Source organism: Streptomyces sp. NPDC014006 (assembly GCF_043088925.1).
Lineage (GTDB): Bacteria > Actinomycetota > Actinomycetes > Streptomycetales > Streptomycetaceae > Streptomyces.
Genome location: NZ_JBICAJ010000018.1, coordinates 1 through 43906, shown reverse-complemented (window position 1 = coordinate 43906; position 43906 = coordinate 1). Strand labels below are relative to the sequence as shown.

Here is a 43906-nt window from a genome sequence, read left to right as displayed (position 1 = left end):
TGTGGGGGGGGGGTGTACACCCCACCACCCCGCGCCCCCCCCGCGCGGGGCCCCCCCCCGGGGGGGCGCCCCCACCCGCCCCCCCCCCCCCCCCCCCCGGGGGGGGGCCCCCCCCCCCCCCCCCCCTGCCGGTACAGCCCGTGGTTGCCCGGGCGGCTAGTGAACGCCCAGCAGGGAACGGAGCGGATGGAGCGCGAAGTAGATGACGAAGAGGACGGTCAGTCCCCACATGAACGGGCCGATCTCCCGCCACTTCCCCTGGGCGATTCTGATGGCCGCGTAGGAGATCACACCGGCGGCGACACCGGGGGTGATCGAGTAGGTGAACGGCATGATCACGACCGTCAGGAAGACCGGGATCGCCACGGAGCGGTCCCCCCAGTCCACGTGACGGGCGTTCATCATCATCATCGCGCCGATGGTGACGAGGGCGGCCGAGGCCACCTCGCGGGGCACGATCGCCGTGAGCGGCGTGAAGAAGAGACAGAGGGCGAAGAACCCGCCGGTGACGACCGAGGCGAGTCCGGTGCGGGCACCCTCGCCGACGCCGGTGGCGGACTCGATGAAGACGGACTGTCCGGAACCGCCCGTGACACCGCCGATGACACCACCGGCACCGTCGATGAACAGGGCCTTGGACAGGCCGGGCATACGGCCCTTCTCGTCGGCGAGGTTGGCCTCGGTGCCGATGCCGATGATGGTGGCCATCGCGTCGAAGAAGCCGGCGAGCACCAGTGTGAAGACGATGAAGGTGACCGTCATGTAGCCGACGTCGCCCAGACCGCCGAAGGACACCTTGCCGATGAGCGAGAAGTCCGGCATCGACACCACGCTGCCGTGCAGTGCGGGGGCCTCACCGTTGGCCCAGGCCTTGTCGTCGGCGAGGCCCGCGGCGTTGACGATCATGGCGAGGACCGTGCCGGAGACGATGCCGATGAGGATCGCGCCCGGAACGTTCCGGGACTGGAGCATGAAGATCAGCAGCAGCGTGACCGCGAAGAGCAGCACGGGCCAGCCGACGAGTTCGCCTCCGTTTCCGAGGGTGACCGGCGTGGCCTGTCCGGCGTGCACGAATCCGGCCTTCACCAGACCGATGAACGCGATGAAGAGGCCGATGCCGATCGTGATGCCGTGCTTCAGGGGCAACGGGATCGCGTTCATGATGAGCTCGCGCAGACCCGTGACGACCAGGAGCATGATCACGACGCCGTAGGCGACGCACATGCCCAGGCCCTGGGCCCAGGTCAGGTCCTTGTTGCCCATCACGAGACCGGCCAGTACGCCGGAGACGGACAGTCCCGCGGCCATGGCGAGCGGGACCTTGCCGAACCAGCCCATGAGAAGGGTGCAGAACGCCGCACCCAGCGCGGTCGCGGTGATCAGCGCCTTCTGGCTGAGCGAGTCCCCGGACTTGTCCGCGCCGGAGAGAATCACGGGGTTGAGCAGCAGGATGTACGCCATCGCCATGAAGGTGGTGACGCCGCCGCGCACTTCACGCGCGACAGAAGATCCCCGCTGGGATATGTGGAAGTACCGGTCGAGCCAGGACCGTCCGGCCGGGACGCGGCTTCCCGAGCCCGCTTCTTCGGCGGTGGTCCTGGGCTCCACTGACTGCTGGGTCATGGTGCCATCTCCCAAGGTTCACAGGGGCACCCGCGTGGGAACCGACGGCGCCGGATGGGCCGTGGCTGCGGGATTTGGGAATGGACGGCCCGGGGGACGGCCCGAGACGAACGAACTGCAGGTACTTCGAGGACCGCGAGCGGAGCGGGACTCAAAGGGGGTTCCTCCGGGCGGCGCGTGGAGGGTGTGACGTTCCCTGCGCCGCCCGGAGAGTCTTGGTGTCACGCCGTGCCGGTCAGATGTTCCGGCCGCACCGGAGTGCGGTCGAGCGGGAGACCGGTGGCGTCGCGGATGGCCGCGAGCACGGCCGGAGTGGACGACAGGGTGGGTGCCTCACCGGCGCCGCGCAGCCCGTAGGGAGCGTGTGCGTCGGCGAGTTCGAGCACGTCGACCGGGATGGTCGGCGTGTCGAGGATCGTGGGGATCAGGTAGTCCGTGAAGGAAGGGTTCTTCACCTGCGCGGTCTTCGGGTCGACGACGATCTCCTCCATCACCGCCACCCCCAGACCCTGGAGGGTGCCTCCCTGGATCTGGCCGATGACGGAGAGCGGGTTGAGCGCCTTGCCGACGTCCTGCGCGCAGGCCAGTTCGACGACCTTCACCAGGCCCAGCCCGGTGTCCACCTCGACGACCGCGCGGTGCGCGGCGAAGGAGTACTGGACGTGGCCGTTGCCCTGGCCGGTGCGCCGGTCGAAGGGCTCGGTCGGCCGGTGCCGCCACTCCTGCTCGATCTCCACCACGTCGTCCTGGAGGACGTCGGCCAGGTCGGCGAGGACCTCGCCGCCGTCGGTGACGACCTTGCCGCCCTCCAGCAGGAGTTCGGCGGTGGCCCAGGCCGGATGGGAGGAGCCGAACCTGCGCCGGCCGAGCTCGAGGACCTGCTCGCGGACGAGTTCGCAGGCGTTCTTCACGGCGCCGCCGGTGACGTACGTCTGACGGGACGCGGACGTCGAACCGGCGCTGCCGACCCGGGTGTCGGCGGGGTGGATGGTCACCTGGGTGACGCCCAGTTCCGTGCGGGCGATCTGGGCGTGGACGGTGACACCGCCCTGGCCGACCTCCGCCATCGCGGTGTGCACGGTCGCGACGGGCTTGCCGCCGACGACCTCCATGCGCACCTTGGCGGTGGAGTAGTCGTCGAAGCCCTCGGAGAAGCCGACGTTCTTGATGCCGACCGCGTAGCCGACACCGCGGACGACGTCCTCGCCGTGGGTGGTGTTGGACAGCCCGCCGGGCAGCTGCCGTACGTCGGAGCCCTCGCTGGACTCCCACTGGCGCTCCGGCGGCAGCGGCATCGCCTTGACCCGCCGCAGGAGTTCGGCGACCGGGGCCGGCGAGTCGACCGGCTGCCCGGTCGGCATGATCGTCCCCTGCTCCATGGCGTTGAGCTGCCGGAACTCCACCGGGTGCAGTCCCAGCTCCTTCGCCAGCTTGTCCATCTGCGCCTCGTAGGCGAAGCACGCCTGCACCGCGCCGAAGCCGCGCATGGCGCCACAGGGCGGGTTGTTGGTGTAGAGGGCGAGGGCCTCGATGTCCACGTCGTCGACCGCGTACGGGCCGACCGAGAGGGAGGAGGCGTTGCCGACGACCGCCGAGGAGGTCGAGGCGTAGGCGCCGCCGTCCAGGACGATCCGGCACTTCACGTGTGTCAGCTTGCCGTCCCTGGTGGCGCCGTGCTCGTAGCGCAGCGTGGCCGGGTGGCGGTGGACGTGCCCGAAGAAGGACTCGAACCGGTTGTAGACGATCTTCACCGGCTTGCCGGTGCGCAGCGCCAGCAGACAGGCGTGGATCTGCATCGACAGGTCCTCGCGGCCGCCGAACGCGCCGCCGACGCCGGCCAGCGTCATCCGCACCTTCTCCTCGGGCAGGCCGAGGACGGGCGCGATCTGGCGCAGGTCGGCGTGGAGCCACTGAGTGGCGATGTAGAGGTGGACGCCGCCGTCCTCCTCGGGCACCGCGAGACCGGACTCGGGGCCGAGGAAGGCCTGGTCCTGCATGCCGAAGGTGTACTCGCCCTCGACGATCACGTCGGCCCGCTCGCGGGCGCGGTCCACGTCGCCGCGGACGATCGGCTGGCGGTGCACGATGTTCGGGTGCGGGACGTGGCCGATGTGGTCGTCGTCGCGGTTCTCGTGGACGAGGATCGCGTCCGGGGCGAGCGCCGAGGCCTCGTCGGTGATCACCGGAAGCTCGCGGTACTCGACCTTGATCTTCGCCGCGGCGCGGCGGGCGGTCTCGGGGTGGTCGGCGGCGACCAGCGCGACCGGCTCCCCGTGGTGGCGGACCTTGCCGTGCGCGAGGACCGGGGTGTCCCGGATCTCCAGGCCGTAGCGGGTCACCTCGGTGGGCAGGTCGTCGTGGGTCAGGACGGCGTACACGCCCGGTGTGGCCAGCGCCTCGCCGGTGTCGATCGAGACGATCTCGGCGTGGGCGACGGGGGAGCGCAGGATCTGGCCCCACAGCATGTCCTCGTGCCACAGGTCGGACGCGTACGCGAACTCGCCGGCGACCTTGAGGATGCCGTCGGGGCGGAGCGTGGACTCGCCGATGCCGCCCTTGGTCTGCGCACCCTGGGTGATCTTCCCGGGTGCGCCGGCGGGGGCTCGGCCCTGTACGAACGTGGTGGAGCGCTCGGGGGACGGCATCGTCACACCCCCTCGGTCTGGCGGGCGGCCGCGAGGCGGACCGCGTCCATGATCGTCTCGTAGCCCGTGCAGCGGCACAGGTTGCCCGACAGCGCCTCGCGGATGTCGGCGTCGCTCGGGCTCGGGTTGCGTTCGAGCAGTTCGTCGCAGGCCACGAGCAGTCCGGGGGTGCAGAAGCCGCACTGTACGGCGCCGGCGTCGATGAACGCCTGCTGGACGGGGGACAGTTCGCCGCCCCCGCCGGTCTGCGAGTCGGCGCCCTGGGCCTGCCACTCCTTGGCCTCGTCGAGCGGGGTGCCGCAGGCGCCGGACGAGCGGCCGCCCTCGGCGCGCTGCCTGGCGTATTCGGCCAGGCCCTCGACGGTGACGACCTCGCGGCCCTCCACCTGGCCGGCGGCGACCAGGCAGGAGCAGACCGGCGCGCCGTCCAGGCGCACGGTGCAGGAGCCGCACTCGCCCTGCTCACAGGCGTTCTTCGAGCCGGGCAGGCCGAGACGCTCACGCAGGACGTAGAGCAGGGACTCGCCCTCCCAGACGTCGTCGGCCTGCTGCGGACGTCCGTTGACGGTGAAGTTGACGCGCATCACGCGACTCCCTCGACAGCGGGCCGGGCGCCGCGGTACGACTCCCAGGCCCAGGTCAGCGTGCGCCGGGCCATGACACCGACCGCGTGGCGGCGGTAGCTCGCGGTGCCGCGCACATCGTCGATCGGGTTGCAGGCGGCCGAGCACAGGGTGGCGAACTGCTTCGCGACAGACGGCGTGATGATCTTTCCGTTGTCCCAGAAGCCGCCCTCCTCGAGCGCGGCGTTCAGGAAGTCCTCGGCGGTCCTGGCGCGGACCGGGGTGGGCGCGGCCGAGCCGATGCCGGTCCGCACGGTGCGGGTCCGGGGGTGCAGGGCGATACCGAAGGCGCACACCGCGATCACCATGGCGTTGCGGGTGCCGACCTTGGAGAACTGCTGCGGACCGTCCGCCTTCTTGATGTGCACGGCGCGGATGAGCTCGTCGGGCGCGAGGGCGTTGCGCTTGACGCCGGTGTAGAAGTCGTCGATCGGGATCATCCGGGTGCCCCGGGCCGCCGACTCCACCTCGACCTCCGCACCGGCGGCGAGGAGGGCGGGGTGGGCGTCGCCGGCGGGTGAAGCCGTGCCGAGGTTGCCGCCGACGCCGCCGCGGTTGCGGATCTGCGGGGAGGCGACCGTGTGCGAGGCGAGCGCGAGGCCCGGCAGCTCGGCACGGAGATTTTCCATGATCTGCGTGTACGGGACGGAGGCCCCCAGCCGCACACTGTCCTCGCGGATCTCCCACTCGCCGAGGTCACGGATGCGCTGGAGATCCATCAGGTACTCGGGCCGGCGATGGTCGAAGTTGATCTCGACCATGACGTCGGTACCCCCCGCGATCGGCACCACGCCGGGGCGCTCGGCCTTGGCGGCGAGCGCTTCCTCCCAGCTGGTGGGGCGAAGGAAGTCCATGACCGGCTCTCTTCTTCGTCTCGTGGTCGTGCAGATCGAGTCAATCCGTGTGCGGCAGGGGTGGCTCGTTCATGTGGTGTTCACCCGGAGTGGACTCAGTACACCGCCGACTGCTCCATGCGGGTCAGTCACGGAAACACTGAAGGAGTTGGGTGGCCAGAAGAGCCATCTTGTAGATTCGTATGAAGTGAGGGGCTCGGTACCCTCCACGCCTTCCTCTGGCACCAGAGAACACAGCCCAGGAGCCCACGGGCGCGACCGCCCGGCCACTTTCGCCGGCTCCTCGGCACAAGATTCATCCGAAGTTTTCGAGACAAAGAACGGCGGCGACGAGAATGCGGCTGCGCGCACTGCTGGACACCGATGCGCTGGGCCTGAGGCTCCTCGGCGGCGAGGACGAACTGGACCGCACCGTGCGCGGTGTGATGACCACGGACCTGCGCGATCCCAGCCGCTACCTCTCCGGCGGCGAGCTGGTGCTCACGGGCCTGGCCTGGCGCCGGGACGCCGACGACTCCGAGCCGTTCGTACGGATCCTGGTGCAGGCCGGCGTGGCCGCGCTGGCGGCCGGCGAGGCGGAGCTGGGCGATGTGCCCGAGGACCTCGTCCTGGCCTGCGCCCGCCACCGCCTGCCCCTGTTCGCGGTGCACGAGTCGGTGGCGTTCGCGACGATCACCGAACACGTCGTACGGCAGGTCTCCGGCGAGCGCGCCGGAGACCTCGCGGCCGTGGTGGACCGGCACCGCCGCATGATGACCTCGGGCCCCGCCGGTGGCGGCCCCGACGTCGTCCTGGACCTGCTGGGCTCCGACCTCGACCTGCGCGCGTGGGTGCTCTCCCCCACCGGGCGTCTGATCGCCGGCTCGAAGGAGGCGGGACCCGGGCTCCCCGCCGAGGTGTGCGGCCGGCTCGCGGCCCAACACCTGGCGGCGACCCGCACCGGCCGCCGCGGCCCGCACCGGGTGACGGTCGGCCCGACGCCGTATTCCCTGTTCCCGGTCCGCAGCAGCGGCCGCTCCCCGCAGGCCGCCCGGGACGTGCGCGAGACGGTGCTGTCGGACTGGCTGCTCGCGGTCGAGGCGGACGCCTCCGACTGGGCCGAGGAGCGCCTGGACCTGCTGCAGGGCGTCACCCAGCTGATCGCGGTCGAGCGGGACCGCCGCGACGCGGCCCGCACGGTCCGCCGCCGCCTGGCCCAAGAGGTCCTCGAGCTGGTCCAGACGGGCGCGGCCCCGGCGGAGATCGCCGCGCGCCTGCGCGTGGCCGCTCCGGTCCTCCTGCCCGGCCTGGGCGCGGCCCCGCACTGGCAGGTGGTCGTGGCCCGCGTGGAGTGGGACGGCGGGGACGTCGACGGCGGCCCGGTCGCCCAGTCCCTGCTGGAGGAGATCCTGGTCGACCCGCAGGCGACCGGGCCCGAGCCGTCCGACCGCATCGCGGTCGCCCACACCGGCGACGAGGCGATCGCCCTGGTGCCGCTGCCGGCCGTCGCCACCGAGCACGACGGCACCGAGGCCGGCATCCTGGCCGACACGCTGCTGCAGACGGTGCGGGACCCGCTGACCGCCGGCCTGGACGGCGACGGCCGCGTCACGCTCGGGGTGAGCGCGGCCGTGCACTCGGCGGAGGGACTGCGCGGCGCTCTGGAGGAGGCCCGGCACGCCCGCCGGGTGGCCGCGGCACGCCCGGGCCAGGTCTGCGCCGCGGGCCACCAGGAACTGGCGAGCCACGTCCTGCTGCTCCCCTTCGTCCCCGACGACGTCCGCCGCGCCTTCACGGCCCGCCTCCTAGACCCGCTGCGCGACTACGACCGCCGCCACCGCGCCGAGCTGATCCCCACCCTGGAGGCGTTCCTCGACTGCGACGGCTCCTGGACCCGCTGCGCCACCCGCCTCCACCTGCACGTCAACACGCTGCGCTACCGGGTCGGGCGAATCGAGCAGTTGACGAGCCGGGACCTCTCGCGCCTCGAGGACAAGCTGGACTTCTTCCTGGCGCTGCGCATGAGCTGACCGAAGAGCGACCCGACTTTGTGAATTCCTTCACCCACCCCCTTGGCCCGGCGCCGCGATTGGTGCTGGAATGCCGCCACCACTCATAGCTCAATGGCGTGCTCGGGGAGGGCAATGTGGCGCATACCGCCATGTCTGGTACCGGAACGACCGCAGCTGACGATCCCCTCCAGACCGCGGTATGGCGGCTGCGCTCCCGCGCATGCTGGACCGACGCGGCGGAACTGCTGAAGCCGGACACCGCGGCCGCGGCTCTCCAGCGGGCCGCGCTGCTCGCGGAACGCTGCCTGTACGCCGAGCAGGGCTGGGAGGAGGCGGAGGACGCGCTGCGCACCGCGGAGGCGCTGGCCCACACGGACGAGGAGCGCGGCGCGGCCGCTTGTGAACGCGGGTACGTGGCCTACGCCGCGACCCTGCACGGGGTGCGCGACCGGGCCGACGAGGCCCGCGCCGCGCTCGGCCGGGCGGCGGCACTGATCCCCCGCGACTCCCACGCACGCGCGCTGCTGGACTTCCGCCGCGGCCTGGTCGCCCAGAACCTCGGCGACGCGCCCCAGGCGGCGCACGCCGCGTTCCGCCGGGCCCACGCCGGCGCGACCGCGCACGCCGACCCGCTGCTGCTCTCCTTCACATGGCGCCACCTGGCGGGCCTCGCCCTGCGCGAGGGCGAACTGGCCGAGGCCCGCCACGGCTTCACGGAATCCCTGCGGCTGCGCGAAGAGCTGGGCTACCTCGTCGGTACGGCCCCGGCACTGGCGTCCCTCGCGGACACCGAACCGGAACCGGAGGCGTCCCGCCTGCGCGAGGAGGCCCGCCGGCTCTTCCGCCTCCTCGGCGGAGTCCCCACCTGGCTGGCCACCCAGCTCGCGCCTCCGGCGGCGACAGCGTAGGGGCTCGCCGGGAGGTGGGGTGCGCGACCCGGCGTCACGCGGGGCCCGGTGCCGAAGTGACCGCGGTGGGGTGCGCTCACCGGCGCCGGCGGGGTGCCTCCCCCCAAGCTCTTCGAGCAGGGGGGACCCCCAGCCCTCCCGTGCCGCCCCAGGGGCACGACTGCCCGCAGCTCAGCGAGCTGAAGGCGCGCGCCACGGCGTTGGTGCAGTCGCCGGCGGCGGGAAGGGGACGGGGTGAGGGGTGTCCGCCCGCAGCGGCCGGCACCGGACAAGGGCGCCCCCGAACGAACACCCGTCACCCGAAATGCCCGGAAACCAGCTCCCGCACCACCTCCACCGCCCCCCCGATCAACGCATCCAGCAACGCCACATGCTCAGCCGCATCAGCCAACAGCTCCGCCCGCCCCCCACCCGACGGCCACTGCCCCCGCCGGTACAAGTCATCGACGATCCGCACCAACTGCGCGTTTCCCGCCAGCCCCAGCACCCCCCGATGAAACGCCCGGTCCGACTCCGCGTACGCGGCCCGGCACCCGGACGCCGCCGCCCGCACCGTCGCCTCCGCCAGCGGCCGCAGCTCCGCCCACCGCTCCACCGGCACCACCCGCGCGAGCCGCAGCATCACCGGCACCTCGATCAGCGTCCGCACCTCCGCCAGCTCGGCCAGCTCACGCGCGTCCCGCAGCACGACCCGGAACCCCCGGTTGGGCACGACCTCCACGGCACCCTCGAGCGCCAGCTGCTGCATGGCCTCCCGCACCGGCGTCGCCGACACCCCGAACCGCTCCCCCAGCACAGGCGCGGAGTACACCTCGCCGGGCTTCAGCTCCCCCGCGAGCAGCGCGGAACGCAACGCGTCCAGGATCTGCCCCCGCACGGAGGAGCGTCGCACCACCGGCCGCTCGCTGTGCCTGTGCTCACCGCGCACCGCCTCGTCCCGGCCGGCAACCGCCCGGTCCACATCGGCGGCCGTCGGCTGCTGCGGCACATACAGCCCCCGCACAGCGGGAGCCCCGACCCCGGAAGACCCCCCGGAAGACCTCCCGGCGGAGCCCTGCGCCCTCTGTTCCACGGCTCCTCCTCCGGGCTTGTCAGTACTTGCGGTCATTACGACGGGTTGTTACTCGTCCGTCAAGCACCTTAGGCCCAGAAGCCACCAGCTCAAATCCGGTCACGATCCACTAAGGTAAGGCTTACCTTCTGTCCCGCACCTTCAGGCCCGCGCCTTCAGTCCGCCCTTCCGTGAGTCCCGCCCCAGGATCGGTGATCCCCCATGCCCGTCCCGCCGCCCGCCCCCACCGCGGACGCCTACGCCCGCCTCACCGAGGCCTTGCCCCGGGCTGACGATCACCGAGCTGCAAGCGCACGACCCGCTCCCCCACGACGGCACCTGGACCCCCGGCGCCGCGCTCGCCCATGACCCGGCCGCCCTGGACACCTTCCTGGCCTGGGACGACGCCCAGGTGCTGCGCGACTACGGCACCCGCGCCCGCCCCGACGTCGTCGCGAGCTTCGGCCTGCACCGGTACGCCTGGCCGGTCTGCCTGCTGATCACCGTCCCGTGGTTCCTGAACCGCCGCGTCCCGCGCCTGCCCGTGACCCACGTCTCCTACGACCGCACGGCCGGCCGCATGGCCGTACGCCCCGCCTCCTTCGCCTGCCTGCCGGGCGACCCGGCGACTGCCCACCCCGCCGCCCGCGTGGTCCCGGACGAGGAGGCCCTGCGGGCCGAGGTGCGCGGTGCGATCGCCGAGCACGCCGAACCGCTGCTCGCCGCGTTCGGCCCGCGGATGCGGCGCCGGGGCCGCGCACTGTGGGGCATGGTGACCGACGAGGTCGTGGAGGGCCTGTGGTACGTCGCCCATCTGCTCGGCGAGGAGGAGCGGGCGCGCCGTGAACTGGAGCTGCTGCTGCCGGGCTCGACGAAGCCGTACGCCGGCGCGGCGGCGTTCCGTGAACTGTCCGGTCCGAACGGCGAACGGCTCCCCACCCGGGACCGGGCGAGCTGCTGCATGTTCTACACCGTGCGCCCCGAGGACACCTGCGCCACCTGCCCCCGCACCTGCGACACGGACCGCCTCACCAAGCTCATGTCCGCCGCCACCACCTGACTCCACGTCATTTGACGCCTTCTCGCCCCACGAGGCGTGCGCCTGGGCACAGTTGACGCCCCCTCGGGCACCACGTCACCGCGACATCCTCTAAGATCAGCCGCGAGTGGGACACGCGTACGGACACAGCCGTTTCACACCTTCCTCACCATCCGCAGGAAGTTCCCGTGGAACCACCCGTACGGGTAGTCTTATTCGAACTCAACTCCCGCCCCTCACGCGGCAGTTCGAGCAGAACGCCGCCCTGGGCATCCCCTTGCACCTCCTTGGCGGCCTCTTGCCCCGAAACCCCCTGAGGGATGGCGGGATTGGGCCACTATGGCGGGCGTTACGCCCTATCCCAATGCAAGGGACCCGTGATGAGACTGACCGACATATCGCTGAACTGGCTGCTTCCGGGCGCCGTACTGCTCCTGGGCATGCTGGCGGCGGTGGCGGTGCTCGCGCGCGGAAAGCGCTCCTCCGGCCAGAACGCGAGCACCGACGACTCGTGGGAGCGCGCCGAGGAGCGCCGCAGGCGCAAGGAGGCCCTCTACGGCACGGTCTCCTATGTGCTGCTCTTCTGCTGCGCCGCGGTCGCGGCCGCGCTCTCCTTCCACGGACTGGTGGGCTTCGGCGAGCAGAACCTGAACCTGACCGGCGGCTGGCAGTACCTGGTCCCGTTCGGCCTGGACGGGGCGGCCATGTTCTGCTCCGTGCTCGCGGTGCGGGAGGCCAGCCACGGCGACGCCGCCCTCGGCTCCCGGCTGCTGGTGTGGATGTTCGCGGCCGCGGCCGCCTGGTTCAACTGGGTGCACGCGCCGCGCGGCATCAACCACGCCGGTGCCCCGCACTTCTTCGCGGGCATGTCCCTGTCGGCGGCCGTGCTGTTCGACCGGGCGCTGAAGCAGACCCGCCGTGCGGCGCTGCGCGAGCAGGGGCTGATCCCGCGGCCGCTGCCGCAGATCCGGATAGTGCGCTGGCTGAGGGCGCCGCGTGAGACGTACAGGGCCTGGTCGCTGATGCTGCTGGAGGGCGTGCGCAGCCTGGACGAGGCCGTGGACGAGGTGCGCGACGACGAGCGGCGCAAGGAGGAGGCGCGCCGTCTGCAGCGTGAGAAGGACCGTGTGGAGCGGGCACAGCTGAAGGCCATCAGCCGTGGGCACGGAGGGTTCGCCGGCCGTGGCTCCGGCCGTGAGGTGGAGGTGCAGGCGGTGGAGCGCGGCGGCAACGAGCTCTCCGCGGAGCCTGCCATATCGACGTCGGAGCAACTGCCCGTGCGCGCGCGTCCCTCCCTGCAGCCGGTCCGGAGCGGGTCTGAGGCCATCACCGTCGACCTCACCGCGGAGGACGACACACAGGCCCTGCCGCGGCTCGACTCCCTCGAGCGCAAGCTGAAGGACCTCGAGCAGCAGTTCGGCTAGTCAGTACGTGAGGGGCGGGGCCGCGACCGAACAGGGTCGCGGCCCCGCCCTGTTGCGCGCCCCGGTCCGCTCACGCGGCGTGCAGCTCGAACCAGACCGCCTTTCCCACCCCGTGCGCCCGCACCCCCCACGCGTCCGCGAGGGACTGCACCAGCATCAGCCCCCTGCCGTGCGTGTCGTCGTCGGCGTCCGCCACGCGCAGTCGTGGTCTGCGGCCGACGAAGTCCCGCACCTCGACCCGCAGACCGCGCGGCCAGATCGTCGCCGTCAGCACCGCCTCGTGGTCGGTGTGCACCAGCGCATTGGTGACCAGTTCGCTGGTCAGCAGCTCCGCCGTGTCGACTCCTGCGGCTCTCCCCCACTGCCCCAGCAGCTCCCGCAGGGCCCTGCGCGCCTCGGACACGGCCCGCAGGTCGCGTCGTGCGAACCGGCGCCGCAACTGCGGCGCCGGTATGCGGTCCCCGCCGCTGTCCGTCCTGTCCTCCACTGCCTCGGCCGAGTAGGCCCCCGTCGTCACCGGTACGCTCCTTCGTGCCTGCCTGGTCATGACCCCCGCCTGCGTGCCGATGGCCGTATCCCTCCTGCTCGAACACGTTCACGGGGATGCATGCCCGACCGCTCGGGAGGCAGTCATCCGGCCTCGGCGACGACCGGATGTTCGGCCACCGCCCGGCCCGGCGGCGAACGCGCTTGCAGACCCGCCCGGGCGGTCACGCCGTGCGCGCACATCCTCCGACCGCCCCCTCGGCCGCGCGCCCGCGGGACGTGTGGCCACAGGGGACGCACGGCACCCGGTTCCGGCCCCCGGAACTTGGCCGGATCACGACGGTACGGAAGACGGCCAGGGCGCCCGGCGGGACGCCCGCTAGGGACGCGGGACGTTGCGCAGGTTGGAGCGGGCCATCTGGACCATGCGGCCGACCCCGCCGTCCAGCACGATCTTCGAGGCGGACAAGGCGAAGCCGGTGACCATCTCGGCGCTGATCTTCGGCGGGATGGACAGCGCGTTGGGATCGGTGACGACGTCGACGAGCGCCGGACCCTTGTGCCGGAAAGCGCCCTTGAGCGCACCGGCGAGCTGCTTGGGCTTCTCCACCCGAACGCCGTGGGCGCCGCAGGCACGGGCGACCGCGGCGAAGTCGGGGTTCTTGTTGGCGGTGCCGTGGGGTGGCAGCCCGGCGACCAGCATCTCCAGCTCCACCATGGACAGCGCCGAGTTGTTGAAGAGTACGACCTTCACCGGCAGGTCGTACTGGACCAGGGTGAGGAAGTCGCCCATCAGCATGGAGAACCCGCCGTCGCCCGACATCGACACCACCTGGCGGCCCCGGTCGGTGAACTGCGCGCCGATGGCCATCGGCAGGGCGTTGGCCATCGAGCCGTGCGAGAAGGAACCGATGATGCGGCGGCGGCCGTTGGGCGAGAGGTACCGGGCGGCCCAGACGTTGCACATCCCGGTGTCGACGGTGAACACGGCGTCGTCGTCGGCGAGTTCGTCGAGGACGGCGGCGACGTACTCGGGGTGGAGCGGGACGTGTTTGTCGACCTTGCGCGTGTAGGCCTTCACCACGCCTTCGAGCGCGTCGGCGTGCTTCTTGAGCATCTTGTCGAGGTAGCGCCGGTCGTCCTTCGTCCGCACGCGCGGGATCAGGCAGCGCAGCGTCTCGCGCACGTCCCCCCACACGGCGAGGTCCAGCTTGGAGCGCCGGCCGAGGTGTTCGGGCCGCACGTCGATCTGCGCGATCTTCACATCGTTGGGCAGGAACGCGTTGTAGGGGAAGTCGGTGCCGAGCAGGATCAGCAGGTCGCACTCGTGGGTGGCCTCGTAGGCGGCGCCGTAGCCGAGCAGCCCGCTCATCCCGACATCGAAAGGATTGTCGTACTGAATGAACTCCTTGCCCCGCAGGGCGTGTCCCACCGGAGACTTGATCTTCGCGGCGAACTCCATGACCTCCGCGTGCGCCCCGGCGGTGCCGCTGCCGCAGAACAGCGTGACGCGTTCGGCGCCGTCGATCAGGTCGACGAGCCGGTCGATCTCGGCGTCGCCGGGCCGGACCGTGGGCCGTGCGGTGACCAGGGCGGACTCCGCGGCCCGCTCGGGCGCCGGTTCGGCGGCGATGTCGCCGGGCAGGGCGACGACGCTGACGCCGCTGCGGCCGACGGCGTTCTGGATGGCGGTCTGCAGCAGCCGCGGCATCTGCCGGGGGTTGGAGATCAGCTCGCTGTAGTGGCTGCACTCGCGGAACAGCTGGTCGGGGTGGGTCTCCTGGAAATAGCCGAGGCCGATCTCGCTGGAGGGGATGTGGGAGGCGAGGGCGAGCACCGGGGCCATGGAGCGGTGGGCGTCGTAGAGACCGTTGATGAGGTGGAGGTTGCCGGGCCCGCAGGAGCCGGCGCAGGCGGCGAGCCGGCCGGTGATCTGGGCCTCCGCCCCGGCGGCGAAGGCGGCGGTCTCCTCGTGACGGACGTGGATCCAGTCGACGGCGGCGTTGCGGCGGACGGCGTCCACGACCGGGTTGAGGCTGTCGCCGACGACGCCGTAGAGGCGTTTGACGCCCGCGCGGACGAGGATGTCGACGAACTGTTCGGCGACGTTCTGCTTGGCCATGGCTGCTCGTCTGCCCCTTCGCTGTCCGGCGGATGTCCTCGGCCGGGTCGTGGGTCGGTGATGACGCCCCGGTTTCCATGGAGGCACAGCGGGCGCGGTTACGCCTCCCAAACGGCCGCGGCCGTACGGTCGTCCGCGTACCCCTTGACGCGCACCTGGGCGTCGGCGAGGAAGGCGGCGAGGCCCGGCGGTTCGGGGGCGGACCACCGGCCGCCGAGGTGGGCGGCGAGTTCCGGCTCGCCGGCGAAGGGTTCGGCCAGGCCCGCCGTGCACATCAGCAGCACATCACCCGGACGGGCGAGCGAGGCGCGGAAGCGGAAGGGTGCGGGGGGCGGTTCGGGCGCCGGCTCGTAGGGGCTCGGGGGCGTCGGGATGCCCAGGTCCATGGTGAGCCGGTCGCCCTGCGGCGTCTCGGCCGGCGGCGACCCGAACCCGACGACGGGCTCACCGCTGGGCACCTCGGTCACCTGCGGCTCGAGGTCCTGCCACGCGCCGCCGCGCAGCCGGAACAGTCCGCCGTCGCCGACGCCGAAGAAGACGCGGGTACGGCAGGCCGGGTCGGCGGGCAGCAGCAGACAGCGCAGCGTGGCGGAGTACTCCTCGGGCGTGAGGCCCTGTTCGGCGGCGGTGGCGCGCAGCCTGCCGAGGCTGCGGTCGGTGAGCCGGTGCAGCCCCGACTTCAGGTCGCCGCGCCGGGCGGCCCGCAGATCCTCGACGAGCCGGGCGTGACTGCGGCCCACCGCCCGGCCGATCCACCGGCACACCTCGGCCGCCGCCCGGTGCGCGGCCGGCGTGGCGCGGGCGCCGGACGCCATGGCCACGAGCACGAGGGCGTGCTCCCCGCTGCCGAACCGGGCGGTGAGGAGCGCGTCCCGGCGCGGTTCCCCGCGAAAGCGCGCGGAGTCCCCGCGCACCGACACGGCCCGCACGGTGCACACCCCGTACCGGGACCCGTCCAGCACCGTGTCCGGCACGAGAGCGTCCAGGTCGCCGGGGTCGGCGGCGGGCAGAGCGGTGGGCTCGGCGTCGTAGGTGGGCGGGCCGGAGCCGACGTGGGAACGGGGCGCGGGAAGCAAGACGGGCCGGACGGAGGCGGGCCGGTCATCGGCGTCGGCCACGGGGACGTCGCCCGTGCCCGCGCCGGGCGCGGGAGCCTGTGCCGGGGAGTCGTCGTCCTTACGGCCGCTGCCCGCGTCGTACGCCCCGGGTCGTCCCGGCGACTGCGCTGCCCGCTCGTCGGAACCGGGCGGTGTCGGCCCCGGCGGGAAGGTCGCGGGGCCCGGGGGTGTCGCGGGCGGTGGTTCCCAGGGGGCTCGCGGCTGCCGGAGCTCACCGCCGGGCGGGGCGGCGTCCGGAGCCGGGGCCCGGTCCCGCTGGGCCGGTACGGCGGGCGGAGGTGGGGACGATGGTGGCGCGCCCGGCGCCGGCCGCTGCCCGGAAGTGTCCGGAGCGCGGGCGGTGTCCGGGGCCCGCGCGGTGTCCGGAGGTTTCGCATCGGACGGGGTGGCCGGCCGGCGGCCGAGCGTGCCCGTCGCCGAGGCGAAGCGGTCGTCCAGTGAGTCGGGCGCCGCACTGGGGCCCGTGTCCGTCGTGGCGTCGTCGTACAGCTGCCCCCACCAGTCGTCCTCCCGGCCGGTGGGCCTTCCCCCCTGCTGACTCATGCCCCCAATTGTCCACCGCACGGCCCGGATGAAAACGGGGCATCCGGAAAATGCGGCACTCCGGGGCGCGACTGACGGCGTGTCGGGCGACCTGTCGAACAAGGGGGCGAACGCCCGGGCGCCGCCAAGGGACTCGGCGGTCGTCGGGCGGCCCCACCCCCCACGGGAGGACCGCCCGGCGACGACAGGGTGACCAGGCCCCGGATCCCCTTCACGCGGATGCGCGTCTCGGGCCCCGGTCACGTCGGAAGAACGGCCGCGCGGCGGATCGCCGGATGATCACAGGAAGCGGCCGTGGCCACACCTTGGCAGAGGGAGTGGTTCTGCGGCGATGATGTCGGGCGGCGGGTTTGCGCCGTGGCTGTTTTCCGCCATGGATGGGCCGACCGGGGCCCGGGGCATGCCACTGCTGGTGGAATCCGACGGGAGGGCGCGCGCTGATGCTGGCGGCGATCGGGCTGGACGAGACGGACGAGTCGGCGTACCGCGCCCTGGTGTCGCTGGGCGCGGCCGACATACCGGACCTGTCCCGCCGGCTGTCGCGGGCCGAATCCGACACCGAGCGCGCTCTGCGCCGCCTGGAGCGGCAGGGTCTGGCCGCGCAGTCGTCCGGCCGGCCCGGCCGCTGGGTGGCCGCCCCGCCCGGCGTGGCGCTCGGCGCGCTGCTCACCCGGCGGCGGCACGAGCTGGAGACGGCCGAGCTGACCGCGGCCCTGCTGGCCGAGGAGTACCGGGCGAACGCCGCCGAACCGGCCGTGCACGACCTGGTCGAGGTGGTCACGGGCGCGGCCGCGGTCGCCCAGCGTTTCCTGCAGTTGCAGCTCGGCGCGACGGAGGAGGTGTGCGCGCTGGTCACCGGAAACCCGATGGTCGTCTCCGGCATGGAGAACGACGCCGAGGAGCAGGCGGCCGGCCGGGGCGTGCGCTATCGCGTGGTCGTGGAGCGCTCCGTGCTGGACCTGCCGTACGGCTTCACGGAGCTGACCGCGGCGCTCTCCCGTGGTGAACAGGTCCGTGTGGTGGACGAGGTCCCGACGAAGCTGGTGGTCGCCGACCGCGCCCTCGCGCTGGTGCCGCTCACCTCCCGTCGCGCGGAGCCGGCCGCGCTGGTGGTGCACGCGAGCGGGCTGCTGGAGCTGCTGGCGGGTCTGTTCGAGTCGGTGTGGCGCGGCGCCCTGCCGCTGCGGCTCGGGCCGCAAGGGGTGATCGAGGAGGGCCCGGACGGCCCCGACGGCACCGATCTGGAGATCCTGTCGCTGCTGCTCGCCGGGCTCACCGACGCGAGCGTCGCCAAACAGCTCGATCTGGGTCTGCGCACCGTGCAGCGCCGCGTGAAACGGCTGATGGAGCTGGCCGGCGTGGCCACCCGCCTCCAGCTGGGCTGGCAGGCGTACGAGCGGGGCTGGGTGACCCGGGACGCGTGAGCGGCCCGCCTCCCCGCCCGCGCCCCCATCTGCGACTTCCCGCTCGCTCCGGCACTCTGGGCAGATGGGAGTGTGGGAACTCCTGCTGGTCGGGGTGGTCCTGCTGCTCGGCCTGTGCGGAGTGCTGGTGCCCGGCGTGCCCGGCTCGTGGCTGGTGTGGGCCGCCGTGCTGTGGTGGGCGCTGAAGGACCCCCAGCCGGTCGCGTGGGGCGTCCTGGTCGGCGCCACCGCGGTCCTGCTGCTGTCCCAGGCGGTGCGTGGGCTGCTGCCGCCGCGCCGGCTGCGCGACGCGGGCGCCACCCCCCGCATGGCCGTGTACGCCGGGATCGGCACGCTGGCCGGTTTCGTGCTGCTTCCCGTGCTGGGCGCGATCCCCGGCTTCCTCGGCGGCATCTACCTCTCCGAGCGGCTGCGGCTGGGCCGGCACGGCGAGGCCCGCGCGGCCCTGCGCACGGCGATGCGTGCCGGCGGCTGGAGCGTGCTCGCGGAACTGTTCGCCTGCCTGCTGATCACGGCGGCCTGGCTGGGCGCGATCACCTGGGGCTGAGCGACCGCCCCGGGCGCGGCGGACCCCCGAAACCGGCCGCGGACTCCAGGCACGCCGGCCACGCCACGACGCGACCGCGGCGGGCCGTCACAGGCACTCCGTCCGGCCGCCGAGGCGGCGACCCCCCGAAACCGGCCGGCCGTAAGCCTGAGGCCTTAGGGCCAGGATCCGATGTGCCGAGGCGGGCGTCGGTGCTTGGGTGGGGGCATGACGGAATTCAGCGCGGTCGAGCGTGCGTACCTGAGGTCGCAGCGGGTGGGCCGGATGGCCACGGTCGATGCGACCGGGCAGCCGCAGGCCAACCCGGTCGGTTTCTTCCTCCAGGACGACGGCACCGTCCTGATCGGCGGGTTCGCCATGGGCACCACCAAGAAGTGGCGCAACCTGCAGAAGAACCCCAAGGTCGCCCTGGTCGTCGACGACGTGGTGAGCGTGCGCCCGTGGCGGGTGCGCGGCGTCGACATCCGCGGCGAGGCCGACCTCCTCGTCGGCCCGCACGAGCTGGGCCCGCACTTCAGCGAGGAGGTCATCCGCATCCGCCCGCTGCGCATCCACAGCTGGGGCCTGGAGGAAACCCCCTAGAGAACACCCTCCAGCGTGAGCAGCCGCGTCTTGCGCTCCAGCCCGCCCGCGTACCCGGTGAGCGAGCCGTTCGCGCCGATCACCCGGTGGCAGGGCCGCAGGACCAGCAGCGGGTTGGCTCCGATCGCGCCGCCGACGGCCCGCACGGCGGCCCGGGGCGCGCCGATCCGTGCGGCGATCTCGCCGTACGTGCTGGTCGCCCCGTAGGGCACGGAGTCCAGGGCGTCCCACACCCGCTCACGGAAGGCGGTGCCGTGCACCCGCAGCGGCAGGTCGAACTCCTTGAGGTCGCCGGCGAAGTACGCGGCGAGCTGCTCGGTGGCCGCGCGGAAGGGGCCGTCGTCGTGCCGCCAGCCGTCCTGGACGGTCCGGCCGCCCTTCTGCTCCGGCACGGACAGCGAGGTCAGCGCGCCGTCCGGGTCCGCGGTGAGCAGCAGCGGCCCGATCACACTGTCGAGCCGGGTGAAGTACGTCGGGGTGGTCATCGGTTCTCCAACTCCCCTGCGGCGAGCAGGTGCTGTACGGCGTAGGTGCGCCAGGGGCGCCAGGTGTCGGGTACGGCCCGGCCGGGCGGGGCGACGTCCGGGTCGCCGAGCGCGCGGGCGCGGATCACGGCGACGGTGACGGCGTCCATGCCCGGCAGCGCGCGCAGGGCCTGCTCGGCGTCGTCGCGGTCGACGCCGGGGTCGAGCCGCAGACGGCCGTCGGCCAGGGCGGCGGCGAGCGCGCCGAGGGGGCCGCCGGGCTCGGCCTGCGCGAGGACGGCCGGCTCGGGGAAGAGCCGGGTCAGGCTGCCGCAGGGCGCGTCGAGCCGTTTGCCGTACGCGACGACGAGTCGCTGCGTCCCGGCCGGCCCGGCCAGGGCGCGCACCGCCACCTCCTCCGGGTCGGCGGCGCCCGGTGAGCGCAGTCCGGGGCGGGCGGCGACCAGCGGGGCGAGCCGCGGGTCGGCGCCGAGCCGCTCGTCGACGGCGTACGGGTCGGCGTCCAGGTCGAACAGGCGGCGCAGCCGCTGGACGGCCGTCGTGAGGTCGCGCGGGTCGGTGAGGTGCAGCCGGGCGTCGAGCCAGCCGCCGGGGTGGGCGGCCGAGGCCCGGGTCTCGGTGCCGGTGCGCTCCGCGACGGCGGCGATCCCGGTGCCGTACGGCAGCCGCAGGGTGCGCCGGTAGGTGCGGGCGCCGGGCGGCCCGCTGACCTCCTCGACGCCGGGGACGGCTTCGCGGGCCAGCAGGTCGAAGAGGGGGCCCGCCTGGTACGGCCCCCGGTGGGCGAGCCGCAGCGGGATGCCGACGCCGGGTGTGTCGTCCCGCCGGGCGCCGGGTGCGGCGGCCCGCAGTTCGCTCGGGGTGGAGGCGTAGATGACTTTGATCGTGTCGTTGAACTGCCGGACGCTGGCGAAGCCGGACGCGAACGCGATCTCGGTGATGGGCAGCTCGGTGGTCTGCAGCAGCAGGCGCGCGGTGTGCGCCCGCTGCGCCCGGGCCAGCGCGACCGGTCCGGCGCCGAGCTCGGCGGTGAGCTGCCGCTGCACCTGCCGGGCGCTGTAGCCGAGGCGTACGGCGAGCCCGGCGACGCCCTCGCGGTCGACCACACCGTCGCCGATCAGCCGTATGGCACGGCCGACGACGTCGGCGCGGACGTCGTGGTCGGCCGAGCCGGGCACGGCGTCCGGACGGCACCGCCGGCAGGCCCGGAACCCGGAGCCCTGCGCGGCGGCGGCCGTCGCGAAGAACCGCACGTTGCGACGCTTCGGCGTCACGGCCGGGCAGCTGGGGCGGCAGTAGATCCCGGTGGTCTCGACGGCGAAGAAGAACTCGCCGTCGAACCGGGCGTCCCGGCTGCGCACGGCCTCGTACCTGCTGTCCTCGTCCATCACGAGAACCAGTCTCCGCCACCCGGCGCGCCCCGACTGGCGGAAATCGGACGTGGAGGTGAGTCGGGTCCCGGGACCTAGCTGAAGCGTCCCCTCTTGGCCTCCATCGCCGCCTTCCCCGCCGCCCCCCGCCGCTTCCACTCCTTGCGGATCTCCGCGCGCAGCCGGGCGTCGGTCTTGGCGACGATGTACTGGTTCTCACGCTGGAGCTTGCGGTAGCTCTCCAGCCGCCGCTCCGGCAGCTCGCCCGACTCCAGGGCGGCCCGTACCGCGCACCCCGGCTCGGTCTCGTGGCCGCAGTCGTGGAACCGGCACTCCTCGGCCAGCTCCTCGATCTCGGCGAAGACCTGTCCGACCCCGCCTCCGGCGTCCCACAGGCCGACGCCCCGCAGGCCGGGGGTGTCGATGAGGACGCCGCCGCCGGGCAGGGCCAGCAGGTTGCGTGTGGTGGTGGTGTGCCGGCCCTTGCCGTCCATGTCCCGGACGGCCTGGACCTCCATCACGTCCGCGCCGAGCAGCGCGTTGGCGAGGGTGGACTTGCCGGCGCCGGACTGCCCGAGCAGGACGGAGGTGCCGCCGCCGACGACCGCTGCGAGCACGTCGAGTCCGTCGCCCTGCTCGGCGCTGACGGTCAGCACGGGCACACCGGGCGCCGCGGTCTCGACGTCCTGGACGAGATACCCGAGCGTCGCCGGGTCGGGCACGAGGTCGGCCTTGGTGAGCACGACCACGGGCTGCGCTCCGGACTCCCAGCCGAGGGCGAGGAAGCGTTCGATGCGGCCGAGGTCGAGTTCCGCGCCGAGGGAGACGGCGACGACGGCGTGGTCGACGTTGGCGGCGAGGATCTGCCCCTCGGACCGCTTGGAGGAGGTGGAGCGCACGAAGGCGGTGCGGCGCGGCAGATACGCCCGCACGTAGCGGGGCGTGCCGGCGGGTTCGACGACGGCCCAGTCGCCGGTGCACAGGACCCGCAGCGGGTCGTGCGGGGTGACGAAGGCGGTGTCGGCGCGGATCGTGCCGTCGGCGGTGACGACGTCGCACTGGCCGCGGTCGACGCGGACCACGCGGCCGGGCAGCAGCCCTTCGGCTGCGTACGGGGCGAACGCGTCGGCCCAGTCCTCGTCCCAGCCGTAGGGAGCGAGAGCGGAGAAGGCGGAGAAGATGGAGAAGGAAGCAGAGCTGGCGCTCAAGGGGTGACCCTTCGCAAGGGGCGGCCCCGGCGGCCGCGCGCGCTCGGCGCGGCGGGTTCGGTCAGCCGGTGGCCACGGAGGTGGACGTGATGGATTCCTGGATGCGGGCAGCGCCCATCGCAACGACAGCCATCGGTCGACACCTCCTCGTCCTCGCACATGCGGTGGCGGTGACCGGGAAGGTCACCGCTCGGATCGCTCTCACCCTAGGGAAGGCGGCCCTTGGGGCGCCACTGTTTTTCTCCGGTTGCGTCTGACGCCGCACCTGGTGACGCTGGGCCGGGCGGACTTGCGGGAGGTGAGGGGAGCGTGGCAGACGGAACGGGCGGGCCCGCGCGCCGCCGCTTCCTCGGCCTGTGCGCCGGTGCGGGCCTCGGCGCCGCCGCGTGCACGGCCGGGCCGGGCCGGCCCGGCTCCGGCGCCGCGCACGCCGGGCGGCACCGGCCCGAGGCCGAGCGGGACGCTCCGGGTACGGCCGACTGGCGGCTGGGCGCGACGGGGCCGCCGGACGCCGTGGCCGGCTACACCGACCGGGTGAGCGTGACACCCGGCGAGGAGTTCGCGCTGCACGTGTCGACGACCGCCCCGTCCTTCCGGGTCACCGCGTTCCGGGTCGGCTGGTACGGCGGACGGCAGGCCCGGCTGATCTGGGCCTCGGACCGCATACCCGGCCGCGCCCGGCCCGCACCGCGGCTGCTGCCGAAGACCCGTACCGTGCACGCCGACTGGCCGGCCACCCTCACCGTGCACACCGGCGGCTGGCCCGAGGGGGCGTATCTGCTGCGGCTGGAGTCGGAGAGCGGATACCGGCGCTACGTCCCGCTGATCGTCCGCTCCGCCGAGGGCGCGGGGCGCACGGTCCTGCTGCACGCCCCGGCCACGTGGCAGGCGTACAACCGCTGGGGCGGAAGCAGCCTGTACGCCGGGTCGCTCGGCGACTACGCGTCCCGCTCCCTCGCGGTGACCTTCGACCGCCCGTACGACGGCAGCGGCGCCGAGAAGTTCCTGGTGTACGAGCGGGCGCTGGTGGTGCTGGCCGAACGGCTCGGCATTCCTCTGGCGTACACCACCGGCGTCGACGTGCACCGGGACCCCTCGGTGCTGCGCGGCGCGCACGCCGTGGTGTGCCTGGGGCACGACGAGTACTGGACGCCCGAGCAGCGCGCCCACGTCACCGCGGCCCGGGACGCGGGCACCAATGTCGCCTTTCTCGGCGCCAACACGTGCTTCCGCCGGATCCGGCTGGAGCCCGGTGCGACGGCGGACGCGCGCACGGTGGTCTGCTACAAGAGTGCCTTCCGGGCCGACCCCTGTTACGGCTCCCGCCCCGCCCTGGTCACCACCGACTTCCGGCTGCCGCCCGCACCCGACCCCGAGTCGTCCCTGACCGGGGTGCTCTACGAGGGCTACCCGGTCGACGCGCCCTATGTCGTCCGGGCGGCCGGCCACTGGCTGTACGACGGTACGGGGGTGCGCCCCGGTGAGCGCTTCCCCCATCTCGTCGGCGTGGAGTACGACCGGGTGCCCGAGGGCTCCCCGGCTCCGGGCCCGCTGGAGATCACCGCGCACTCGCCTGTGGTGTGCCACGGCCGGGCAAGCCACAGCGACTCGGCGTACTACACGGTGGCCAGCGGGGCCGGGGTGTTCGCCACCGGCACGATGCGCTGGGTGGAGGGCCTGGTGGCGGGCACCGGCGAACTCGGTCACGACCACGGCATGGACGGCCGTACCCACGCCTTCGTCACGCGCACCACGGAGAACCTGCTGCGCGCCTTCGCACGGGGCCCGGCGGCCCGCCACTTGCCGCCGCCGCGCCCCGACACGGCCACGGTGTACGGCGCCTGAGGGCAGACGCCGGTGGCGCCGGCCGTGACCGTCAGCTCACCGGGGCCGCGTCCTGCGCCGGAAGGCTGTCCATGAAGGAGCTGACGGAGAACACGGCGCGGCCGGGACCGGGCGGGCCGTAGCCGGGGGGCGAGGAGAGGCCGAAGTCCTCCATGGTCTGCCGGTAGGCCTGCAGCAGCCGGATGTGGTACTCCAGCGGCGCGCCCTGCGGGTTGGCCTTGCCCAGCGGCGTGGTGGGCTCGGGGCACCAGGTGGTGAAGCGGGGCGTGATGCCGTGCGACATGAAGAAGCGCAGGCCCTCGGTGGTGGAGGCGATGGCCTCGTCGACGGTCTTGAAGCCGAAGGGCTCGGCCATCTCGACGCCGGCCACGAAGTTGGGGATGACGTTGCGCGCGCCGAACACCTCGGCGGAGTCGAGGATCCGCTTGTGCCACTCGTCGCGGCCGACGTACCGCTCCTTGCCGGGGCAGTACATCTTGAACAGGTACTCGTCCCACACCTCGTAGTTGGGGTGGTAGATCTGCACGCCGTAGTCCTTGAAGCGCTGCACGTCGGCCTTGGGCAGTGCCTGGGCGACGACCTTGCCGATCCAGCGGCCGGGGAAGCGCTCCTCGATGGCCTTGGCGTAGTGGCCGTAGAAGTCGGCCTCGTCCCGCCCGGAAACCGTCTTCGTGATGGCGCCGCCGGTCAGCGTGTAGGCGGTGGACGCCTTCTGCGTGTCGTAGCGGTCGATGATCTCCAGGGCCTCGAGGACCTCCTCGACGTCCTTCACGCCGGTGTAGGGCCGTCCGGCGGCCTTGTGCTGGCGCCAGTTGTGGTTGATGTCGCAGTACTGGCACTCCTCCTTGGCGCCGAAGTACTGGCAGACACGGAAGACGGTGAGGTAGATCAGGTAACCCCACTGGATGGTGGGCGCCACCTCCATCACGGACTTCCCGTTGGACAGCTTGTGCCGGTAGTACTCCGGCATCGGCGGCACGCCGACGTCGGCGATCCGCTTGCCGTCGAGGTAGAGGCCGAGCACGCCGTCCTCGCCGGCGGCGACCCGGTAGGGCGAGGCGGGGTTCACCCGGACGGAGACGACCGTGCGACGCAGGTCGTAGGGGCCGCCGGTGAGGATGATCTCCTCCGGCGGGCGGCGCAGCGCGGCCTCGCCCAGCTCGGGCAGCGTGCCGTGGTCGAAGGAGAAGATGAAGTACGACTTCGGCTTCACCTCACCGCTCTCGTTGTCGCTCAGCGCCGACGGGTCGAAGGCGACTCCGCCGCGCAGCAGGTCCTCCTTGAAGACGGCTTCCCGCGGCACCTGCGGAAACCGCTCCATCAGATCCTCGACCAGCGCGGTACGGCTGCCCATTCGACTCTCCTCCCGGTTCAGGCGTACGACTCCTCACGGTATGCCCTGCCTCCGGCATCAGCCGTGCCGGGTCCCCTCGCGCCGCGCGATGTGTCCCGGCACGGGGGTGTCCGGGGGCAGCAGGGGGTCGGGGACGGGGGCGCCCCAGACCTGGGTGAGCGGCAGGGTGCCGGCCCACAGGCCCAGCTCGGCGTCTGGTCCTTCGCCGTCGTCGGGCGCACCGGTGCGGATCTTGACGGAGGCCTCTTCCAGGCAGACGGCGAGCAGGGTGGTGGCGGCCAGCTCCTTGCGGCTGGGGCGGCGCGCGTACGACCACTGGCCCGGCGCCGCGTGCTCGGTGAGCCGGCGCAGGCCCTCCAGCTTCTCCTCGGGGTCGGCCACGGTGCGGCCCTCGCCGTGGATCACGGCGCTGCGGTAGTTGACGCCGTGCTCGAAGACGGACCGCGCGAGGACCAGACCGTCCACGTGGGTGACGGTGACGCACACGGGCGCGGAGCCGGCGAGGCTGCGACTGGCGACGGAGCCGTGGACGTACAGCGACCGCTCGTCGCGGCCGTAGACCGTCGGCACGACCAGGGGCCGCCCCTCGATCACCACGCCCAGATGGCAGACGAACCCGGCGTCTAGGATCGCGTCGAGATCCGCCCGTAGCAGGCTGCCCTGCTCCCGCAGGCGGCGGTGCCGGGTGAGGTCGGTCTGCGGGAGGGCGGCGGGAAGCGACTGTGGCGTCATGCGGGAAAAGTTACCGAAAACATATGCCACAGGCTATGGGTGCGATGGAAACAGCAGTCTCCGCGCATGAAAACAACGGAATCGGTAGATCAGGAGGGGCGCCCTCGATGGCCGAGAGCGTGACGAACTGGGCGGGCAACATCACGTACACCGCCAAGGAGCTGCACCGGCCGCGCTCGCTCCACGCGCTGCGCGCGGTCGTGGCGGGCGGCGACCGGGTGCGGGTGCTGGGCAGCGGGCACTCCTTCAACACCCTCGCGGACCCGGGCGCCGAGGGCGTCCTGCTGGCCCTGGACGCGCTGCCGGCCGAGGTCGACGTCGACACGGCGGCGCGCACCGTGCGGGTGGGCGGCGGGGTGCGCTACGCCGAGCTGGCCCGCCGGGTGCACGCCGACGGGCTGGCCCTGGCGAACATGGCCTCCCTGCCGCACATCTCGGTGGCCGGCTCGGTGGCGACCGGCACGCACGGCTCGGGGGTGGGCAACGGGCCGCTCGCCGACGCCGTACGGGAGGTCGAAATCGTCACGGCGGACGGCTCCACCGTCGTCATCACCCGGGGCGAGCAGCGGTTCGGCGGCGCGGTCACCTCGCTCGGCGCGCTCGGCGTCGTCACCGCGCTCACCCTGGACCTGGAGCCCGCCTTCGAGGTCGAGCAGCACCTGTACACGGAACTTCCGCTGGAGGGGCTGGACTTCGAGACCGTGGCGGCGTCGGCGTACAGCGTCAGCCTGTTCACCGACTGGCGGGCGGCGGGCTTCACCCAGGTCTGGCGCAAGCGGCGCACCGATCAGCCGCTGCCGGACTTCCCATGGGCGGTGCCGGCCAAGGTGGCGCTGCACCCGGTGCCGGGGATGCCGGCGGAGAACTGCACCGGGCAGTTCGGCGTGGCCGGTCCCTGGCACGAGCGACTGCCGCACTTCCGGGCGGAGTTCACCCCGAGCAGCGGGGCGGAGCTGCAGAGCGAGTACCTGCTGCCGCGCGAGCACGCCATCGACGTACTGCACGCGATCGACGGCATCCGGGACACGGTCGCCGGTGTCCTGCAGACCTGCGAGGTGCGTACGGTCGCGGCGGACGCGCAGTGGCTCAGCCCGTCCTGCGGGCGGGACAGTGTGGCCGTGCACTTCACGTGGGTGGCGGACACCGCGGCCGTCCTTCCGGTGGTCGGCCGGCTGGAGGCCGCTCTGGAGCCCTTCGCCCCCCGGCCGCACTGGGGGAAGGTGTTCACCACACCGGCATCAGTGCTGCGCGGCCGCTACCCCCGGCTCGCCGACTTCCGTGCGCTGGCGCGGGAACTGGACCCGGCGGGGAAGTTCAGCAACGCGTTCGTGGAGGAGGTCCTCGCGGAGTGAGCGGGCGGCGCGGGCGCTCTCCCCACCCCCGCCGTGCACTTTTCGCAACCCCTTTCCTAACCCCTTGCGGAGGCTCGGCCGTCGCCCTAGCCTCGAGCCGGCCCCGACCTGGCCCCGACGGCGGAAGGAGGCGATCGGACTGAAGCGCACGTCCCGTGACATCCGCACCGCGAACCGCTACGAGGTGCTGCGCCGGATCATCGCCTCCTCGCCCACCTCCCGCCAGGAGCTGGCGGCCGCCACCGGTCTGTCACTCGCGACGGTCGCCACGCTCGTCGGCGAGCTGCTCGACCTGCGGATGGTCACGGAGGTGGGCCGCGAGGACTCCGCGGGCGGCCGCCCCCGCGGACTGGTCGCCGTCGACACCACCGGCGGCTTCCTGATCGGTGTCGACATCGCCGAGACGTACGTCCATGCCGAGCTGTTCGACCTGGCGCTGACCGTACTGGCCCGCGCCGACGAGGAGGTGCGCCCCGATGAGCGCCGGCCAGACCAGGTGGTGGCCCGCGTCGCCGGCGCCGTCGGCTCGGTGATCGCGCGGGCCGGCGCCGACGAGGCCCGGGTGCTCGGCGTCGGGGTGAGCGTGCCGGGGCAGGTGGACCCGGACCTGGGTGTCGCCGCGTATGCGCCCAACTGGGACTGGCACGACGTGCCGCTGCGCGACCTGCTCGCCGAGCACCTCGCCCACCCGCTTCATCTGGACAACCCGCTGCGCGCCTGCGCGGTCGCCGAGCTGTGGTGCGGTGCCGCCCGGGGCCGCGACGACGCGGTGGTGGTCAACCTCGGCACCGGAGTGGGCGCCGGGCTGGTGCTGGGCGGCACGGTGCACCGCGGGGTCAGCAACAGCGCCGGCGAGTGGGGGCACACCACGCTCGTCCTGGACGGGCGGCCGTGCCACTGCGGCAACCGGGGCTGTGTGGAGACATACGTCGGCGCGCCCGGCATCATGCGCCAGCTGCGCGAACTCGCCCCGCACAGCCCGCTGCTGCACCCCGGGGACCAGACCGCGACCATCGCCGCGCTGGCCCGCGCGGTCGCCGAGGACGACCCGGTCGCCACGCAGGTCCTCCGCGACACCGCCCGCTACCTGGGCGCCGCCGTCGCGGACCTGGTGAACGTGCTCAACCCCGAGGTGGTCGTCCTCAGCAGCTGGGTCGCCGCCCTGCTGGGCGAGCCGCTCCTGCACGCCGTACGCGAGGCCGTCGCCCGGCACGCGCTCCGACGGCCGCTGGCGGCCACCGAGATCGTCCTCTCCCCCGTCCCCACCGACCCGGTGTGCCTGGGCGCGGCCACGTTCGCGCTGGAAGGCGCGCTCCGGGCCGCCGGGGCGAGAGGTAGCCGGCGCACCGCCGCCGCCAGAACCGGCACCACACCCCCGCCCTGACGGCGCCGGGTCGCGCGCCGCCGCTCACCGCCCGGAGACCGAGAACTCTCACCGTCTGGAGATCCGATCACCTTGCGCACGACCACCATCGAGTACCTCGAGAACGTCTCCCCCGGCGACGGGTCCCTGCCGCCGCGCGCCTGGTACGCCACCTCGGATGCGGCACGGCTGTCGCTGAACGGCAGGTGGCGGTTCCGGCTGTCGGAAACGGCCGACGCCGAGGACGACGCGTTCGCCGAGCCCGGTTACGACGCGGGCGACTGGGCGGACGTCACGGTCCCCGGGCACTGGGTCCTCCAGGGCCACGGCTCGCCCGTCTACACCAACCACCTCTACCCGTTCCCGGTCGACCCGCCCCGGGTGCCCACCGAGAACCCGACCGGCGACCATCTGCGCGTCTTCGACCTGCCGGGCGACTGGCCGGCCGACGGCGGTGCCGTGCTGCGCTTCGACGGGGTGGAGTCGTGCGCCCGGGTGTGGCTCAACGGCACCGAGCTCGGCACCTTCCAGGGCTCGCGGCTGCCGCACGAGTTCGCGGCCGGGCATCTGCTGCGGCCGAGCGGCAACGTGCTCGCCGTCCGCGTGCACCAGTGGTCGGCCGGCTCCTACCTGGAGGACCAGGACCAGTGGTGGCTGCCGGGCATCTTCCGTGACGTCACCCTGCTGCACCGCCCGCCCGGCTGCGCCGCGGACTTCTTCGTCCACGCCTCCTACGACCATGTCAGCGGCGAGGGCACCCTGCGCGTCGACTCCGACGTCGACGGCCGGGTGACGGTGCCCGAACTGGGCGTGGACACCGCCACCGGCGCGTCGGTGACGGTCCCGGTGGAGCCGTGGTCGGCGGAGACGCCGCGGCTGTACGACGGGGTGCTGGCGACGCAGGGCGAGCGGGTCGCGCTGCGCATCGGCTTCCGCACGGTGGAACTGCGCGACGGCCTGATCCGGGTCAACGGCAAGCCGGTCCTCTTCAAGGGCGTCAACCGGCACGAGTGGCACCCGGACAAGGGCCGCGCGCTGGACGCGGCGACCCTGCGTGAGGACGTGCTGCTGATGAAGCGGCACAACATCAACGCGGTGCGCACCTCCCACTATCCGCCCCACCCGGCCTTCCTGGACCTGTGCGACGAGCTGGGCCTGTGGGTGATCGACGAGTGCGACCTGGAGACCCACGGTTTCACCGAGCAGGAGTGGCGGGGCAACCCCGTCGACGACGACCGCTGGACGCCGGCCCTGCTGGACCGCGCCGCCCGCATGGTCGAACGGGACAAGAACCATCCGTCGGTCGTGCTGTGGTCGCTGGGCAACGAGGCGGGCACCGGGCGCGGCCTGACCGCGATGGCGCAGTGGATCCGCGGCCGCGACGCCTCCCGCCTGCTGCACTACGAAGGCGACCGCAGCTGCCGTGACACGGACGTCTACTCACGGATGTACGCCGCCCACGAAGAGGTCGAGCGGATCGGCCGCGGCCTGGACGGCGGGCCGGACAAGCGGCGCACGCTGCCCTTCATCCAGTGCGAGTACGCCCACGCCATGGGCAACGGGCCGGGCGGACTGGCCGACTATCAGCGGCTGTTCGAGCGGTACGAGCGGCTGCAGGGCGGCTTCGTGTGGGAGTGGATCGACCACGGCATCACCCATCCCGGGCTGGACTACGCCTACGGCGGTGACTTCGGCGAGGAACTGCACGACGGCAACTTCGTCTGCGACGGCCTGCTGTTCCCCGACCGGCGGCCGTCGCCGGGCCTGCTGGAGTTCAAGAAGGTGATCGAGCCGGTCGGCATCGAGGGCGACGGCGTCACCGTGCGGGTGACGAACAAGCAGGACTTCGCCGATCTGTCCGCGCTGGCCTTCGCCTGGTCGTACGAGGTGGACGGCGAGAGCGTCGCACAGGGCCCGCTCACCGTACCGGCCCTGGCGCCCGGCGAGTCGGCCGACGTGAAGCTGCCCGAGCCGCCGATCGCGCGGCGCCCCGGCGCCGAGACGCAGTGGACGGTACGCGCGCGGCTGGCGGCGGACACGGCATGGGCGCCACGGGGGCACGAGGTGGCCTGGGGGCAGTGGACGGTGTCACGGCGGCCGGCGCCGTATGTCGCCGCGTCCGCCCGCCCGGTGTCAGGCGGCGGCCGGATCACGCTCGGCCCCGGTGTCTTCGACGCCCGCACGGGCGCGCTGCTCGCCGTGGCCGAGGTGGCCGTGGGAGGGCTGCGCCTGGACGTGTGGCGGGCGCCGACCGACAACGACAACGGCGCCTCCTGGCAGGACCACGTCCGCCACGGCCCGCTGTGGCGCAAGCTCGGCCTGCACCGCATGCGCCACCGCCTCGACGCGGTGGAGGCGGTGGACGACGCGCTGACCGTGCGCACCCGGGTGGCGCCGGCCGGCCGGGACCTGGGGCTGCGCACGGTGTACCGGTGGACGTCCGACGGGGACCGGCTGAAGCTGACGGTGTCGGTGGGCCCGGAGGGCGACTGGACGGTGCCGCTGCCGCGGCTCGGGATCCGCTTCTCCCTCGCGGCGGCCGACGAGGTGCGCTGGTTCGGCGGCGGCCCGGGTGAGGCGTACCCGGACACCCGGCAGGCGTCCGCGATCGGGCGGTGGCATGCGACGGTGGACGCGCTGCAGACGCCGTACGTCCGCCCGCAGGAGAACGGCGCCCGCGCCGACGTGCGGTGGGCGGAGCTGGGCGGGCTGCGCATCGAGGGCGATCCTGAGTTCTGGCTGACCGCGCGGCGCTGGACGACGGAGCAGCTGGACGCGGCCATGCACCGCACGGACCTCGTGCCGGGTGACACGGTCCGGGTGAACCTCGACCACGGCCAGCACGGCATCGGCTCCCAGTCCTGCGGCCCGGGCCCGCTCCCGCAGTACGTCCTGCACGCCGAACCCGCCGAGTTCGCGTTCGTCTTCTCCCCGAACGTCTGACGTTCCCGCCACGCAGGGGCCCCCGCGCCCCCGGGTCACGCCCGGAACCGGCCGCGGGGGCCCTCCTCTGCCCGTTCTCCCGATCGGGTCCCCCCTGTCGGTGCTTCCGCTCGGGGACCTTCCTGGACTAGGCTCTTACCTAGAGCCCCTAGGAAACGGAAGGTGCCTCATGGCGCGTGCCGGCCTGACCGCCGACCGTCTCGTCGCGGCCGCCGCCGAACTCGCCGACGAGGCCGGGTTCGACAACGTCACCCTGTCCGCGCTGGCGCGGCGGTTCGGGGTGAAGGACGCCAGCCTGTACTCGCACATCCGCAACCTGCAGGACCTGCGCACCCGCCTCGCGCTGCTGGCCGGCGGCGAGATGATCGACGAGATCGCCGCCGCGGTGGCGGGCCGGGCCGGCAAGGACGCGCTGGCCGCCTTCGCCGGCGCCTACCGCGCGTACGCCCTGGCGCACCCGGGACGCTACGCCGCCACCCAGATCCCTCTGGACCAGGCCCTGGTCGCCGACTCCCCCGCCCTGCGCCGCACCGCGGAGATCACCTACGGCATGCTGCGCGCCTACGGCCTTGACGAACCCGACCTCACGGACGCCGTGCGCCTGTTGCGCAGCACGTTCCACGGCTACTGCGCCCTGGAGGCAGGCGGCGGCTTCGGCGCCCCCAGGGACGTCCAGCGGTCCTGGGAGCGGGCGATCGAGGCGCTGCACGTGGCTCTGAAGAACTGGCCCCGCGAGGAGGCAGCGCATGACTGAGCCGTTCCACGACGTCCACGGCAGCGGGCCGGTGCTGCTGGTCCTGCCGGGCGGCGCCGGGCACCCCATGGGGCTGGACGGGCTGATCCGGCGGCTGGCCGGGTGTTTCACCGTCGTCGTCCTCGACCCGCTCGGCCTGGCCCACGGACGCCTCGGCCGCCCCGTCGCCGAGCAGCGGCCGGCGGACTGGAGCGAGGCGGCGCACCGCGTGCTCGACGCCGTGCTGCCCGCGGGCGAGTCGGCGTGCGTGCTGGGGTTCAGCTCCGGCGCCATCGCGGCTCTCGAGCTGCTGGCCCGGCATCCGCAGCGGCTGCGGCACGTCCTCGCGCACGAGCCGCCGTGCGTGGCCGCGCTGCCCGACGGACGCCTGCGGCACGAGGGTTTCCGCGCGGTGTACGACACCTACCGCCGCGCGGGGCTCGCCGCCGCCGGCGCCCGGCTGGCCGCGGAGCTCGACGGGCTCCCGGCGCCGGAGCAGGCCCCGGGGCAACCGCCCGCGCCCGGCGAGGAGTCGCAGACGCCGATGGGCGTCTTCCTCACCCGCGTCCTCGTCCCGTTCTCCGGATACGTCCCCCCGGCGGAACTCCCCGCCGGGCGCCTCACCCTCGCGGCGGGCACCGCCTCCCGCGGGCAACTGCCGGCCCGGACGGCCGCCTTCCTCGCCGAGCGCCACGGCAGCCGTTTCCTGGAACTGCCCGGCGGCCACCTGGGAGCGGCCGAGTTCCCGGAGGCCTTCGCGGACGGCATCGCGGAAGCGCTCGCCACCGCCTCGGTGTGCTGACCGGGCCGGCCCTACGGCGTGGCCAGGGCACGGATCGCCTCGTACGGCGGTGCCGTGCCCTCGGGCGGCCGCCCGTCCCGCACCCGGACCGCCGCCGTGACGGCCGCGCCCAGCGCGTGCCGGTACAGCAGCGAGCCGAGGCTGATCCGGCGCACGCCGAGGTCGGTGAGGTGGGCGACGCCGGGGCCGCCCGGCGTGTACAGGACGTTCAGGGGCACCGCCAGCTGCCGCACCAGGGCGGAGATCGCCCGGGGTTCGCTCAGTCCGGGCACGAACACCCCGTCGGCTCCCGCCTGTTGGTAGAGATCGAGGCGGCGCGCGGTCTCGGTGGAGTCGTCGCCGTCGCCGAGCCAGCAGGTGTCGGTGCGAGCGTTGACGAAGAGGCCGGGCACCGCCGCCTTGACCGCGGCGATCTTCTCGGCGTGCAGGTCGGCGGATCCCGACCCGTCCTCCAGATTGATCCCGACGGCTCCCAGCGTCCACAACCGGCGGGCCAGCTCGGCGACTTCACCGGGGTCGTCACTGAAGCCGCCTTCGGCGTCCACGCTCAGCAGGAACGGGCCCGAGCCGAGGACGAGCGCCAGGCGCAGGGTCTCCTCGCGGGTCGCCGCCGCCGCGTCGGGCATCCCGGCGGCCGCGGCGACACCCAGACTCGTCGTGCCGATCGCCTCGAATCCCTGCCCGGCGAGGAGGTGGGCGGAGGCGTGGTCCCAGGCGCAGGGCAGCAGCAGCGGCTCACCCGTGCGGTGCAGTGCGGCGAACTCGGTCACGTCAGGTCACCCACCGCGTCCGCGTAGTACACCGACCCGGCCGTGTGCAGGGCGAGTTCGCGAAAACTCCAGCCGTCGCCGGGCGAGTCGTCGAGCTGCTCGTCGGTGAGCGCGTCCAGTCGCACGGCCCAGACCTGGGCGAGCCGGGTGAGCCGGCTGCGGGCCTCGTCCAGGTCCTCGCGGGTGAAGGGGGCAAGGTCGGCCGGCGTGGTCGCAGTGGAGGCGTGCCAGTGGTCGGGCAGCGGCGGCTCACCGGCCAACCGGGCCTCCAGCTCGGCGAGATGGTCGACGAGGTGGTCGGCGACCCGGCGGATCGCCTTGTGCGGGGTGTACACCCGGTCGTCGACGTGCGTGGGCGTACCGTCCCAGGCGGTCCAGCCGGCGGCGAGCGCGAGCACATGGTCGACCATGCCGGTCACGGCCTGGGCGGGGGTGCGGTCGGTGCGTCGGTTCATACCGGCACGCTAGGCGCGGGACGCTTCGGCGCCGGCCGAAGTGTCCGCGCACCCCCGCCCGGCGGCTCAGCGGCCCGCGGCGCGCTCGGCGGCGCTGCGCTCCACGCAGAACTCGTTGCCCTCGGGGTCGGCGAGGACGGCCCACCCGGTGCCGTCCGGGTTGCGGCGGTCGGCGACGAGGGTGGCGCCGAGGGCGAGCAGCCGCTCGACCTCCTCCTCACGGGTGCGGTCCTGCGGCTGGAGATCGAAGTGCAGCCGGCTCCTGCCCGGCTCCGCCTCGGGCACGTTGACGAAGAGCAGCCCGGCGCCCTCGATCTGTGCCTCGGGATCCCCCGGGTGGTCCTCGTCGTGCAGGGGAAGCCCGAGCACCTCGGACCAGAAGACGGCGAGTGAGTAGGCGTCGGCGGAGGCGATCGTGGTGTGGCGGATGGCAGAGGTCACACCGGGATTGTCGCCGGAGGGCGGACGCACGGACAACGCGATGACCCATGCTGCAGATGCGGACGACGGTTCCGCGGGCGGGAGAGGGCCGAGGAACATGGGCGACAGCGGATACACGATGGCCGCGTACGGTGAGGTCACCGTGCTCGTCGGCGCCGACCGGGGTGCCTACCCGTACGCGAACTCGCTGCTCGTGCGGGGCGCGGCGGAGACCCTGGTCGTCGACCCCTCCCTCTCGCTCGTCGAGGGCGCGCCGCCGGCGGACCTGGTCCTCGTCAGCCACGCCCACGAGGACCACATCGCCGGGCTCGGGAGCTACGACGTGCCTGTCCACGTCCATGGAGGCGACCTCGACGCGCTGCGCTCCCGCGGGGCGATGATCGCCGCGCTCGGCCTCCCGCCGGACGCGGCCGCCGAGCTGGACGCCACGTTCCGGGACAGCTTCCAGGTCCGGGGCCGCGCGGACGCGCGCGCCTTCGAGGACGGCACCGTGTTCGACCTGGGCGGGCGCACCGTGACCGTGGTGCATCTACCCGGCCACACCGCGGGCCACTGCGGCTTCCTGATCGAGCCGGACGGCTTCCTGTTCGTCGCGGACATCGACCTGACGTCGTTCGGCCCGTACTACGGTGACGCCGGCAGCAGCCTCGCCGACTTCGAGGCGTCGATGCGCCGCTGCCGGGACATCGACGCGCGCTGGTACGGCACGTCCCATCAGAAGGGTGTCATCGAGGGCGCCGCGGAGTTCCGGCGCCGGCTGGACGCCTTCGCCGCCGTGGTGGACAAGCGGGAGGCGGCACTGCTGGCCTTCCTCGGCGAGCCGCGCACCGTGGAGGAGATCGCCGCACACCGCCTGGTCTACCGGCCCCATGTGGAAGGTCCGCACGTGAGGCCGGTGGAGCGCAGGACGGCGGTGCAGCACCTGGAACGGCTGCGGGAGGCGGGGCTGGTCGAGAGGGTGGAGGAGGGCCGGTTCCGCGCGCGGTAGGCCGCTGCGGGATCACACCCCTGAGCCCCTCCCGCCCTCCGTGCCCGCCCGCACCAGCCCCGCCGGGACGAGGTGCCGGGCGACCAGCTCGTCCCTGACCAGGCCCGCGTACACCGTCGCGCCGTGCACGGAGGTGTGGGTGTTGTCCCGCTTCTCGTTGTACAGGTACAGCGCCTTGGAGCCCTCCACGCCCAGTGACTCGACCAGTGCCTTGGTCCGGGCGGTGAGGTCGACGAGCGGCACGCCCTCGGCTGCGGCGATGGAGCGGACGACCGCCGGGTGGTCGACGCCGAGGCCGTTGACGAGCAGTGCGGTGTTGTTGTTCAGCGTGCCGTCGGGGCTGAACCAGCGGCGCACGATCGGGGTCACGAGCACCGGCGAGCCGCCCCGCTCGCGCACGCCCGCCACCAGGGTCTCGAGGTTGGCGCGGTAGGTGGCCTCGTCGGTCGTCTTGTCGTTGTGGGCGAGCTGGATCAGGACCAGGTCGCCGGGCCTGATCAGCGGGTGGACGGTGGCCCACAGCCGCGGGTTCTGCAGATACGTCACCGTGCTTTCGCCGGAGTCGGCGTAATTGGCGACCGACAGCCCCTTGCGCAGGAATTGCGGCAGCTGCTGACCCCAGCCGGAGTAGGGGTCGCCGGGCTGGTCGCAGACCGTCGAGTCGCCGATGAGGAAGAGCCGGCGGGCGTGCCGGGCCGGTGCGACCCGGACGCCGGCGAGGGCGGGGGCCGCGCCGCCGACGGCCAGGTCCAGGCCGGGACTGCCGTCGGGTCCGGTGGGCTCGCCCTCGGGGGTGCGCACGTTCACGGTGAAGGCGCGGGCGACGCGCTCACCGGCCGGGACGGCGGTCTCCGGGAGCAGGGCGCGGCGCGTCTCGCCGGTCAGGGCGGTGCGGGAGGCGGTGTCCCCGCCGAGCAGCACCTGGACGTCGTAGGTGCCGGGCGGCACGTCGAAGTGGCAGGCGGTGGCGGTGCACTGCGCCGCGCCGGGGGCCCCGTCCGGCGCGGCGTGGGCGGGGGCGGGTGCCTGATCGGGCGCCGCGTGGGCGGGCGTGCCGGTCAGTGCGGCACCCAGGGCGGCCGCCACCAGCACGGCGGCGTTGAAACGTCTCATGCGCGAGTCCTCCATCGGTTCGGCCTCGACCGACCGCAGACCGTACCTGCTCCCCACAAGCGCTTTCTAGCCCTCGACCACATTTTCCGACATTGCCAACTCCATACGCACGCAAGCCCTTTCGCAGAATCGATTCAACTGTCACGCTGCCTCTCGCCCCCATCCCGCCCCCCACGCCAAGGAGGCACCTCCATGCCCGGATCCGGGAGCAGAGCGGTCCGACGCCGTACCTTCGTCCTCGGCTCGGCGGCCGCCGCAGGCACGGCCGCGCTCACCGGCCCGCCGGCCGGCGCCGCGTCGGCCGCGGGTTTCGGCTGGAGCGACGACGGCACCCACTACGTGGTCGACACCGGCGCGCAGCTCGTCTTCAAGGTCGCCAAGACCAACGGCGATCTCACCTCGCTGGTGTACCGGGGCACCGAGTACCAGGGCTACGGCGGCAAGAACTCCCACGTGGAGTCCGGCCTCGGCCCCTCGACGGTGACCCTCCGGCAGTCCGGCACGACGATCCTGATCTCCGTGGCGTACGGCACGCTGAAGCACTACTACGCGGCGCGCAGCGGCGAGAACACCGTCTACCTGTGGACGAACAAGGCCGACGACTCGGTCACCGCGACCCGGTACATCCTGCGCGTCAAGGCGGGGCTGTTCCTCAACGACGAGCCCGACTCCTACACGTACGCGCCGACCACCGTCGAGGCCCAGGACGTGTTCCGCAGAGCCGACGGCCAGACCCGCTCCAAGCACTACTCCCGCCTGCGCGTGACGGACTACGCCTGCGTCGGCTGGACGACCGGGACCGTCGGCCTGTGGATCGTGCGCAGCAACCACGAGAAGGCGTCCGGCGGCCCCTTCTACCGCTCCCTGCTGCGCCACCAGAGCGCGGACGGCGGCGGCCTGTACGAGATCCTGTACTACGGCGAGAACCAGACGGAGGCCCAGCGTTTCGGCCTGCAGGGCCCCTATCTCATCACCTTCACCGACGGCGGCACGCCCTCCCCGGCCCTCTTCCCGGGCACCCTCACCACCCCGTGGGCGGACGCGCTCGGCATCTCCGGGTACGTCCCGGCGAGCGGCCGGGGGCGGGTCGCGGGCGTCGGCATCTCGGGCCGGGACCCGGCGTACCCGTACACCGTGGGGCTGGCGGGCTCCGAGGCGCAGTACTGGGCGCCGGCGCGCGCCTCGGACGGCTGGTTCTCCCTCGGCGGGGTGCTGCCGGGGACGTACGCGCTGACCGTGTACAAGAGCGAGCTGGCCGTCCACAGCACGCGGGTGACCGTGACCGGGGGTGCGACGACCACGCTGAACACGCTCACGATCCCGCCCGGCAACGACCCGTCCGGCGCGAGCGCGATCTGGCGGATCGGCGAGTGGACCGGCACGCCCGGCGGTTTCAAGAACGCCGAGCTGATGACGTACGCGCACCCCTCGGACGTGCGGGCCGCGCCCTGGACCGGCAACGTGGTGATCGGCGGCGGCGGTGAGACCGCGGCCTTCCCCTGCTACCTGTGGAAGGACGTCAACAGCGGTCTGCTGGTGTACTTCAAGCTGACCGCCGCGCAGGCCGCCGCCGCGCACACGCTGCGCATCGGCGTGACGACGGCTTATGCGGGCGGCCGGCCTCAGGTCACGGTCAACGACGTCTGGACGTCGGCCGTCCCCGCACCGCCCGCCCAGCCGGCCACCCGGTCGCTGACCGTGGGTTCCTACCGGGGCAACAACCACACGTTCGCCTACAGCGTCCCGGCGAGCGCCTGGCGTGCGGACCCCGGGCAGTACAACGTGGTGCGGATCGACGTCGTCAGCGGTTCGGGGACGACGGGTTTCCTCAGCGCGGGCACGGCGATCGACGCGATCGACCTGCTGGCCTGAGGGACGCCCGAGGTGTCCCGCAAGCAGGCCGGCGGGTTAGCGTCGGGCCATGACGAGCGACACCCCTCCCCCTCTCGCCGACGCCCTCGCCGCCGGGACGGTGGTCCTGGACGGTGGGATGTCCAACCAGCTGGAGGCCTCCGGGCACGACCTGAGCGACGAGCTGTGGTCGGCGCGGCTGCTCGCCGAGCGGCCGGAGGCGATCACCGAGGCGCATCTCGCCTATGTCCAGGCGGGCGCAGACGTGGCCATCACCGCGAGCTACCAGGCCACGTTCGAGGGCTTCGCGAGGCGTGGCATCGGCCGGGCAGAGGCGGCGCGGCTGCTCCGGCTGAGCGTGGAACTGGCCCGCGAGGCGAGGGAGCGGGCCCGCGGCCAGGGAGTGACCCGGCCGCTGTGGGTGGCCGCCTCGGTGGGCCCGTACGGGGCGATGCTCGCCGACGGCTCCGAGTACCGGGGGCGCTACGGGCTCACCGTGGAGGAGCTGGAGCGTTTCCACCGCCCTCGGATGGAGGCGCTGGCGGCTGCCCGGCCGGACGTGTTCGCCCTGGAGACGGTCCCCGACGCCGACGAGGCCGCGGCCCTGCTGCGGGCGGTGCGGGGTCTCGGGGTGCCGGCGTGGCTGTCGTACACGATCGACGGGGACCGGACCCGGGCCGGGCAGCCGCTGGCGGACGCCTTCGCGCTCGCCGCCGACGTGGACGAGGTGGTCGCGGTCGGCGTCAACTGCTGTGCCCCTCAGGACGTGGCCGCCGCCGTCGGCCTCGCGGCAACGGTCACCGGCAAGCCGGTCGTGGTCTACCCCAACAGCGGCGAGCGGTGGGACGCCGAGGCGCGCGCCTGGGACGGCCGCTCCACCTTCGCGCCCCGACAGGTGCGCGGCTGGCGGGAGTCGGGCGCCCGGCTGATCGGCGGCTGCTGCCGGGTGGGGCCGCAGGCCATCGGCGCGATCGCCCGCGCGCTCGCGCCGTGACGGGCGGCGGCCGGAGCACGCACACCCCCATGCACCCTGGTTCAGCGGCGCCGCGGGGCTGACGAGCGGCGCAGGCGGCGGACGGCGGAGCGCAGTTCCACGGTCCGGGTGGCCGGGCCGGCCGTCGGCGGTGTCCGGACGGCGGTCGCGGCCGCCTGGGCGGCGGCGTCCAGGCGCCACAGGGCGAGTTCCCGGTCGCGCGGGCCGTGGGCGGTGTACGGGTCGCGCAGGGCGTCCGGACGGCCCTCCTCGCGCGCTCGCGCCAGGTCGCCGAAGATCCGCACCGGGTGCGAGAGGTCCCACGACTCCCAGCCCGGGTCACCCTCGGTGACGAACCGCACCCAGGCGCGGTGCATCTGGTCGGCCAGCTCCTGCGGTGCGCCCTCACCGGCCAGCTTGGCCGACTCCGGGACATCGCCGGTGTCGAAGACGAAGCCCAGTTCGAGGGCGTGGCAGGCGCCGAGGCCGGGCAGCAGCGACGGCCAGGCGAACTCGTAGACGTACGACGAGCCGGGGCGGGCGTCGGCCAGGCGGTGCAGCGGGATGCGCAGCAGGTGGTCGGTGACCAGCTGGCCGACGATCTCCGCGGGACCGGCGTCGAGATGCAGGGCGCGGTAGCCGCGGACGACCTCGTGACCGCAGTGGCAGCGGGCCATGGCTCCGGCCAGGGCGACCGGGCCGAGCCGGTCGACGCGTTCGACGAGACCACCGGGGACCAGCCACAGCCGGTACTCGTCGCGGGTCCAGCCCATGAGCAGCCCGGCGCCGGACGCGGCGTCACCGTCGATCAGGGCCTCCAGCGGGTCGCGGGGCACCAGGTCGCCGTCGACGACGATGCCGAACGACGGGCCGCCCAGCACCGGACTGCTCAGCCGCCCCACCTCGGCCTGGGTGCGCAGCAGCAGTTCGGGGTCGACGGCGGCGAACGCCTCGGCGGTGGCGGGCACCTTCAGCCGGGTCGCCATCCGGCGCACCACGCGCCGCACCTTGTCCCGGTCGGCGGACTCCGGCGGTCCGCTCTGCAGCACGGCCCGCCGGAACAGGCCCTGGGCCTGCGGGGCGGCGATCAGCGCGCCCATGCTGATGGCCCCGGCGGACTGTCCTGCCAGGGTGACGCGTGCGGGGTCGCCGCCGAAGGCCGCGATCGCCTCGTGCACCCAGCGCAGCGCGGCGAGCTGGTCGCGCAGGCCCGGGTTGGCGGGGGCGTCCGGGAACAGGCCGTAGCCCTCCACGCCCAGCCGGTAGTTCACCGACACGAACACCACGCCGTCGCGGGCGAAGGGGCGTCCGTGGTAGACGGGCACGGCCGAGGAGCCCCGGGTCAGGGCGCCGCCGTGGAACCACACCAGCACCGGCAGCCGGGCCGCGGGGTCCGGGTCGGGGGTCCAGACGTTGAGGTTCAGGCAGTCCTCGCCGGGCACGACGGGATCGGAGAGGTACTTCTCGAAGGCCTCCGAGTACGGCGGTTTCGGCGGTGTCGGCCCGAAGACTCCGGCGTCGCGCACCCCGTCCCACGGCTCGGGCGGCGCGGGCGGCCGGAACCGGCGCGGCCCGAACGGCGGTGCCGCGTACGGGACGCCCCGGAAGACGGCGACGCCGTGCTCGTACCGGCCGCGGATGCGCCCGTGGGGAGTCGCGACCACCGGGTCCGCCCGGTCTGCCGTCATACGCCCACCAGCCCTTCGCCGCGTTCGTGCTCCGGTCTCACCAGAGCACCACAGCCGCGCTCGGTATTCCGGTGCAGCGGGGCGGCATTGGGCTGTTCGGCGTAAGCCGCCTTTCGAACCCGGCTTTCGGTACTCGCGCCCGCACGGGTCCGTGTTCTCCCGGTTCTCCTGGCGTCTTCACCTGGCGCGGCGGCCGCCCTAGGATAGCAAGCGCTTTCTGCGTACGAGTGTCCGGTCGAAGGTTTTCGACACGGCACCGGGTCGCGCAGGCCGGACTTGCGATGGCCCTCGGGCGGGCCGGAGAGGTGGTTCCCGATGGTCCGTACGGGGAGTGCGAGCGTGGCGGCCGGGCCGACCCTGGCCGTCGTCGCCCGGGAGGCGGGCGTGTCGGTGCCGACCGCGTCCAAGGTGGTCAACGGCCGGCAGGACGTGGCCCCGGAGACCCGGCGCCGGGTCACCGAGGCGCTGGACCGGCTCGGCTATGTGCGCAGGCCCCGCTTCGACGCCGTACGGCCGCCGCGGCTGGTCGATCTGGTGGTGCGCTCGCTGGACGGCTCCCGGTCCGGCGCCGTCCTGCACGGCGTGGAGCGGGCGGCCCACGACGCCGGCCTGGACGTCGTGGTCTGCGCGGACCCGGCCGGTGCAGGCGGCGGCCGTCCGCGGCGCGGCTGGCTCGACAGGCTCGGTGCGCGGGGGTCGGCCGGAGTGCTGTTCCACCTGGCCGAGCCGACGGAGCCGCAGCAGGCGTGGCTGGAGCAGCACCACGTCCCGTTCGTGCTGATCGACCCGGCGGTGGAGCCGCGGCCGGGGGCGGTGTCGGTGGGCGCGGCGAACTGGCAGGGCGGGGTGACGGCGACCGAGCATCTGCTGGCGCTCGGCCATGAGCGGATCGCCGTGATCGCCGGGCAGCGGCGTACGTCGGTGAGCGGCGCGCGGGTGGCCGGTTACCGCTCGGCCCTGTCGGCGGCAGGAGTGCGGCACCGCCCGGAATACGTCCGCCACGCCGGTTTCGACGAGACGGCGGCCCGGCGCCGCATGCGGGAACTGCTGGCGCTGCCCGAGCCGCCCACGGCTGTCTTCGTGTGCTCCGACCGGATGGCGCTCGGGGTGTACGAGGCGCTGGCCGAGCGGGGGTTGCGCGTGCCGGACGACGTCAGCGTCATCGGTTTCGACGATGCGCCCGAGGCCCGCTGGAGCACTCCGGCGCTGACCACGGTGCGGCAGCCGCTGGCGGAGATGGCGGCGACGGCGCTCGGACTGCTGGTACGGATGATGGACGGCGACCGCCCGGACAGCACCCGCACGGAACTGTCGACGCGGCTGGTACGGCGAGCGAGCACGGCGGCGCCGAAGGACGGGTGAGCGGCGGAAAGGCGGGGCCGGGGCGGGTGTGGGGGCCGGGCATGGGAGCGCGGCCGTCGATGGGCCGCGGAGCGCCCCGGCGCCGGGTGCACGATCGCCGACGGGCCGTCAAGCGCCCGGCGTCGCGGGGTGCCCCGCCGTGAGGGCGGCGTGCGTCGCGGTGGGTGCCGGCGCCGGTGGGTGCCGGCGCCGGTGGGTGCCGGCGCCGGTGGGTGCCGGCGCCGGTGGGTGCCGGCGCCGGTGGGTGCCGGCGCCGGTGGGTTCGGCGCCGGTGGGTTCGGCGCCGGCATGCGGGAGCCGCCGGTTTCAGTGCTTGCCGGTCGCTCCCACGAGGGTCTGCATCAGGTCCACGGCGCTGCCGTCGTGGTCGCTGCCCGCGATGCCGCTGCCCGTTTGGAGGTTCGCGGTGCGGTCCACTTCCAGGACGGAGTCGGCCTGGGAGTTGTCGATCACGGTGATCAGGCTGTCCTGCGCCGCCACGGGGGCCGCCGAGGCACCGAGCACGGCCGCCGCGAGGGCCGCGGCCGTACGCAGCCGCACGGCGGCCGGGCGGGCGCCGGTCACGCCGGGACGCTCTCGGACTCGGCCTGAGCGACCGCGGCCTCCGCCTCGGCGACGGCCTGCTCGGCCGTGGATGCCGTGCGCAGACGGGCGATGTTGCGTTCCAGCAGCCGGGTGGCGGCCTTGACGCCGACGCCGTTCGCGGCGTCGACCTCGGGCAGCCGGCCGTCCGCCTCCTTGAGCCCGGCGAGCGCGGAGTTCATCGCCTCGTGCGCGGCGAACAGGCACGGCGTGCTGTAGATGGCGACGTCGACACCCAGGCCGGACAGCTCGCTCAGGGACAGCCGGGGCGACTTGCCGCCGGCGATCTGGTTGAACAGCAGCGGCTTGCCGCCGACCACCTCGCGGATGCGGCGGATCCACTCCACGCTGCGCACCCCGTCGACGAGGACCACGTCGGCGTCGGTGGCGGCGAGCCGCTCGGCGCGGTGCAGGATGTCGTCCTCGTCGGTGGCGTCGGTGCGGGCCACCACGACCAGGTCGCGGCGCGTCTTGAGCACCTGTTCCAGCTTGTCGAGGTACTCCTCCAGCGGCAGC

At 73.6% G+C, this 43906-nt stretch carries 36 protein-coding genes and 1 pseudogene; 17 read left to right on the top strand and 20 right to left on the bottom strand.

Features of this window, described 5'->3' with window-relative positions:
* Positions 1-156 precede the first annotated feature (156 nt).
* The 4 genes from ACF1GV_RS38265 to ACF1GV_RS38250 form a co-directional block, all read right to left on the bottom strand.
* Positions 157-1623 carry an NCS2 family permease gene (locus tag ACF1GV_RS38265; RefSeq protein ID WP_391690825.1) on the bottom strand — a complete coding sequence of 489 codons (1467 nt, stop codon included), beginning with the start codon at positions 1621-1623 and terminating at the stop codon, positions 157-159.
* Positions 1624-1844: 221 nt separating this feature from the next.
* Positions 1845-4268: a xanthine dehydrogenase family protein molybdopterin-binding subunit gene (locus tag ACF1GV_RS38260; RefSeq protein WP_391690823.1), complete on the bottom strand. Its 2424-nt coding sequence runs from the start codon at positions 4266-4268 to the stop codon at positions 1845-1847.
* A 2-nt stretch (positions 4269-4270) separates the two neighbouring features.
* Positions 4271-4852: a (2Fe-2S)-binding protein gene (locus ACF1GV_RS38255; protein WP_391690820.1), complete on the bottom strand. Its 582-nt coding sequence runs from the start codon at positions 4850-4852 to the stop codon at positions 4271-4273.
* A complete protein-coding gene (locus ACF1GV_RS38250; RefSeq protein WP_391690817.1) occupies positions 4852-5745 on the bottom strand; it encodes an FAD binding domain-containing protein in 894 nt (297 codons plus the stop codon). The genes ACF1GV_RS38255 and ACF1GV_RS38250 overlap by 1 nt, the downstream gene beginning before the upstream one ends.
* 335 nt (positions 5746-6080) lie before the next feature.
* Here ACF1GV_RS38250 and ACF1GV_RS38245 point away from each other — a divergent pair, with 335 nt between their 5' ends.
* Both ACF1GV_RS38245 and ACF1GV_RS38240 read left to right on the top strand, forming a co-directional pair.
* A complete protein-coding gene (locus ACF1GV_RS38245) occupies positions 6081-7754 on the top strand; it encodes a PucR family transcriptional regulator (RefSeq protein WP_391690815.1) in 1674 nt (557 codons plus the stop codon).
* 116 nt (positions 7755-7870) lie between these two features.
* On the top strand, positions 7871-8644 hold the full coding sequence (locus ACF1GV_RS38240) for a hypothetical protein (RefSeq protein WP_391690812.1): 774 nt from the start codon (positions 7871-7873) through the stop codon (positions 8642-8644).
* Positions 8645-8939: 295 nt separating this feature from the next.
* Here ACF1GV_RS38240 and ACF1GV_RS38235 read toward each other — a convergent pair whose 3' ends face one another.
* Complete coding sequence (locus ACF1GV_RS38235) at positions 8940-9716, bottom strand: GntR family transcriptional regulator (protein ID WP_391690810.1); 777 nt, start codon at positions 9714-9716, stop codon at positions 8940-8942.
* Positions 9717-9917: 201 nt separating this feature from the next.
* Here ACF1GV_RS38235 and ACF1GV_RS38230 point away from each other — a divergent pair.
* Together ACF1GV_RS38230 and ACF1GV_RS38225 are read left to right on the top strand one after the other, a co-directional pair.
* Positions 9918-10755, top strand: a pseudogene (locus ACF1GV_RS38230) ((2Fe-2S)-binding protein).
* Between the two features lie 359 nt (positions 10756-11114).
* The gene (locus ACF1GV_RS38225) at positions 11115-12158 is read left to right on the top strand and encodes a DUF2637 domain-containing protein (protein WP_391690809.1); all 1044 of its coding nucleotides are present in this window, start codon (positions 11115-11117) and stop codon (positions 12156-12158) included.
* Positions 12159-12228: 70 nt separating this feature from the next.
* Here the strand turns inward: ACF1GV_RS38225 and ACF1GV_RS38220 are convergent, their stop codons facing one another.
* The 3 genes from ACF1GV_RS38220 to ACF1GV_RS38210 form a co-directional block, all read right to left on the bottom strand.
* Positions 12229-12675, bottom strand: coding sequence for an ATP-binding protein (locus ACF1GV_RS38220; RefSeq protein WP_391690807.1), 447 nt, complete (start codon positions 12673-12675; stop codon positions 12229-12231).
* 348 nt (positions 12676-13023) lie between these two features.
* Entirely contained in the window at positions 13024-14766 is a 1743-nt protein-coding gene (locus tag ACF1GV_RS38215) for a pyruvate dehydrogenase (protein ID WP_391690804.1), read from the bottom strand.
* 98 nt (positions 14767-14864) lie between these two features.
* A complete protein-coding gene (locus ACF1GV_RS38210; protein WP_391690801.1) occupies positions 14865-16427 on the bottom strand; it encodes a protein phosphatase 2C domain-containing protein in 1563 nt (520 codons plus the stop codon).
* A gap of 440 nt (positions 16428-16867) precedes the next feature.
* On the opposite strand from ACF1GV_RS38210, the gene ACF1GV_RS38205 reads away from it, so the two are divergent.
* From ACF1GV_RS38205 to ACF1GV_RS38195, 3 genes are all read left to right on the top strand, one after another.
* Positions 16868-17851 carry a helix-turn-helix domain-containing protein gene (locus tag ACF1GV_RS38205; RefSeq protein ID WP_391690798.1) on the top strand — a complete coding sequence of 328 codons (984 nt, stop codon included), beginning with the start codon at positions 16868-16870 and terminating at the stop codon, positions 17849-17851.
* A gap of 64 nt (positions 17852-17915) precedes the next feature.
* A complete protein-coding gene (locus ACF1GV_RS38200; RefSeq protein ID WP_391690796.1) occupies positions 17916-18398 on the top strand; it encodes a DUF456 domain-containing protein in 483 nt (160 codons plus the stop codon).
* A gap of 207 nt (positions 18399-18605) precedes the next feature.
* Entirely contained in the window at positions 18606-18980 is a 375-nt protein-coding gene (locus ACF1GV_RS38195) for a PPOX class F420-dependent oxidoreductase (protein WP_363262116.1), read from the top strand.
* Here ACF1GV_RS38195 and ACF1GV_RS38190 read toward each other — a convergent pair.
* The 3 genes from ACF1GV_RS38190 to rsgA all read right to left on the bottom strand — a co-directional run bounded on the left by ACF1GV_RS38190 (position 18977) and on the right by rsgA (position 22043).
* Positions 18977-19465 carry a methylated-DNA--[protein]-cysteine S-methyltransferase gene (locus ACF1GV_RS38190; RefSeq protein WP_391690792.1) on the bottom strand — a complete coding sequence of 163 codons (489 nt, stop codon included), beginning with the start codon at positions 19463-19465 and terminating at the stop codon, positions 18977-18979. The two genes, ACF1GV_RS38195 and ACF1GV_RS38190, sit on opposite strands and share 4 nt — an antisense overlap.
* A complete protein-coding gene (locus tag ACF1GV_RS38185; RefSeq protein ID WP_391690968.1) occupies positions 19462-20853 on the bottom strand; it encodes a DNA-3-methyladenine glycosylase 2 family protein in 1392 nt (463 codons plus the stop codon). The genes ACF1GV_RS38190 and ACF1GV_RS38185 overlap by 4 nt, the downstream gene beginning before the upstream one ends.
* Before the next feature lie 77 nt (positions 20854-20930).
* On the bottom strand, positions 20931-22043 hold the full coding sequence (gene rsgA / locus ACF1GV_RS38180) for a ribosome small subunit-dependent GTPase A (protein WP_391690789.1): 1113 nt from the start codon (positions 22041-22043) through the stop codon (positions 20931-20933).
* Positions 22044-22352: 309 nt separating this feature from the next.
* Here rsgA and ACF1GV_RS38175 point away from each other — a divergent pair, with 309 nt between their 5' ends.
* Positions 22353-23888 (top strand): N,N-dimethylformamidase beta subunit family domain-containing protein, encoded by a 1536-nt coding sequence (locus ACF1GV_RS38175; protein ID WP_391690786.1) that lies wholly within the window; start codon positions 22353-22355, stop codon positions 23886-23888.
* A 31-nt stretch (positions 23889-23919) separates the two neighbouring features.
* Here the strand turns inward: ACF1GV_RS38175 and ACF1GV_RS38170 are convergent, their stop codons facing one another.
* On the bottom strand, positions 23920-25242 hold the full coding sequence (locus ACF1GV_RS38170) for a radical SAM protein (RefSeq protein WP_363262120.1): 1323 nt from the start codon (positions 25240-25242) through the stop codon (positions 23920-23922).
* 57 nt (positions 25243-25299) lie between these two features.
* Positions 25300-25974, bottom strand: coding sequence for a pyridoxamine 5'-phosphate oxidase family protein (locus ACF1GV_RS38165; RefSeq protein WP_391690783.1), 675 nt, complete (start codon positions 25972-25974; stop codon positions 25300-25302).
* A 107-nt stretch (positions 25975-26081) separates the two neighbouring features.
* Here ACF1GV_RS38165 and ACF1GV_RS38160 point away from each other — a divergent pair, with 107 nt between their 5' ends.
* The 5 genes from ACF1GV_RS38160 to ACF1GV_RS38140 all read left to right on the top strand — a co-directional run bounded on the left by ACF1GV_RS38160 (position 26082) and on the right by ACF1GV_RS38140 (position 33167).
* Positions 26082-27326, top strand: coding sequence for an FAD-binding protein (locus ACF1GV_RS38160; protein WP_391690780.1), 1245 nt, complete (start codon positions 26082-26084; stop codon positions 27324-27326).
* A 139-nt stretch (positions 27327-27465) separates the two neighbouring features.
* Positions 27466-28710, top strand: coding sequence for an ROK family protein (locus tag ACF1GV_RS38155; protein ID WP_391690965.1), 1245 nt, complete (start codon positions 27466-27468; stop codon positions 28708-28710).
* A 66-nt stretch (positions 28711-28776) separates the two neighbouring features.
* Positions 28777-31632, top strand: coding sequence for a glycoside hydrolase family 2 TIM barrel-domain containing protein (locus tag ACF1GV_RS38150; RefSeq protein WP_391690963.1), 2856 nt, complete (start codon positions 28777-28779; stop codon positions 31630-31632).
* Positions 31633-31801: 169 nt separating this feature from the next.
* Positions 31802-32386, top strand: coding sequence for a TetR/AcrR family transcriptional regulator (locus ACF1GV_RS38145; RefSeq protein WP_391690777.1), 585 nt, complete (start codon positions 31802-31804; stop codon positions 32384-32386).
* A complete protein-coding gene (locus ACF1GV_RS38140; protein WP_391690775.1) occupies positions 32379-33167 on the top strand; it encodes an alpha/beta fold hydrolase in 789 nt (262 codons plus the stop codon). The genes ACF1GV_RS38145 and ACF1GV_RS38140 overlap by 8 nt, the downstream gene beginning before the upstream one ends.
* Before the next feature lie 11 nt (positions 33168-33178).
* Here the strand turns inward: ACF1GV_RS38140 and ACF1GV_RS38135 are convergent, their stop codons facing one another.
* From ACF1GV_RS38135 to ACF1GV_RS38125, 3 genes are all read right to left on the bottom strand, one after another.
* The gene (locus ACF1GV_RS38135) at positions 33179-33937 is read right to left on the bottom strand and encodes an isocitrate lyase/phosphoenolpyruvate mutase family protein (RefSeq protein WP_391690772.1); all 759 of its coding nucleotides are present in this window, start codon (positions 33935-33937) and stop codon (positions 33179-33181) included.
* On the bottom strand, positions 33934-34392 hold the full coding sequence (locus ACF1GV_RS38130; RefSeq protein ID WP_391690769.1) for a hypothetical protein: 459 nt from the start codon (positions 34390-34392) through the stop codon (positions 33934-33936). The genes ACF1GV_RS38135 and ACF1GV_RS38130 overlap by 4 nt, the downstream gene beginning before the upstream one ends.
* A 66-nt stretch (positions 34393-34458) precedes the next feature.
* On the bottom strand, positions 34459-34833 hold the full coding sequence (locus ACF1GV_RS38125; protein WP_391690766.1) for a VOC family protein: 375 nt from the start codon (positions 34831-34833) through the stop codon (positions 34459-34461).
* A 97-nt stretch (positions 34834-34930) separates the two neighbouring features.
* On the opposite strand from ACF1GV_RS38125, the gene ACF1GV_RS38120 reads away from it, so the two are divergent.
* The gene (locus ACF1GV_RS38120; RefSeq protein WP_391690764.1) at positions 34931-35821 is read left to right on the top strand and encodes an MBL fold metallo-hydrolase; all 891 of its coding nucleotides are present in this window, start codon (positions 34931-34933) and stop codon (positions 35819-35821) included.
* 12 nt (positions 35822-35833) lie between these two features.
* Here the strand turns inward: ACF1GV_RS38120 and ACF1GV_RS38115 are convergent, their stop codons facing one another.
* Positions 35834-36934, bottom strand: a complete 1101-nt coding sequence (locus ACF1GV_RS38115) for a rhamnogalacturonan acetylesterase (protein ID WP_391690761.1) — start codon at positions 36932-36934, stop codon at positions 35834-35836.
* 192 nt (positions 36935-37126) lie between these two features.
* Between ACF1GV_RS38115 and ACF1GV_RS38110 the strand changes: the two genes are divergently transcribed.
* Positions 37127-38806, top strand: coding sequence for a rhamnogalacturonan lyase B N-terminal domain-containing protein (locus ACF1GV_RS38110; RefSeq protein WP_391690758.1), 1680 nt, complete (start codon positions 37127-37129; stop codon positions 38804-38806).
* 49 nt (positions 38807-38855) lie between these two features.
* Positions 38856-39779, top strand: a complete 924-nt coding sequence (gene mmuM, locus ACF1GV_RS38105; protein ID WP_391690755.1) for a homocysteine S-methyltransferase — start codon at positions 38856-38858, stop codon at positions 39777-39779.
* Positions 39780-39820: 41 nt separating this feature from the next.
* Here the strand turns inward: mmuM and ACF1GV_RS38100 are convergent, their stop codons facing one another.
* Positions 39821-41446 carry a carboxylesterase/lipase family protein gene (locus ACF1GV_RS38100; RefSeq protein ID WP_391690752.1) on the bottom strand — a complete coding sequence of 542 codons (1626 nt, stop codon included), beginning with the start codon at positions 41444-41446 and terminating at the stop codon, positions 39821-39823.
* Between the two features lie 315 nt (positions 41447-41761).
* On the opposite strand from ACF1GV_RS38100, the gene ACF1GV_RS38095 reads away from it, so the two are divergent.
* Entirely contained in the window at positions 41762-42808 is a 1047-nt protein-coding gene (locus tag ACF1GV_RS38095) for a LacI family DNA-binding transcriptional regulator (RefSeq protein WP_391690750.1), read from the top strand.
* Between the two features lie 306 nt (positions 42809-43114).
* On the opposite strand, the gene ACF1GV_RS38090 is transcribed toward ACF1GV_RS38095, so the two are convergent.
* Together ACF1GV_RS38090 and ACF1GV_RS38085 are read right to left on the bottom strand one after the other, a co-directional pair.
* The gene (locus ACF1GV_RS38090; RefSeq protein WP_391690747.1) at positions 43115-43372 is read right to left on the bottom strand and encodes a hypothetical protein; all 258 of its coding nucleotides are present in this window, start codon (positions 43370-43372) and stop codon (positions 43115-43117) included.
* On the bottom strand, positions 43369-43906 hold a 538-nt coding region (locus tag ACF1GV_RS38085; protein ID WP_391690744.1), incomplete at its 5' end, for an isocitrate lyase/phosphoenolpyruvate mutase family protein. The genes ACF1GV_RS38090 and ACF1GV_RS38085, both read right to left, overlap by 4 nt.

Bases quoted from the DNA above. Each gene is read 5' to 3' on its own strand.
- ACF1GV_RS38265 (WP_391690825.1), bottom strand. From the start codon at position 1,623: ATGACCCAGCAGTCAGTGGAGCCCAGGACCACCGCCGAAGAAGCGGGC.
- ACF1GV_RS38245 (WP_391690815.1), top strand. From the start codon at position 6,081: ATGCGGCTGCGCGCACTGCTGGACACCGATGCGCTGGGCCTGAGGCTC.
- ACF1GV_RS38185 (WP_391690968.1), bottom strand. From the start codon at position 20,853: ATGGACGAGGACAGCAGGTACGAGGCCGTGCGCAGCCGGGACGCCCGG.
- ACF1GV_RS38110 (WP_391690758.1), top strand. From the start codon at position 37,127: ATGCCCGGATCCGGGAGCAGAGCGGTCCGACGCCGTACCTTCGTCCTC.
- ACF1GV_RS38195 (WP_363262116.1), top strand. From the start codon at position 18,606: ATGACGGAATTCAGCGCGGTCGAGCGTGCGTACCTGAGGTCGCAGCGG.
- ACF1GV_RS38120 (WP_391690764.1), top strand. From the start codon at position 34,931: ATGGGCGACAGCGGATACACGATGGCCGCGTACGGTGAGGTCACCGTG.
- ACF1GV_RS38115 (WP_391690761.1), bottom strand. From the start codon at position 36,934: ATGAGACGTTTCAACGCCGCCGTGCTGGTGGCGGCCGCCCTGGGTGCC.
- ACF1GV_RS38210 (WP_391690801.1), bottom strand. From the start codon at position 16,427: ATGAGTCAGCAGGGGGGAAGGCCCACCGGCCGGGAGGACGACTGGTGG.
- ACF1GV_RS38200 (WP_391690796.1), top strand. From the start codon at position 17,916: ATGGGAGTGTGGGAACTCCTGCTGGTCGGGGTGGTCCTGCTGCTCGGC.
- ACF1GV_RS38190 (WP_391690792.1), bottom strand. From the start codon at position 19,465: ATGACCACCCCGACGTACTTCACCCGGCTCGACAGTGTGATCGGGCCG.
- ACF1GV_RS38165 (WP_391690783.1), bottom strand. From the start codon at position 25,974: ATGACGCCACAGTCGCTTCCCGCCGCCCTCCCGCAGACCGACCTCACC.
- ACF1GV_RS38205 (WP_391690798.1), top strand. From the start codon at position 16,868: ATGCTGGCGGCGATCGGGCTGGACGAGACGGACGAGTCGGCGTACCGC.
- ACF1GV_RS38255 (WP_391690820.1), bottom strand. From the start codon at position 4,852: ATGCGCGTCAACTTCACCGTCAACGGACGTCCGCAGCAGGCCGACGAC.
- mmuM (WP_391690755.1), top strand. From the start codon at position 38,856: ATGACGAGCGACACCCCTCCCCCTCTCGCCGACGCCCTCGCCGCCGGG.
- ACF1GV_RS38095 (WP_391690750.1), top strand. From the start codon at position 41,762: ATGGTCCGTACGGGGAGTGCGAGCGTGGCGGCCGGGCCGACCCTGGCC.
- ACF1GV_RS38160 (WP_391690780.1), top strand. From the start codon at position 26,082: ATGGCCGAGAGCGTGACGAACTGGGCGGGCAACATCACGTACACCGCC.
- ACF1GV_RS38130 (WP_391690769.1), bottom strand. From the start codon at position 34,392: ATGAACCGACGCACCGACCGCACCCCCGCCCAGGCCGTGACCGGCATG.
- ACF1GV_RS38215 (WP_391690804.1), bottom strand. From the start codon at position 14,766: ATGGCCAAGCAGAACGTCGCCGAACAGTTCGTCGACATCCTCGTCCGC.
- ACF1GV_RS38225 (WP_391690809.1), top strand. From the start codon at position 11,115: ATGAGACTGACCGACATATCGCTGAACTGGCTGCTTCCGGGCGCCGTA.
- ACF1GV_RS38170 (WP_363262120.1), bottom strand. From the start codon at position 25,242: ATGGGCAGCCGTACCGCGCTGGTCGAGGATCTGATGGAGCGGTTTCCG.
- ACF1GV_RS38260 (WP_391690823.1), bottom strand. From the start codon at position 4,268: ATGCCGTCCCCCGAGCGCTCCACCACGTTCGTACAGGGCCGAGCCCCC.
- ACF1GV_RS38140 (WP_391690775.1), top strand. From the start codon at position 32,379: ATGACTGAGCCGTTCCACGACGTCCACGGCAGCGGGCCGGTGCTGCTG.
- ACF1GV_RS38250 (WP_391690817.1), bottom strand. From the start codon at position 5,745: ATGGACTTCCTTCGCCCCACCAGCTGGGAGGAAGCGCTCGCCGCCAAG.
- ACF1GV_RS38100 (WP_391690752.1), bottom strand. From the start codon at position 41,446: ATGACGGCAGACCGGGCGGACCCGGTGGTCGCGACTCCCCACGGGCGC.
- ACF1GV_RS38145 (WP_391690777.1), top strand. From the start codon at position 31,802: ATGGCGCGTGCCGGCCTGACCGCCGACCGTCTCGTCGCGGCCGCCGCC.